A 57,671-nucleotide genomic window follows, 5' to 3' on the forward strand; every position below is an offset into this window, starting at 1 on the left:
TATTGTATTCAAAAGTAAAAATTAATCCTTCTTCCGTCTCAGCTACCATTACACTTAAATCAAACTTTGCGATTGGACTATGGCTTTCTATCATTTCGATACTTCTACCAGACAACACTGGGAACTCTTGTTTCATATTTTGCAAGATGAACATGGTCTGAAAAATTGGAGAATGACTCGTACTCCGCTCTGGTTGTACAACTTCTACAATTTTTTCAAAAGGAATATCTTGATATTCATACGCCTTCAATGCCTTTTGACGAATCTGAGACAAGATATCCTGGAATGTCGGTTCTCCACTCAGATTAGCCCGATAGACCAATGTGTTGACGAAGAAACCAATTAACCCTTCTATCTCTCTGTAATTTCGATTTGCAATCGGACTTCCAACGAGAATATCTTCCTGTCCTGTATAGCGAGATAGAAAACTTTGATAAGCAGCCAACAGGGTCATGAAGAGTGTCGACCCTTCTTGACGACTAAATTCGTTCAGTTTGTCGCGCAGCGTACTTGGCAGCAATACCGTGTATGTCGACCCACGATGGGTTTGTATTGCGGGACGAGGACGATCCCTAGGCAGTTGGAGCACAGGAAGCTCCCCAGACAATTCTTCCTTCCAATATTGGAGTTGTTGCTCAAGCACTTCTTCCTTCAACCATCCCTTTTGCCACTGAGCAAAGTCGGCATATTGAACCGGTAATGGTTCAAGTTCTGCTACCTTCTCATCCGTGGCTTTCTCATAGAAGGCCATCCACTCTTCAAGTAGAACTCCTATTGACCATCCATCCGAAATGATATGATGCAGAGTACAAAGGAGAATCCATTCTTCCTCTCCCACTTGCAAAATAATTGCCCGGATCAGTGGGCCCTCCCCTAAATCAAATGGCACTTCTGTTTCTTGCTGAATCAAACGTTTAACTTCTGTTTCTCGGTCTTCTGGAGAAAGCATAGTTAAATCCATTTGTGGAAGGGAGTGGAAAGCATACGGTTGAATCTGCTGCACAGGATGACCGTTCGCTTCATGAAAAACCGTCCGCAATGATTCATGACGCTCTATCAGCTGATTCCATCCCGTTTCCATTGCTTCAGGTACCCAATTCCCTGTAAGGCGGCATACCATCGGCATATTGTAAAGTGCACTATTAGGCGTAAATTGATCGATAAACCATAAGCGCTGTTGGGCATAAGAAAGCGGAATGGCTTCCCCTCGTTCCATCGGAAGCAGTGGTGGAATCTCTCTTTTTTTGTCTCCCTTACACAACTGATCTAATCGCTTTGCCAGTGTCTCCACCGTTGCATATTCAAACAGTTCACGTACCGGTAATTCGATTTGGAAAATTTCTTGCAAGCGTGAAACTACTTGAGTAGCAAGTAATGAATGACCACCAAGCCCGAAAAAAGAATCCTGAACACCGATATTTCCTATACCTAGCACTTGACTCCATACGGAAACGATGAGCTCTTCCACTGGTGTTCGTGGTGAAGTAATATTTTCACTTATGAACTGTACTTCCATTTCCAGTAAGGCTTTCCGATCAACCTTACCATTTGGAGTGAGTGGCATCGCTTCAATTTTGAAAAAGTATGCCGGAACCATATAATGTGGCAGTTGCTTCTTGAGATACTCACGCCACTCTCCATCGTCCCCTTCACCCACTACATAAGCTACTAACTGCTTGTCTCCTGGACGATCTTCCTTCACCAACACGATAGCCTCTTTTACAGATGAGTGATCATGTAAGGCCGCTTCAATTTCTCCCAACTCAATTCGGAAGCCTCTGATTTTCACTTGGTTATCTATTCTTCCGATATACTCCAAGTTACGATTATTCAGATACCTCACCAGGTCACCCGTCCGATAGAGTCGTTCCCCTTCCTTAAATGGATGCGGAATAAAACGTTCGGCAGTTAACTCTGATCGATTGAAGTAGCCACGTGCCAAGCCTACTCCACCAAGGTAAAGTTCCCCCGCCACACCAATCGGTACCACCTGTTGATTTTGATCCAACACATACAATTTTGTGTTATCAATCGGACGACCAATTGGAATAAGCATTGGTTCTTTCTCTAAATCACATTCATAATAAGTGACATCCACAGTCGCTTCGGTAGGACCGTACAAGTTGCTTAACTTCGTTTGCTGAACATCGTAAAATACCCCCTTAAACCGGCGAACCTGTTCAATGTTTAACTCTTCTCCACTAGTAAAAACCTGACTTAAAGACGATACATTCTTTTTCGATTTAGATTGATCCATATAATCCAAGAAAGTAGATAACATCGACGGAACAAAGTGCATCGTGGTCACACGATATCGTTCGATATACTTCTCAATCATCGCAGGATCTTTCTCACCCCCGGGTGGAAGTAAACAAACACGCGCTCCTACAAATGACCACCAAAATAATTCCCAGACAGAAACATCAAACGAAAACGGCGTTTTTTGTAGGATTGCATCCTCCTCAGATAATGGATATTTTTTTTGCATCCACTGTAGTCGGTTGATGACCGAGTGGTGTTCAATCATAACTCCCTTTGGATTCCCTGTCGAACCCGAAGTATATATGATATACGCTAAGTTATTTGCTGTTACTCCACTCACTGGAGCCAAATTACTCTCTTTAGAAATCGTTGCTTGATCCCGGTCTAAACAAATTGCTTGGATATCTTCAGGTAACCAGTCCTGGAGTGCTTCTTTTGTTAAAATTACTTGAATTTGCGAGTTCTCTAAAATGTATCTCAGACGGTTTTCAGGATAACTTGGGTCCAGCGGGACATAAGCTCCACCCGCTTTAAGAATCCCATAGAGACCAATAATCATATCAGGTGAACGTTCAACACATATACCGACCAATGACTCAGGTCCTATACCTCGCTTTTGTAAATAATGCGCCAATTGGTTCGCTTTTTCATTGAGTTCTTGATACGTTAACTGTCCACCTTCATAAACTACCGCCACTGCTTGAGGTGTACGTGCAACTTGCTGTTCAAACAGTTCATGAATCATGCTCTCATGTCCATAAGCTACGTCAGTGTCATTCCATTCTTCTAAGAGCCGTTTCTGCTCTGTGTCCGATAACATTGACAGCTTTGTAAATGATTCATCTGGATGATACGTAATTTCATTTAACCAGTTCTCAAAATGCCCTGCCATACGTGCAATGGTACTACTATCAAATAAATCTGTATTGTATTCAAAAGAGACAAATAGACCTTCTTCCACTTCGTAAGCAGTTAAACTCAAATCAAATTTCGCAATAGAAATATTACTTTCTATCATTTCTAAGCTTCTACCAGACAGCTCTAGTCGTTCTGGTTTTATATTCTGTAGTGTAAACATGGTCTGGAAGATAGGAGAATGACTCATACTTCGTTCAGGTTGAACAGCTTCTACCACTTTTTCAAACGGTATATCTTGATATTCATACGCTTTTAACGCCTTTTTCTTAGTTTGAAACAAAATCTCCCGAAAAGTAGGAGTTCCACTCAAATCGGCTCGATAAACCAACGTATTAACAAAGAAACCGATTAATCCTTCTACTCCCTTATGATTCCGATTCGCAATCGGACTTCCGACGAGAATATCTTTTTGCCCCGTATAACGAGCAAGAAAGCTCTGATATGCAGCCATTAATGTCATAAATAAGGTAGCCCCTTCTTGGCGACTTATATCCTTCAATTGACTGAGTAATTTATGAGGAAAAACCACGTGATACGTGTCCCCAGCGTACGTTTGCGTAACCGGTCGAGGGCGGTCCACTGGCAGTTGTAATATGGGAAGCTCCCCAGATAATTCTTCCTGCCAATACGTGAGTTGACGATTTAGCACATCACCCAGCAACCACTCCTTTTGCCACTTCGCAAAGTCTGCATATTGAATTGATAGTGAACTTAATCTAGCAGGGTTTCCACTCGTTTCTTCCTCATAGAAAGCAAGTAATTCATTCATTAATATACCGATGGACCACGCATCAGAAATAATATGATGCATGGTACACAGCAATAACCATTCATCCTTTCCTAATTGAACAAGTTGATTACGAATTAAAGGGCCATTCATTAAATCAAATGGTTCTTGTGCTTCTCTCGCCATTAAACTATCTATCTCTTTTTCTTTTACTTCTAGAGGAAGATGAGAGTAATCCCTCACAGGTAATGTTCTAGGAAGGAATTCGACAATATGTTGGACAGGTTGCTCTCCTACTTCCTTAAAAACGGTACGTAACGATTCATGGCGTTCAATCAGTCGATTGAATCCCTTTTCCAAAGCTTCAGGTACCCAAGTTCCCTTCAGACGCCATACTGTCGGAATATTATATAATGAACTGCTTGGGTTAAATCTATCCATAAACCACAAACGTTGTTGTGCATAGGACAACGGAAGTGCTTCTTTATTTCCCTTTTTTTGCATCTGCTCCTGAAGCCAAGCTCTCTTCTCAGGAGAAAGTGAACTCAGCTTTGCAAGTAAATCATTTCTCATTTTTTACCCCTCTCTCAACCAAATTACTCTCGAATATACCTTGCGCTTCTTCCTCTGATAACTCTTCCAATTGCTTAAGAAGTTCAAGTAATTCTTCATCATTACTCACTTCTGCTTCTTTTTGAATATAGTCTTGAAAACTTAGATTCTCCTTACTATCATTCTGCATTTCTTTATTTCCGCTACAGAGCAATTGATCAATCCGTTCCGCCAATTCCTGCACCGTATGATACGTAAATACATCATGCAACGATAAATCAATTCCAAAAGCTTCTTTAAGACTGGAAACAGCCTGTGTAGCAAGTAATGAATGGCCACCGATTTCAAAAAACGAATCTTGAATTCCGATATTTTCTATACCTAAAACTTGATGCCATATTGAAACGATGGTTTTTTCCGTAGGCGTACGAGGAGCAATATAACCACTCGCTATTTCTTTACACTCTGGTACAGGCAATGCTTTTCGATCAATTTTTCCATTCGCGGTGAGTGGAAATGCGTTCAATCTGACAAAATGAGCTGGAACCATATAATTTGGTAACTGGGTCTTGAGATAACTACGCCACGTATGAACATCTCCCTCTCCAACTACATAGGCAACCAAACGCGGATCATCAGGATAATCTTCACGCACCATCACAATAACTTCGTTAACCAATGTATGATTTTGTAATGTTGCTTCAATTTCCCCTAGTTCAATCCGGTACCCACGGATTTTCACTTGATGATCAATTCGACCGAGATACTCCAAATTTCCGTCCGGCAGATACCTGACAAGATCTCCAGTCCGGTATACTCGCTCTTCTCCTTTAAACGGATGGGGGATAAAACGCTCGTTTGTTAAGTCAGGGCGGTTTAAGTACCCACGCGCTAATCCTGCTCCCCCAATGTAAAGCTCACCGATTACACCAATTGGAACCATTTTCTGGTTTGCGCTCAGTATATATACTTCTGTATTGAAGACGGGCTTACCAATTGGGGGTACCCTGTGTATAACACCCTTTTCTAATTCCATATATGTGGAATACGTAGTATCTTCGGATGGACCGTATAGGTTGTACACCTTCTCAATCGTATTTCTCTCGTATAAGTCTTGGACAAGTGCGTGTGGCAATGGTTCTCCAGCCAAATTCATCACCTTTACCGAAGAAGGGATTGCATTTGCTCGAACTAGTTCCTTTGCTGCTGATGGTACAGTGTTGACCAAAGTTACTCCTTTGGTAGACAGCTTATCTAGATGAAGAGCATTTTCAGCGACAATCACCTTGCCACCCATTGTTAAGGGAACAAATACTTCAAAGACCGATAAATCAAAGGATAGCGAAGTTGAAGCTAACACTCCTGCTAAATCCTTTCTGGAATAAGTTTGATGCGCCCAATGAATCATTGTTACTGTATTCCGATGCTCAATCATCACTCCCTTAGGATTTCCAGTGGACCCTGAGGTATAGATAATATAAGCTAAGTTATAGCTTGTCACTTCACTCGTACACCCTGTCATCCCTTCCTGTTTAATTTCTGCTCGGTCACGATCAATGCAAATCACGTCAACGGATTTAGGTAAAATCATTTTTTGCTGTACCTTTTCCTGTGTCACCAGTACCTTTATATGAGCATCCGCTAAAATATACTGCAGCCGACTTTCCGGATACGCTGGGTCAATTGGAACATAAGCTCCTCCTGCCTTCATGATTCCTAAGAGGCCGACAATCATCTCGGATGAACGTGTAACGCAAATCCCAACCAATGATTCGCAGCCCACTCCCCGTTTCTGTAGATAATGTGCCAGCTGATTCGAACGTTCGTTCAATTCTTGATATGTTAGTTCTTCATCTTCGCACACTACTGCGATTGCTTCTGGCGTTTTCTCTACTTGTTCTTCAAACAGTGTATGAATCGTACTTTCACATATATCTACAATCCCTGTTTCATTCCATTCCTCTAGTAATTGCTTATATTCTACTTTCGATAACATATTCAGTTCTGATAGTGAATCTTTTGGATGAGATACAATTTGATATAACCAATGTTCAAAATGAGCTGCCATACGTTCAATGGTTGTATCATTAAACAAATCAGTATTATATTCAAAAGTTAGCAATAATCCTTCTTCCGTTTCCGAAGCAAATAAACTCAAATCAAATTTAGCAACAGAAGTATGACTTTCCATCAGTTCCATGTTTCTTTCAGATAGCTGAGATAACTCTTGTTTCGTATTCTGTAAAGTAAACATGGTTTGAAAAATCGGCGAATGACTTGTATTCCGTTCAGGTTTTACGGATTCTACTACTTTCTCAAATGGAATGTCCTGATGTTCGTATGCTTTTAGTGCTTTTGTTCGTATCTGCGACAAAAGTTCTTGGAACGTCGGATTTTCACTAAAATCAGCTCGATAAACCAACGTATTTGCAAAGAAACCTATTAATCCTTCAATCTCTTTAACATTTCGGTTTGCAATCGGGCTTCCAACCAAGATGTCGTCTTGTCCTGTATAACGGGAAAGGAAGCTTTGATATGCCGCCATCAAGGTCATAAATAAGGTGGATCCTTCTTGCAGACTTAAATCTTTGAGCTTTTCCAGTAGGGAATTCGCCACCCTTAGGAACTGACTTGCACCACGGTGGGTTTGAACCGCAGGTCGAGGACGATCCATCGGTAATTGTAAAACCGGTAGTTCTCCAGACAATTCCTCCTTCCAATATTGAAGGTGCTGATCCAGATTCTCTTCTTTTTGCCATTCTTTTTGCCACATGACAAAGTCTGCATATTGAACAGATAACTCCTTCATTTCCACTGGTTTTCCGCTTATCGCTCCTTCATAAAAAGCCATCCACTCTTCAAGTAAGATTCCCATTGACCACCCATCCGCGATAATATGATGCATCGTACAAAGAAGCACCCATTCTTCCTTGTCCACTTTCAATATTCTCGTTCGAATCAAAGGACCTTTTCCCAAATGAAATGGCTTCTCCGCTTCGTTTTGAATGAGCCGTTTCATTTCTCTTTCCCTATCTTCCAGAGAGAGATTTGCTAGATCCGTTTGAGGGATAGGTCTGAAAACATGAGATTGAACCTGCTGAAAGGGTTCCCCCTCTTGCTCTTGAATTATCGTCCGTAATGATTCATGACGTTCCAATAACTGATTCCACCCGGCCTCCAATGCTTGAATTGACCATTTTCCTGTCAATCGACACGCTGCGTGGATATTGTACATCGCACTATTTGGAATTAATTGGTCAATAAACCATAAGCGTTTCTGTGCATAGGAAAGTGGAATAGATTCTCCCCGCCTCATAGGTACAAGTGGTGGAACCTCTCGTTTTTTCTCTCCGTTGCACAACTGATCCAATCGCTTCGCTAACGCCTCTACTGTAACGTGCGTGAAAAGTTCACGTAGCGGGATTTTTATCTGAAACACTTCTTGTAATCGAGAGACGATTTGAGTAGCGAGTAGTGAATGCCCACCTCGTTCAAAGAAGGAGTCTTGAATCCCAATATTTTCTACACCCAACACTTGAGCCCAAACCGAAGCAATAAGCTCTTCCGATGGCGTCCGAGGTAGAACATTTAAATCCCCAGTAGGTTGCTCATCAGGTGCTGGTAAGGCTTTTCGATCAATTTTCCCATTCGGAGTAAGCGGAAACTGTTCCAATTCTACAAGGTGCGCTGGAATCATGTAATTCGGTAAGTGGTTTTGTAAATACTCTCGCCACTTTTTGATGTTTCCATCGCTTATCACATATGCCACCAATCGCTGATCGCCTGGGCGATCTTCTCTAACTAATACGACAGCCTCTTTAATGGACGAATACTTTTCTAAAGTTGCTTCAATTTCTCCAAGCTCAATCCGAAAACCACGCATTTTCACCTGATGGTCCATTCTCCCTATAAATTCTAAATTCCCATCAATCAGATATCTTACTGAATCTCCTGTTCGATACAGGCGTTCTCCCAATTGAAATGGATGCGGAACGAATCTTTCAGCAGTGAGCTTCGGACGATTTAAGTATCCGCGTGCTAAACCTGCACCACCAATATATAATTCGCCCTCTACCCCTACCGATTGCAGGCGTTGATTTTGGTCTAATACATACAATTGCGTATTCTGTATCGGCTGGCCAATAGAAACAAATTCTTGATTAGGTTGAATGTCAAATGCATTTACGTAAATAGTTGCTTCAGTTGGTCCATAAAAGTTGGTTAGTTTTACTCGTCCGCTCTGATTCCATTGCTGTTGAAATCGTCTAACCAACCCTGAACTTAGCTCTTCCCCACCAGAAAATACATGACGCACGGAAGAACATTTCAATTTCAATTCAATATGATTGAAATGTTCTAAGAAAACAGATAACATCGAAGGAACAAATTGAACAATAGTAACCTGATGTTTTTCAATCACTTCAGCTATAATAGAAGGATCTTTCTCTCCACCTGGAGGTAAGATAGATACACACGTACCTACGCTAAGACCCCAAAATAACTCCCAAACAGATACATCAAATGAGAATGGGGTTTTCTGCAAGATCACATCCTTTTCAGAAAGTGGATATTGGTGTTGCATCCATTCGAGATAATTAATCACTGAATGATGCTCAATCATCACTCCCTTTGGATTCCCTGTAGATCCTGAAGTATACATAACATATGCTAAATTTCTTCCTGTTACACTACTTGTACATACGGTTGATTCTTCTTTTTCAATTGCAGTACCATCTTGATTCATACAAATTGTTTCGATGCGTTGGGATATACCTAGATTTTTCAACTTTTCTTGCGTTACTAGTACTTCGATGCTAGCATCTTCTAATATATAGCGTAACCGACTCTCTGGATAAGTAGGGTCAAGTGGAACATAAGCTCCTCCTGATTTTAGAATCCCTAGTAACGCTACCATCATTTGTGTCGAACGTTCCATATACACTCCAACTAGAGAATCTGGACCTACACCACGTTTTTGTAAATAATGAGCTAACTGATTAGCGCGCTCATCCAACTCTTTATAGGTCATTTGTTCATTTTCATAAATAACCGCGATTGCTTCTGGTGTTTTCTTAACTTGCTTCTCGAATACCGTTTGAATCATATTTTCAGATGAATATTTTACTTGAGTATTATTCCATTCCTCTAGCAACTGCGTCTGCTCTTCCATTGTTAAATGAGTGACCTCAGAGAGCTTTAAATCTAAACTTTTCGTCATCTGAATTAAGGTTTGCGATAAGTGACCCTGAATCCGATTTATTATTTCTTCATTAAAATAGTTGCGGTCATACATCAACTTTAACGTAATTTCCTTACCAGGCATTACAATGAGTGTTAAAGGATAGTTTGTTTGCTCCGCGCTTTGGACCTCTAGTAATCTTAAATCAACATTACGGTCACCTTGAATGGGGTAATTTTCAAACACATACAAGGTATGAAATAAGGAACTATTCCGCGGAACCTCACTCCACCCTTGAATATCAACCAACGAATTATACTCATATTGTCTTCGTTCCATTTCTTTCATCTGTATCTTACGAAGCCAGTCTACTACTGCTGTCTCATTTGTTACTCGAATTCGGGTAGGTAATGTATTAATGAATAGGCCAACCATACTCTCTGCGCCTATCAATTCAGTAGGACGACCAGAGCTAGTTACGCCGAATACAACGTCATTTTCACCGCTATACCTACTCATCAAGTAGGCCCAAGCGCCCTGTACTAACGTATTCAATGTTAACCGACTATTTCGTACCCACTCTTGTAAATTCTCAGTAAGTTCCTCAGATACCTGATAAACACACTCTCCATACCCCTTCTCCTGTCCTTGATCCTTTCTTTCCATCGCTAATGGCGTAGGTGCATGAAATCCTTTTAATTCTTCCGTCCAAAATTTCTCTGCTTGACTTTGATCTTGTTTATTTATCCACTGGATATATTTTTTATAAGGAAGAGACTTAGGAAGATTAAACAATTCTCCCTTTATCATCTTGAGATAAACTTCCATCACTTCACTAAAGATTAGAGACACACTCCATCCATCCAACAAAATATGATGATGTGTCCAAATGATTCTCGTTTCTTCTTCTGCCTCTTTAATCGCAGTGACTCTCATCAACGGTGCTTCGTCTAATAAAAATCCTTTCCTACGATCTGTAGTCAAAAACTGGTGTAATTTCTTCTCCCTCCCCTCAATTGACAGAGCGCTCCAATCTTCTTGATGAATAGTAAAAGGAATATGTTGGTAAACAGCTTGCAGAGGCTTTTCTACTTCCTCCCACACAAATACTGAACGTAGAACTTCATGTCGATGAATGACGTATTCCCAAGCCTTTTCGAAAGTAGCAACATTCAATCGGCCACCGAGCAAGAAGCCTACTTGTACAATGTAGGAAAAAGAATGATCATCATCTTGATCGTATAAAGTATGAAACAGTATTCCTTTTTGCAAAGGTGATAATCCATATATATCAGTAACATCTCCCATCGTTACACCCTCTTCTTTGTTAATTTAAGTAAGACTTTACTCAAGCTTTCTTCCGTAAGGTCCTCTGCATCAGCAAAGTCAGATACCGTAAAAGCAGACTCTGTTGTTGGTTTATTTATAAGTAGACGAAGATGCTTCAACATACCATCTGCTATCGCTTGAATTGTTAATCTAGAAAACTGTTCTCTACTATACATCCAAACAAAATGTAACTTCTCATCTTTTACCATACCGATAACATCAATTAGATGAGATGGTTTGGAATCTGGAGCATGATCTAAAAATGTAAACCCTGTCTCTTGCATAAACAAAGATTCTTTGGAAAACACTTGATCAAATTGGCCCAAATAGTTAAAGCTTATTGACGGTTTTTGCTGCTGATAGAACGGAAGTAATTCTTTATTCAAGTAGCGTAAAATACCATAATCAACGCCACGATTCGGAATTCGACGCAATTGATCCTTTACAGCCTTTAATCCTTCAATAGGTGTTGTTGTTCCTTGAAAATTAAGGTGAACAGGATAAATACTCGTGAACCACCCCACTGTCCGTGATAGATCAACACCTTCAATCATCTCTTCTCTCCCGTGCCCTTCTAGATGAATAGAAACCTTATGCTGATTTGTACGATCGACTATAGCTTGTCCTAATGCCGTCACTAGTACCTCGTTAATCCTTGTCTTATGAATCACTGGAACTTCTTGTAACAACGTATGGGTTTCTTCTACTCCTAAAGTCCTTGTCACCTGATCAATAGATTCTTCTGTTATTTCTTGTATTGGGTAGTCCATCGGAATCTTCATCACTTCTTTTTCTGCCTGTTCATTCCAATAATCTTGTACTTCTTTTGAAATACCAGAATCACTGTATGTCTGCAATCGTTCCGACCACTCTTTAAAAGATGTACTTTTCGCAGGTAAATGAACCCTCTGACCTTGTTTCATCTGGTTGTATACAGCCTGTAAATCTTCCAATAGAATCCTCCATGATACTCCATCTACTACTAAATGATGGATCGCCCAGAATAATCGATCGTTCCCATTCAACATATCCTCGAAATAAACTACACTCATTAACGGACCTGTAACTAAATTGAAACTAGCTTGAGTGATATTCATCTCTTCTTGTATCACTTGATTCCACACTTGTTCATTAGCATTGTTCCGTTTTACCACACGAAGTACAGACTGCTCATCAATTCCCTCATTTCTCTGCCTCCATGTTCCATTTGGTAACTGTTCGTATCGGAAACGTAAAGCATCATGATGTTTAAGTAAGTTTAATATAGCTCCCTCTAGTAACTTCATGTCCACTCTCTCTCTTACTCTTAAAAGCATCGATTGATTCCAATACTGTGGACGTGGATGTTCTTGCTCGAAGAACCAGTACTGAATTGAAGTAAGTGGTACATCTCCTGTCACAACTCCCTGCTCCGCTTGTACTCCCTGATTTTCTGTGACTACTTGTGCCAACTCGGCAATAGTTGGGCATTCAAATATTTGCTTTGGAGTAAGTTTTAATCCCAATTGACTCGCTTGTGATATGATCTGAATGCTGAGAATCGAGTCCCCACCAATTTCAAAGAAGTTATCATGAATTCCCACCTTTTTAATCCCTAATACTTGCTTCCAAATAGTAGCCAGTTTTTCTTCGTTACTATTCTGAGGGGCAACACATGTACTTTTAATCTTCTTTTCCTCTGGTATAGGTAAGGTCTCACGATCAACTTTCCCGTTAGCAGTTAGTGGAATAGATTCCATCATCACAAATCCTGAAGGGACCATATAGCTCGGTAGTTTCGCTTTAAGATACTCTCTCCACGCACCTACATTCCCATCCCCTACAACATATGCCACTAATCGTTTATCACCTGGCGGATCTTCTCGAACAATCACAACAGCCTCTTTTATAGATGCATGTGCGTTTAAAATAGATTCAATTTCCCCAATCTCAATTCGGAAGCCACGGATTTTCACCTGGTGATCAATTCGTCCACGATAATCCAGATTCCCATCCGGCAAGTATCTCGCTAAGTCTCCTGTTCGATATAATCTTGCTTTCGGTTCACTACTAAATGGATGAGGAATGAAGCGTTCTGCAGTTAATTCAGGTCTATTTAAATACCCACGTGCAAGCCCTGCTCCACCAATATATAGTTCACCATCTACACCAATAGGCACAGGCTGTTGACAAGCATCTAGCACATACATTTCTAAATCTTGAATCCGTTTTCCGATATTACTTCGTGAAGAGTGCCGGACCTCATCTTGAGTAATCGGAGAATAAGTAACATGAACGGTAGTTTCTGTAATTCCATACATATTAATTAGCTGTGGGTCCTTCTCTCCATACCTTTGAAACCACGGTAGCAAGCTAATAGGGTCTAACGCTTCCCCACCAAATATCACATAGCGTAGATACAAGTTTTTATTCTTGTCTTCTTGTTCACACACCTGTATTAATTGTCGAAATGCGGAAGGTGTCTGATTTAGAACTGTGACTTCTTCCTCTACTAATAGTCGATAGAAATCCTTAGGCGATCGACTAATCCAGTAAGGAACAACAACCAATTTTCCACCATACAATAATGCTCCCCAAATTTCCCATACTGAGAAATCAAATGCATAAGAATGAAAAAGCGTCCAAGTATCTTTTTCATTAAACTGATACCAACATTCCGTTGATTTAAATAAACGAACTACATTGTGATGCTCTACCATAACGCCCTTCGGATTCCCTGTCGATCCCGAAGTATAGATTACGTAAGCTAGGTGTTGAGGACTTACATCAGAAAGCGGTAAAGTCCTATTTTCTTGCTCAATCTCATCTCGATCACAATTCAGGCAAATTGATTTGATATTTTCTGGTAACCATTTCAATCCTTTTAAACTTTCTTGCGCTACAACTAACTGAATGCTAGCATCCTCTAAAATATACCGGAGTCGCTGCTCTGGATATGTTGGATCAAGTGGAACATAAGCTCCACCGGCCTTCAAAATTCCCAAAATACTTACAATCATTTCAAGAGAACGTTCAACACAAAGCCCAACCAAAGAATCGGGTCCTACTCCTTTTTTCTGTAGATAATGAGCTAACTGATTTGCACGTTCATTTAACTCCCTATAGGTAACCCTCTCCTTTTCATACATAACTGCAATAGCATTTGGATAAATCATCGCTTGCTGTTCGAACAATGCATGGGTAGTTGCTTGAGATGGAAAATCAAGCTTAGGAGCATTGAACTCTACTAAACTTTTTCTTTTATCTTCTTCTGAAATGATTTCGATTTCAGCTACCTTCTGCTTTGGGTTTTTAATTGCATTTTCTAATATTGCTAACATAATTTTAAAAAAACGGTTTATCTCTTCTTTAGAAAATAGCTCTTCACGATAATCAATATGTACTTGTAAAGAGTCTATATCAATCAAATTTTCAATATGTACTGCAAAATCTTGCACTTCTTCACAATTTGGAATCCAAAGTGAGTCACCACTTTCATCACGATCTCTATAATCGATCGTAGTCCCGAAAAGCCTAACATTTCTGTTATTCTCTTTATTAATCTGCTTTAATAACAAATCAAATGGGTATTTCTGATGTCGTAATGATTTACTTTGTTTTCTAGATACCCGACCAATAAATGAAAGTACTTCTTCTTCAGGTTTGATATCCATTCTTAGAGGTACTGTACTCACCATCATTCCAATTAATTCCCGCTCCATTTTAGTCATACGATTGCCATAAGCCATTCCTAATGCAATATCAAGCGATGAGGTCCACCGATACATCGACAACGAAAACGCAGCAACAAAAAGAGTATATATACTAAATTTATACTCTTCAGAAAATTTTTCCATCTTTCTCTTCAAATGCTCCGATAATGTAAACGTCTCGCGTGATGCTCTGGTACTAACTTGGTACGCATTATAGGACTTCAATCCCGTCACAGATGGAAGTGTTTTGAATTCCTCTAACCAGAATTTTTGATCTTTTTGAAAGCGACTACTATTCAAGTATATTTGTTCATTGACCAGAAACTGAACATATGAATTTCTAAGTATGCTCGCATCAGTCTCACCATAAAGCTCATAATAATATTTAGCAATCTGACTAGTAAAAATTTGGATTGATAAACCATCCATAATAATGTGATGAACATTCCCAAAGACTGCACATTCATTATCGTTTAATTTTATTAAAGCGAAATAGTATAAATTAGAGTCAAATAATGTAAATGTTTCTTGTGTTTTCTGCTCAATCCATTTTTCCAGCAAATCTGAATCTTTCACGGAACTGAAATCGAAAAACTCAAATTTTTGTTCTTCATGTTTAACAAAATATTGTTCGGGTTCCTGATGCCCATTTTCTTTCAGTCTGATGCACAGACCATCATTTTCACTGATAACACGATTCACAACTCGATTTAATATTGAATAATTCATTTTTTGATGAAGTTTGAACAAAAACCTTAAATTACATATCCCTCTACCGGAATGAATAACTTCTGTATACCATATTCTCCTCTGTGGATGACTTAACGGATAACATTTCTCATTAGCCATAAAAAATCTTCCCCTCAAAAATTATTTACTCTTATAGGTTCATGTTTAACCCATAAATATTTCTGTAATGAAACCCCAATTACTCCAATGATAATAAGCCCGATCCCTCCATAAACATAGAGTTGAGTTACTCCAAACAAATGAACTAGTGGGCCACTCATAGCAGGAGAAATGATTAAGACTGCGTTTGTTAAACTACTTTGAATTCCAAATACTCTTCCTACTTGATCTTGATGGGATTCTATTTGTAAAATGACTTGATTTGATACAAGCATAAGTCCACTTCCAATACCAGCAATAAAACTAATCAGATAAGCTAAAATGAAGACCGTATCGGGAGTTATCAGACCAATCCCTCCAAAACCAATTCCCATTAAAGCCATGCCTCCACATACTACCCAACCATATTGAAAGTGTTTTAATTTCTGAGTTAATAATGCGCCAAGTATTCCACCAAGACCAATAATAGAAATGATGTATCCCATTTTACTTTTATCATTTGGAAACAAGCTCTTAAATAAAGTAGGGAACTGTGAGTCTACTAATTGTAATACTGCCATAGCTATTGTAACGAAAATCATGGTTGATAATATTATCCGATTAGATAACACATAACCCCAACCTTGTAACCAAGCGGTCCAAGTGCTTTGCTGTTGCTTTTCAATATGTTCTCTTGACAGAGATTCCTTAAATTTTATTGTAGGCAACAGAACCAAAGTAGCTAGTAAACAACTTATCGCCCTTATAATGAGGCAGAACTCTGGCTGAAACCAGCTCAGCAACATTCCTCCTATAAGTGGACCTACTATCTTGGTTCCCTGCTCAACTATACCGTTGATACTTACTGCTTTAGTAAGCAAATCAGGAGAAACAATCTGTCTTGTTAGTGTTTGCTGTGCAGGATAATAGAAAACGATAAAAATAGAACGAATCATTAATGCTAATAAGAGCCAATAAATACTCTGGACAAATAAAAGAGCAATTGTTAATAGACCAACCATAAGATTACAAAACATCATAATAGGAATTTTTCTAAAACGATCTGCAATCACACCTGCCCATGAACTAAATAAAATTCCAGGAAGTGCATACGCAACAGGAATCAATCCAATCATGGTGGGGTCTACTTCCCATTCAAAACCAACAATAGTCATAATGGCTAACATGTCAATAAATACCCCAAGCATAAGCAGCGAATACGCAGAGAAAACCTGTAAATAAACCCCATTTTTCCATAGACTTTTTGAGTCAGTAGTTTTCATAAGAACGGGCTCCTTAAGTTGATTAAAATAAATGTTCTAATTGCATAGTTCCATCTCCCAATTAATTGATTTATCCGGTTAACATTAAGTAGCTATTGAGCTGTATAGCCTCCATCCTCTATTAATAAGCTTGCACCGGTGACAAAGGAAGCATCTTCACTAGCTAAAAACAGAACAGTTTTAGCAACTTCTTCTGATGTTCCAAGTCTACCTAGAGGACGAAGGTCGACAAGATGTGATTTATATCCTCTTTTATATCCATTCTTTTCATTCTTCTAAAATCCTCCAATATATTACAAATTTTTCTTCTTAATTTCTTATCGGCATCCCCTATCCCTTTTTTGTTATTATAGGAATAAAGGAGGCATAAAAGATGAAGTATCATGAATATCGAAATGGTCATCTCATCCAAACAAATAAGAAATTTTCTGCTTTAACTAAGAAGCAAAAAGAGCACATTGGGCGAGATTTAAGAGAGCGATATATAAAGAGGATGAAATATCCTGGAGTAAAACTTCCTCCGAAAAAACGAGAGCAAATATTAGATGAAGTATATGAAATAATTGGGAAAAAGGATATATGGATTCCTTTTGGAGAGGTAAAAAAATATTATTACAGCAGGATCTCTTCTTTTATTCGTAGTCATCAGAAACAGCCACAGAACCACAATCAAGATAAGTACGCTTTCTAATTTACCTATCATTTAATGGTTAAGACACATACTACTTCTGCTTATTCTTCTTCTCAAGGCTTAAGCCAATCGCTACTCCGAAGCAAAGACCCATTCCAATACCTAAACCAATATTATGAAATAGTGAGCCATATAAAGATCCAAAAGATAAACCAATTCCTAACCATAGTGCTAAATCATTTGTACTTCCCTTTTTGTCTTCAGACAAAAAATCGCTCCCCTATATCATCATTTCTTCTTATAGTTACTAATACGGAGCAAAACGATATAGATTTCATAGTTTAAAATGGATAGCATGGTTTTTAAGTCTTCATTTTGAATATAGTCCGTATAAGGAGCTAGCCAATTCAGTAATTGCGCTTTTAAAGATACAACTGTTATCCTGCATGATGATTAGTTTGTTTTCTGGAAAATAGATCTTTCATCGCACCTATAATGGCAGCGGGAAGTAAAGTGACAAGAAAAACTGCTGTGAATAAGTTGAATGTTGGATTTTCATATGGAATGAATTGTTCGGTGAAAAATTTAGCTTTAGAGAATCTATCTAATACTGTTCCCTCATCATCTCTGAAGTTCATTGACCATCCATTCTTATCACAGACAAAAAAGATTAATTGCAAAACGAGTAATGCTATAAGGGGGCGTACCCATTCTCGTTTTAAAATAGAACGTCCTTTTTTTGGTTTATTTTTCATTCAACTAGTTCTCCTTTTCATAATCTAAAATGAACTAAATTCTTCTTCAATACACCTTACAAACACTATAAATTATAACATTTTTTACAAAAAAAGTAATATAAAATCCAGAATAAAACTTATATATCTCACGCACTTACCTTCTTTCCCTGCAAATGTAGCGATAAGTAGTCGCTATTCTGTCTGAAGGAAGTAAGAGGAATATAGTAAAAAAGCTTAAGCATATAAAAAACATACAAGTAAAAGTCTCCTTTACTAAAACAAGGAGTCATCTTATTGTTATATTTCTTAGTCAACTTAAAAACCTTTCCTCTTCAGCGTCAACTATCACATGACTGAAAAGGAAAGGTTCCTTCAATGTTTAATTCTGACTCTACACATTGACAAGCTTGGTAGAAAATTAGACTTTTTCTATTGTTTCAGTAAGTCTAACTTGTTTTTTATTTATAAGTGACGAATGGGATGCATATTATGCGTAAACAAATATTCTTATAGTATAGATAGTTAGAAAAAAGGTGGCTACATCGATTCTGCTAATCTCCAAATTGCAAACTCTTGATTTTTATGTTTTTCAGCAATCGTTAAATCCCCATTTACTGTATCAAGAACTCGCCTTTGAACTCGCCCACTTAGCATAGCTTGAATTTAATTTATGGAACACAACCCACTCTATTAGAAAAATCTTTCCGAATGCAAATTCGTTTTACTTTTTAGGGGTATTTATTACTGATTAGAGGCTAGCTAAATAATGTTTTAATTTCAACGAGGCATATTAATCTAACATGTTTTGCAAATACCTTCTAAAATGTATGGGATTTTTATTCAAATTCATGAGGATTACAATTGAAAGTCTTTTCAGCTACTTTAATGGATCCTGTTGGGCATCCTTCTAAAGCATCCATCATATCGTCTACCAATTCATCAGGGATAATAGCTGTTCCTTCATTATTATCTAATCTAACAGATGCAATACCTTCTTCGTCATAATCGTAAATGTCAGGGGCAGCAGCCCCACATGCTCCGCAACCAATACAAGTTTCTCTATCTATAATTGTATACTTTTTACACATCTTCATTTTCCTTTCCCCTCTCTCAGCACCCCAGTTTATTATAATGCTTTTCTAAATAAGATTTAGAAATCTAAGGTAATGTCAATAGTTTTTCATTTACCTATTTTCATTGAGAAATTCTATAATTCTTGAATTGAATACTCTAGGTTCTTCTTGATAACACAAATGTCCACCTTTTGGAATAATTACAAACTTGGAGTTTATTAATTCCTTGTGAATGGCCTTTGATTCGTTTACAGGAGTAACGGTATCAAGTTCGCCACAAACAACAAGAACAGGAACTGTTATATGAGATAACAAACTCATTTGATTTAGATGATAGAGTGAATATGCTACTGAACGATATCCTGCTGGTCTTACTTGTGACATAATCTCTTTTACTCTCTTATACACTTCTTTTGAAGCGTAAGGAGATAGCAATGCTTTTATTCTCTTGTCTGCTATCTCCTCTGGAGAAAGGTTTTCAATTGAAAATAATCGATTTTCTAACTTCCTCTTGTTCTCTTCTTCATTCAAAGCAGCAGCCCCTCTGGTCGGATCCGCTATGATAAGTTTTTTAATTCTATCAGAATAAAAGTTACAAAATTCTATTGCAATGGCTGCCCCCATTGAATGACCGAGAAGATAAATTTTTTCTAGCTTTAGCTCATCTATCATAGCTTTCAGAATATGGGCAAACTCTTCAAAATATCTTAATTCTTCAGCGGGATTCGAACTTCTTCCATAACCTGGAGCATCCCAAGCAATAACTGTATAATCGTTCTTTAATTCACTTATTTGTTCTTTCCATGACTTTGAATTGTTGCTCATCCCATGCAGCAATACTAATGGCTCTCCATTACCTTCTATCTCGTAATAAATACTTAAGTCTTTTACTTGTACATAAGGCATAATACAAGTCTCCTCTATTCATTCTAGATATATCGTTTTTAAGAAGGGTGATGAATTCTCAATTTTCGGAATTAAAATTCTTTTACTTTTCTATAAAAAAGGATTCATTCCTATAATGTTTAACCAAGACCCCGTACTGACAATCCGCCGTCACTAGAAATAACTTCACCTGTGATTGCACGAGACTCATCAGATGCTAATAATACATATGCTGCAACGTGATCTTCTGGTAGCTGAGCAAGTTGAAGAGGGTTTCGTTTTTTTATGTTCCTTGCTTTAGTATCATTATCTACAATTTTCACAAATGGACTTAGCGGAGGAATGACTGATAGTTCTGTCAGCGTGCCCCCTGGCGCTACTGCATTGACTCTTATATGAGGAGCAAGTTCGAAGGCAAGCTGGCGCATTAGTCCGATTTGAGCGTGCTTGCTCGCTGTGTACCAAACCCCACCACCGTCAGGGTAGAAACTTGCACCAGACACGGAAAAAATAATATTTCCCTTTGTTTTCTTCAACTCTTCAAGCGCTGCTTTTGCTCCAAAAAAAGAGCCTTTAACATTAATATTAAGAAGAAAATCATATGCTTCAGAAAGCGCGTGAGGAGGTACATCGGCGAATTTAGCAAACCCATCGAATACACCAGCATTAGCAATAAAAACATCTAGCTTTCCGAATTGGCTAACAGTAGCTTGAACAGCTTGATCATTGTCTTCGTATTTACTTACATCTCCTTGATAAGTAAGAATGTTTGTTCCAAATTCTTCTTTCATCTTCACTAGCTTTTCTTTAGAGCGGCCCATAATGCTCACTTTAGCTCCTTCTTTTATAAAACGGCGTGTGACAGCTGCTCCTATCCCCGAAGCTCCGCCTGTAATCAACACTACTTTATCTTTTAGCATCATTGCCATTAGACACGACCTTTCTTGTTATCTTTCATACATAACGAACTGTTATACAAAAATGGCAAGGTTTCTTGTATTTATTGTTGTTTGATCTACAATGAATACACGCTTTGAAAGTTTCCATTTTCCATCTTCAAATGTAAACTCATCATTTCGTTCACCCGAAATTAAATCATGGTGAATGTCTTTGCTTCGGCTTCGATAAATAAGTAAATAGCTTTTTACGACTGCTTTTTCTCCTTCAACAAAACCTTTAACACACACATTGCTGACAAAGCGGCGTGTTCTTGAAGGAGGAATTTCCGCCCATGCATAGTCCGTTTTTAAACGTTCTACGCGAAGCTTTAGCAACTCAATATCATCATTAAACGTAAACATATCTGTTGAATAGTCTGGACGCTCTGTTCCTTCTTTATTGACACGTACAGGCATTTGATAACGCAAACTAGAATGCATTAAACTAAACCAGTCATCAAATTCAATATCATCAAGTAATTGTGCTTCATGATATAACCATTGTTCAAACTCACATTTCACTAGCATTTTTTCTATATTCATTTTTCCCTCCTCCTCTCGCTTATCACTTTGTCATTAGTTCCATCCAGTATTTATAAAAATTACGCTGATTTGCTTCTGTAAATTTGTCATCATAAGTAACACCAGGTCCAATAAATTCAACAGGTTCACGATGCATTCCCATTGTGTAGTTATAAGTTAATTTCTTTTGAAAAGGCATAGCGCCTTGGGCAGCTTCTGTGATATCTGTAAATACTTCTGTATCATCTTGTTCAAAAATTCCGGATGGACTAAATGTCAAAATAAACGAATCTCTTGAGCGCTCTTTCCACTCTTTTGGGGCATTCTTTTCAACAAACATCCAAGCAATCACTTCCATTTTATTAAGACCAATTGGGCGCCACATTCTTATGGAAGTGTTAGAGATTAAATGATCTTTTATTTTTGTATGTGAAATTAAAAACGATAGGTTTGGAAAAACATTTCCAATCATATTTTTTAAGTTTGATAATACTTCATATTGTTCTGGGGACAAATTTCTTTTATATTCATCTTTTAATTCTTCAGGGAAAGCAAAGTCTGGGTTAGGGGTTCCGAGGTTTAGACCATGTCCGTTTTCTGTATGAATTTGAAAACCGCGTTTTGAATACGTTGCATTTGGCACCATTCCTAATTTTGCAATTGAACCATGTGTAACCATCGTATGGTAGGAATCTCCAACAAAGTTATCAGAACCAACTTTCCAGTTAGAATGAACAACAAATCGTTGTGGAGCTCCAACTACTTCCATTTCTGCACGTCCTACAACGATATCTAAATACCATCTGAAGTCACCTAGAAAATCTTCAAGCGGTTCTGCATGATCATTCCATGTTCCAAATAAAAGGCCTTTGTAAGATTCAAGCCTCACTTGGTGGAGCCCCATTTTAGAACGGTCTATCTTTCCGCCATAAGTATCTTTTTGAAGAGGAACCCCAACAAGATCACCATTATTTTTAAAACTAAATCCATGATATGGGCATGTAAATAAAGATTTGTTCCCTTTATCAGCTCGACATAGTTTCATGCCACGATGGGTACACATATTATAAAAAGCATGAATTTCATCATTACTATCACGTGTAATAATAATGGAATATCCGGAAAGTTCACGTGTCATAAAGTCTCCTTTATGAGGAACTTCGGATTCATGACCGACAAAAACCCATGTTTTTAGAAATACTTTTTCGTGCTCTAAATCATAAACCGTTTGATCACCTAAAAGATAAGCTGGAATGACCCCTTCCTTAGGTTTGACTGTCTCATTCAAATAGTTAATAACTTGCTCTTTTGACATTTCTTCTAAAGGTCTATCTGTTTTAATCATTCTTATCCTCTCCCCATCGATGAGCTTCATTACCCAATTTGAACGATTCTCTCTTTGTTTTGCAACGTAGCCAATATACTTAATGCAGCTAAATAACTTGTTTTCGGATTATTTGGCATTGGATCATTTTCAATTTCAAGCTTCAATTTTCCAAACGAGCCCCACGCTTCAATAAGATGATTATTTTTCACGATATTTGGGTCAGCAATAATGGTGACTTTTGTGTTTTCAACACCAAGACCAGCCAAAGATAACACAATCGCAACATTAATATTTCTCGGAAACTGCTTAATGGCTTCCGCTGCAGAGCCTTCAAATAAAACCGTTTCTTTTCCTAATGAAACAGCTTCTCTCAATGCATTTGGTGGTTTTCTTGTTGTAAGAGATACAGACTTAAGCCCGTTCACAGCTTTAGCGGATTTAAGTATATCAAGACCTCCAATCGCTCCAGAAGGAAGAAAGACACTTACCTTGTTTTTTCGACAAAGTTCTCCTGCTTTTTCTTCAAAAGTAGCATCTGCCATAACTCCTATGCTACTTAATAACAAATCTTTTCCAGCTTTAAGTACTTTCAATGCATACTCCTCAGCAGCTTCAATCGTCGCTACCTCAATAACTAAATCGATGTCAGAGTTAAGAAGTGACTCTATATCACCATAAAACTCGGCATCAAATTCTTTAGCTAGTTGGGATGTACTTTCTTTGCGGCGTGTATAAATTGAACGAATCTTCCCCCCAGGGAGAAGTTCATCCTTATTTATGGCCTGAAGCAGAAATTTACCGATATTTCCGCATCCAATTAACCCTAATTTCATGTTCTTTCATCCTTCCTTAATTAGCAAACCCATAGGAGTCTGTGAAAAATTCCAGTCCGCAATGTCTTGTTTCCCGAGAAACACCGCTTTCTTTTAAACCTGGAAAATCAAGAGCCAAATCGTTAAAAATAGTATGATTGTTATGGAAAACAGCTCCTGCTTCAAGACGATCAGCCATCTCAATAGCTAATTCTTCGTTTTTCGTCCACACAGAAGCTCGTAGACCGAATTGGCTATCATTCGCTAACTTTATAGCTTCATCAATAGTAGTGAAAGGCAAAACAGGGATAATTGGTCCAAACTGCTCGTCTTGCACGACCTCACTTTGCTGATTTACTCCCGTAACAATAGAAGGAAGCATATAATAACCTTTGTCCCATGTTTCTGGATTAAGTTGAATACCAGCAGTGACCACTTCTGCACCTGAACGAGCTGTACGTTCAATCAACTCATTAACATAATCAAACTGTACTTTATTATTTAATGGTCCCATTGTTACATCAGGCTGTATGCCATCACCTACAACAACTCGTTCAAATTCTTTTGTTAATTTTTTCACAACTTCATCATAACGTGATTTATGGACATACACTCGTTTAATAGCTGAGCATACTTGGCCTGCCGCTCGTAAAATACCCATTTTGAGACGTTTGATTGCTTCCTCGTCAAGGTTAGCATCGTCCAAAATAATGGCTGGATCATTCCCCCCTAGTTCCATATATACTTTTTGGAGGTTTTCGGCAGAATTCTTCATAATATCTTTTCCTGTTGTTGTGCTGCCAACAAAAGCGACGGTACGAACACGGGAATCAGAGCAAAGGGTGTCACCAATTACCTTTCCTGAACCTGTTACAATATTAATGACGCCTGGGGGAAAATGTTCGGCAACTACTTTTAAACAGCTCATAATTGTTAAGGGACAATTAGTAGCCGGTTTTATAACAACCGTATTACCAGCTAAAATGGCTGGAATGACTCTTTTAAATGTTAAAATCATGGGAGAATTCCAAGGAGTAATGACTGCTGTAATGCCTCTTGCTCTTCTTCTAATTTGGACTTTTTGGGTTCCTGTAAGCACTTCTGATTTCCACCAGTTAGGCAGCTCCGCTGCGCCGCCCTTCATAATCTCAACACAGCGTAATAAATCTTTCTTAGCTTCTACAAGTGTTTTTCCATTTTCCCTCACAAACAAGGTAACATTTTCTTCGATGATATTCGCTAGTTTTTCTGCCGCTTTGTTCATTAGAGTGGACCTGTCTTTTACATCAGAACGGGACCACGTGTTATAAGCTTTCTCTGCCGCTTCTATTGCTTCATTTACGATTCCCTTAGAACATAGTGCAACTTCTCCGACTATTTCTGACATGTTTGCAGGATTGATTACATTGGCTGTTTCTCTTATTTCTTTCCATTCTCCGTTAATGAGGTATTTCCCTGAAATAACTGGATATGTCGAAATCATTCTTATGTCCCCCTTTATAGTTTTTTTGGTTTAAATGCTTCCGCTGCTCCTGAGGGTCCGCCGAACGGCTTTGCCATTGGCCCAACAGCTTCCATATCAACTACAATCATTGAAGGGTTACGTCTTTCTTTTGCTTTCTTTAGTTCGTTGACAAATTCATCTCCAGAACCAATTCTCACCGCTTCAAAGTGCATGGACTGAGCAAGCTTCACAAAATCTGGACTTAATAAATCAACAGCTACTTGACGTCCATAGGCAGCGTCTTGAATATTACGAAGAACTCCGTACCCTGAGTCATCAAATAATACTATAATAATAGGTAACTTTTCTTCTGCTGCAGTAACCATCTCTCCGACATTGACCATAAAGCCTCCGTCCCCAGCCATCAACACAACTGTTTGATCTTGACAGCCTATTTGTGCACCAATTGCTGTTGGAAGACCTTGACCAATTCCACCGCCTGATGCATGAATAGAAGTTCTCGGTTCATAAATTTCAAATAAGCGACTTCCCCAAACATTTGCCTGGACAGTTACATCTCGGACTAAAATGGTATCTCGTGGCAATATGTCTCTCATTCCATCTACAAATTGCTCATATGGTCCAAGCGTTTTACGAAGTTTGCCACGTACTTCATTTCTAAGAGAACCTATTTCTTCTATATAAGTAGAAACTGGCGAAACTGATTTTTCTTCAAGTTTTTGAATAAGAGCCTTTAACACTTCTTTCGCATCGCCAACTAATCCAAATGTTGCTTTATAGTTACGATTCACTGCTTGAAGATCAGCATCGATTGCGATATGTTCTTCTGGTACTATCGCTTTCCAGTTCGATGTTTCATTGCCTCTAAATCGAACCCCTACACTGATTAATAAATCTGCATTTCGTAAAAACTCTCTTGTGGACTCATATGCCATAAAATGTCCTATGCATTGCTTATGGTCTTCTGGAATCGAACCTTTTCCTGATTGACTTGTTATCACTGCGGCACCAAGCATCTCTGCTAATTTTTGTAATTCTTTTGAAGCATTAGCAGAAATTACACCGCCTCCTGCCCAAATTACCGGCCGGCTTGCTTCTATAATTTTTTTCACGGCTTGTTCGGGAACTAATGCTGCTAATGATGATTCAGACGCTACAAGCTGTACTTCCTCAATAGAAAGATCTTCAATGATTGCTGATTGGAAGTCGATAGGGATTTCTAGCGATACTGATCCCATAGGTGCAGTTAGGGCTTCTTTAATGACATTTCTCACTACTGCCGCTGTTTGTTCAGGCTTTCTAAGTCGAACAGCCTTTTTACATGCACCACTCATCATTGAGAGTTGGTCTTTGCACTCGTGTATGTAGCCTCTCCCTGTTCCAAGATACGTAGAGGCTACTTCACCAGTAAGATGAAGTAGTGGAACACCGGCAGACCATGCTTCTACTAATGAACCGGCTGCATTTCCTGCCCCTGTTCCTGTACTTGTAATTACTACACCTAACTTTCCAGTCGCACGAGCATAGCCATCTGCCATATTAACGGCACCACTCTCCCCACGCGAACAAATCAGTTTAATGCTTCCCTCTCTAAGAATGGCATCATAGATAGGCATATTATGAATACTAACCACACCAAAAGCAGCTTCTACGCCTGCTCGTACTAATTCTTTTACAATGGCATCGGCAGTTGTAAATTCTATTACTTCTTGTTTTTTCATTTTCATATCCTACCTTTGTTCAGTGATATAATTAAAGGGCTTTGCCAATTGCTCCTGCAGTTTCAATTGTTGAACCAGCTACATAACTTGCTTTATCTGAACCGAGAAATACAATAACACTAGCAACTTCTTCTGCCTCTCCGACACGACCGAGTGGAATATTTCGTTTTTCCGCAAGCTCTCTGTAATACCTCTCTGGATCCATATCAGGCGCATTTTTTAACCTTCTGCGTTCCCACTGATCAGTCCGAATTAATCCAAGACTAACGGAATTTACTAAAATGTTGTCTAAGGCCAGTTCTTGAGAAAGCGTTTTGCTTAAATTTAAAAGACCAGCTCGAGTAGCTGCTGTAGCAACCATATGACGCTCAGGTTCTTTAGCAAGTGTAGCGTTAATATTAATAATCCGTCCTCCACCTCTTTTAACGAGATGTGGGTGAGCAGCACGAACCGCATAGATGATAGCAAAATACTTTAATTGAATTTGTTCTTCCCACTGTGCATCCGTGATATCGAAAAAGTAACCCATTACACTTTGTCCAGCTGCATTTACTAATATATCGATTCCACCAAATCTCTCGGCTGCACCGTTAATAAATGAGGCAACGTCTGATTTCGAAGTAACATCACAAGTTGAGGTAAAAATATCTTTTTTATCGCCAAATGAAAGCAATTGACTTTTTGCCTTTTCCATGCGTTCTTTGTTTCTTCCACAAATCGCTACTTTTGCTCCTTCGTCCAAAAACATTTCTGCAGCTTTTAATCCGACACCAGATGTGCCACCCATAATAACAGCTACTTTTTCTTTTAAACCTAAGTCCATCTCATCATTTCCTTTCATAAGCAGCTTCTCTCTAAACGTTATATTGTTGGAAAATGAACAAGATGCGAAGTCTTACTTACAACTATAACGTCTTGTTTAGATGATAATAAGGTCAAGCATTTTTCTAAATCTTTTCTTCATCAATACTACTCTTTTCCTTTCGTCTCATTAACGAACGTCAACTGTTTCATCTACCCAGCCTGGATCAGGATCTCCCTTCATCGCTTTACGGGCTTCGGGTTTCGGTGGCCCTGCAATTCCCCACTGATCCATTAAATGGGGCACACGTTTCCATACACGTGCTCTCCACTCAGACTCATCTTCAATTGTCTCGAGATAGCACGTATACTCCATAACGAAACCACCTGGATCTTGAAAGTAACAGAAGATGTTGTCTCCTGGCCCATGACGTCCAGGTCCCCATAGCTCTTCCAGTCCTGCTTTTCGAACGTTGCTTATCCCGCGCATTAGTTCATCAACTGAATCAACCTCATAAGCAATATGATTAACTGAAGCATGCTCGTCTTGGTTGAATGCAATGGAGTGATGTTTTCTATTGCATCGTAAGAAAGACATTTGGTGCTCGCTCCAATCTGTAACTTTAAAGCCAAGTACGTTAGTATAAAATTCTACAATCATATCTAGGTCTTTTGTGTTCATCACAACATGGTTTAACTTCACAGGATCTACATTTTTCTTATTCCAAGTAGACGTTTGAACTTCCACCCAAGCCGAAAGCTCTATTACACGGTTTTCTGGATCTACAAACTGAAGTCCATATCCAGCTCCTGCTTCACCTAAATAACCTGGTTCTTCGATAATACGTACACCTTTTGATTTTAATATTTCAGCTGCCCGATCCACGGCATTCTTATCGACCATCCCAAATGAAATATGGTGCAACCCGCGCTTTTCTCCCTTATGAAGGCTTACAATGTGATGTTCTGGTCCTGCACCGCGAAAGTAAACGATATTTTTTTCTTCCGAAACATCTACCCTATCCAACCCCCAAACTTTCTCATAAAAATTTGCTTGTTCATCAAAGTTCGGAGTAATCATACTGATATGTCGCAAATGAGTAATTCCAAGCACTATTTATCCCTCCTACTAGATGGATTCCTCTTTATAGAAAGCGCTATCATTTATCGTTCTACTCAAAAGGAGCACTGCACTATTTTTCATAATGCAGCCCTTCCTCCTCTACTTCTCGCATTAATCTTTAATAATGGCTTCTCTTTCTTTAGCACGGTGTTTACGTAGTTCTTCAAGTTCGCTACCTTCTGGATATGTTGGTAAATTAGGCTTTACCGCTCCAAGCATAACAAGCATACGTGCCTCTTCTTTTCCATCGTTTCTAATGCCGCGATATACTCCTGGAGGGCTGCTAATGCAGTCTCTCGCACTTAGCTTAATTTCATGGACCTCACTGTCGCTATCTTCCTGAATCAATGCTGTAACTTCTCCTTCAAGAATAAAGAACACTTCTTCTACATCATCGTGGAGATGTAATGGTCCAATACATCCTGGAGGAAGAACCATTGTACTTAGGGTAAAATGTTCTGCTTTAATAACATTTGAATCATTGTTAGCTGTAGCACCGCGCCCAATATACCGCATTTGTGCACGTCTATAAGACGGATCAATCTCCTCTTGGAACTTTAAAACATTCCAATCAAGTGTACGATCTTGCAAGCGAGCCACATATTTCTTTTCAAATTCTTTTACGGAAAAAGTTGCTTTTGTCATTTTAAAAATCCTCCCTTTATTAGCTATATATAAAACCTTGTTTTGTTTTATATATAAAACTATGTTTTATCTTTGAGTTAATTCTAAAATGAAAACATTCCATTGTCAACAAAATTTTCAGATAATTTAAAATTTTGTTTAGGTATGTCATTTTTGTAAAAAATCTAAGTGTCTAGTTTAAACTGTTAAAACACGACCAAGCAGCTTATAATCTCCAACAAGCATAAAAAATCCATCTAAAAAGTTGCTCTCCAACCTTCTAGATGGGTTTACGAACTGATAAATATGAAAAAAGTGCACAAAGCTCGTAATTGTGAAATCTTCATGCATATTTCGTGAATTTATCCTCTTTTAAACAAAAAAAGTGTGATTCCCCTTAACAATTGAGGATTCACACTTTTTGAAAAAAGATGATTATTTTTATAAAGACGATCTACTGCTTTTTTAGTAGTCCTTTTAAATAAACGATTATAGAACCGTTTTCCCTCCACTGTAGCCCATATAATCTGATAGTAAATGAGCCACTTCAAGCAACTTTGGCAATGCAACCTTATCAATAAAGTCTTCCTGATAAACCGATTCTACTGCTACAACATTTAAAGCAGCTACAACTTTTCCTGTCCGATCAAAAATTGGCGCTGCAACAGAGTAGATATCAGGAAGGAATTCCCCACTTGTTATCGCATATCCTTTTTGACGAATAGATTCCAAATGCTGCTGAAGCTCACCTGGGACTGTTGGAGTTTTATCCGTATAAGGAGTAAGATTTGAAATATGAAACATTTCCGTTACTCTCTCTTTTGGTTCATATGCAAGTAGTAATTTTCCATTGGCTGTTGCATGAGCTGGGAGCCGTAAGCCAATGTTTACATTAACAACAGATATCCCTCTAATCGGAGCACTTCCTACATATACAACTTCCTGTCCATCCAAAATAGATAAATGACAAGAGGCACCGATTTCATCACGTAATGTTTCCATATAAGGCTGGGCAATCTCCGGGAATTTCAAACTGTTTAAATAACTAAAACCCAATTCAAGTACTTTTGGCGTTAGACTATAACGCTTTGTATTTTCATCTTGGGAAAGGTAACCAAGATTTTGAAGTGTAAATAACAAACGATATGGGACCGTTCTGCTTACGCCCAAGTGTTTCGCTATTTCTGAAAGCGACAAACTAGGCTGTTCCTCATTGAAAAGCTTTATAATTTCTAATCCTCTTGTTAATGCGTTAGCGCTATATTTTTCTTTCTCTACGCTTGCCATTTAAGTATCCCTCCTGTTGTTTATTATGCTAATTTTCTGACACCCTAAGCTTATATAGAAGAAAACACCTTCACCTTTCTTTCTCTACAAAAGGTGAAGGCACACCTGACAGCCTCTCTTTATCAGACCATCTATTGTCACTATAAATAAAAGTAAAAACTAAGTGCCTCTAGCTTCAATATGCTTTAGTTAATCATTTTTTTAAAAAGGTTTATATTAAAGAATCATGTAAAAGATTTCTAGTTTTCTTTACTTAAACCTCTATTTAACCTCAGATTATACAGTAATTTCATAGTTAATAGTTCATATCCAAAACATTATTTATATGTAAATTATAGGTTTTTCTAAGTTTGAATTCAACACGAATAAACAAGAATCCCTAACAACTTATGGATTACTAACAGCATTAATATTATTTTTGGTAATTACGAGAAATGAAGTTTTCTATGACATGAATGCAAGTAAAAATGTTGAGTCTTTAAAATATTGAATTTTCAAAATATTAAATTGACAAATGATTCTGGTTATTTTATTGTTAAAAAATAAAAACAAAGTTTTATAAGTAAAACATAAGTGAGGTTTCTCTTTATCGTGTTTTCCTAGAAAAGTAAAGAATGAGGAGAATTATTGCTTTTGCTGAAGAGAATAAATCTTTCTTTAGTGAATTTCCCTTCATTCATTTGCTTTTCGCTTTATATCATAAGGAAATTAATATTTACTAGGGAGAGGATAAGATGGTACAGGGACAAAAAAGATGGTTGTATATTATCGTACCCATTTTCTTTTTTTGGTTCTTCGGACAAATCGATAAGGTTGGGATTTCTGTCATTCAAACAGACCCCGAATTTTTAAAGGCACTTGGGATAACAGGTGAAAATAAAAATGTAAAAATTGGCCTCCTTTCATTTGTGTTTACTATTGCATATGGGGTGTCAAATCTCTTTTGGGGCTTCATTATCGACAAATTAGGTGCACGAAAAACTGCTATTGCCGGATTATGTGTTTGGACGCTTACTATGATTTCGTCAGGTCTCAGTACTTCATATGAGATGTTTTTAATAAGCCGAATTATTCTTGGTTTTGGAGAAGGAATGATGATACCTGTATCTGGTAAGTTTATTTCTGCATGGTTTAATAAAATTGAATTAGGACGTGCTCAGGCATCATGGCTTACAGGAAACTATTTAGGGCCTGCTATTGGATCTGTTGTACTGGTACTCGTTATTTCATCATTTCACTGGCAGGCAGCTTTCTTTATGTTAGCAGCCTTTAACTTATTTATTAATATCCCCATGTTTATCTTCCTGACAAGAAATACGCCGGAAGAACACCCAGGAGTTGGCAAAGATGAACTAGCTTTTATCCGTCATTCGGATTATGAAAAAGAAGAAAAAATAACAGAGAATAAAAATTTTGCTCAAGATTACCGTTTCTGGCTTGTCTGGCTTGGTATGCTAGTAAATTCTTTTCTCTTCTTCGGAATCAGTATTTGGCTTCCTACATATCTCATAGAAGCCAAAGGATTTGAACAAGAAGGCATGTCAAGCATTACTTCACTTTCCTGGTTATTTGCGCTTGGGTTTGTTTTAGCATGCGGTTTTCTTGCCGATAAAACAAATCGTCCAAGTTTAATGGCAACCATTTTATTTTCAATGACAGCCCTCTTTTTAACACTAGCTGTTTTTATCCCTAATCCAATTTTAGCTGGAGTTTGTATGGGTCTGGCAATGGGCTGTCAGGGAGGAGTTTTCCATCTAAGTAATATGCTAATAGTAAAATATTCAACGCCTAAAACAGCTGGACGGGCAGCTGGTTTGTTAGGTTTTGCAAATATTATGGGCGGCTTTTCAAGCTATATTATGGGATGGCTTCGTGACCTATCAGATGGGGACTTCAGTACATCAATTGCTATGCTAATTTTTGCATCTCTTCTAGGTGTAAGCGCTTACGTATTTACTATTAAGAAAGAATCTACTAAGCTTCATGAGAATTACTTGCCTATCCAAAAAACGAAGGGTCCTGACTCTAAAACTCTTTGATAGCACTAAAGAAACTTCATAGCCTTCACAATGACAAATCATATCCAACATAAAATGAGCCTCTTTTTTAATAACACAATTATTATTATAGGTACTTTATTCGTCTAACCTTTCATATCTTTTAAATTTCCTCTTTTCCTTTTTTAACTGTTTAATAGTTAATCATTAGTCTCTTATTATGTCTAATAATGGGTAAGAGGTAGAATGACGAACAGCCAAGGCTATTTTGAAAAAGTACTTGGCTGACTAGGTATCACTAGATTTATCTACATGAAAGGCAACCTCCTTTATTCCTGAATAAACGAACTGATGTAAATATATTAGGAGGTAATCAACGATGATATCTCGTTTTACACTCTTTTTATGTATATAAAGCAGTTAAACGTAAATACTGTAACTGTTATAAATGAAAAAGGAGGCTGTCAACATGGATGCACAAAGAGCACAAGAAATTTCTAATTCAACGAACATGGCTAATATAATGTATAATGGAAAAAATGTTTATATTGAACATGTAGATCAAGAAAATGGAACAGCTACAATTCATAATATTGATGAACCAAATAATAAACAAAGTGTTTCTATATCAGATTTAACAGAACAGTAATTCAATTAAAAAAGATATATAAGACAGTGTGTTTCTTTTAAAAGACTCCATGTTAGGAGTCTTTTTTATATTAGTATTGATAGATGTTATACTTTCCTAATGTTTTGTCTTAAAGTGGCCGAACTAATTTTTACGTTCCGAATATTCTTCATCAAACCACCATTTGAACCCGTCCTCTTCTAGTAAACGATTAGCTTCATCTGGGCCATGGGAACCTGATGAGTATGGATAAAGAGGCAAAAGATTTTCTTCAAAGGCTTCTAGTATTGGCTGAATCCATTCCCAAGCTAATTCAACTTCTTTCCAATGAGCAAAGAAGGTGGAATCATTTGTTAAAGCATCGAAGATTAGACGTTCATAAGCTTCAGGTGCTCCTTTTTGTTCTGCTGCAAATTCCACTCTAACCGGTTCAATTTTTCCATTTTTTAATGAGTTTTTACTATTCAATTGTAAGGCTACATTTTCATGTGGGTTAATTTCAATAATTAAGAGATTTGGTTCAACTGTCTCATCTTGATTTTTGTACAGATCTTTTAAGTAGTTTTTGAATTCAATAACAATTCGAGTTGACTTATCCTTCATTCTTTTTCCAGTCCGAATGTAAAAAGGGACTCCATTCCAAAAGGAATTATCAATCCATAACCGTGCAGCTACAAATGTATCATTTTGAGAAGAAGAATCAATTTTAGGTTCATCGGTATATTTTACAACTGGTTGACCATGAATTTCACCTGCATCATATTGACCTCGGATAATATGCAGATCTACATCTTCTTTCTTTATCGAACGAAGTGACTCCATCACTTTCCTCTTTTCATCACGGATTTCGTGTGAACTAAGTTTTTTAGGAAGATGCATAGCAGTCATCATTACAAGTTGTAGCATGTGGTTTTGCACCATATCCCGAATTTCACCTGCTTGGTCATAATAATCAGCTCTTTTTTCTACTCCGACCGTCTCACTTGCTGTAATCTGAACATTAGCAATATGTTGGTTGTTCCATAATGATTGAAGAATAGGGTTGGCAAATTCTAAAGCCTCCAAGTTTTGAACCATAGATTTTCCAAGATAATGATCAATTCGATAAATTTCATCTTCTTTGAATGCTTGACTTAATTTCTCATTTAAGTCTTGCGCAGATGTTAAATCATGCCCAAATGGTTTTTCAATAATAAGACGCTTCCATCCTTTTGTAGAACCTAATCCACTTTCTTTGATGTTTAATGCAATGAGATCGAAAAAATCTGGTTTAAACAAGTAGCAAAAAAGGACCTTCGACTGAAGATCCTTTTTCTCCCTACTAAATATTTTATGATTTAATTCTGCTTAGTTACTATTTATCATAATGGCAAGCTTATCTTAAATAGATATATTTGAATGGAAGCTTAACGTCTAAAACCATCCACGTATTGTTTAGGAATTTCAGTTTCTTTGTTTAATTTTTTCGATGCTTCTAATGCCCAGTAAGGATTTCTTAACATGCCTCGGCCAACAGCAATAAGGTCTGCTTCCTCATTTCCAATCACTGCGTTAGCAAGTGTTGGTTCGTCTAGTCTTCCTACAGCAATAACAGGTACATTAAGTGCTTTTTTAATTTCTCTTGCAAGAGGCACTTGGTATCCCGCGTGTGTTCCAGGACGTCCCCCTGCCCCGATTGGACCTTCTCCACCTGAAGAGATATCAAAGATATCAACACCTGCTTCTTGATATTTTTTCGCAAATTCGATGCTTTCTTCGATATCATATCCATCTTCTACATATTCTTTTGCAGAAATACGCATCATTAATGGCATATCTGCTGGCATTTCCTCTTTAGCTGCGCGAAGAACTTCACGACCAAACTTCGTTAAATCTTGTCCATACTCATCGTCACGTTTGTTTGTTAATGGAGAATGGAATTGATGAATTAAGTAGCCATGAGCACCATGAATTTCAATTGCATCAACGCCTGCTTTTATTGCACGTTGTACCGCTTTACGGAACTTTTCGACCATCTCTTTCACTTCTTCAGTTGAAAGTGCACGAGGTTGTTTATAATTCTCGTCAAAAGCAATGGCAGATGGTGCTACAGGAACTTCTGCATCTTCTGCTTTACGTCCTGCGTGGGCAATTTGAATACCTACTTTTGCTCCATATTGGTGACAAGCATCTACAATGCGTTTGATTGCTGGAATTTGATCATCAGACCATAAACCTAAGTCGTAATCTGAAATTCGTCCGTCTGCTTCTACATCTGTCATTTCAATTATAATAAATCCAGCTCCACCAATTGCCCGACTTACATAATGTTGATAGTGGAAGTCTGTCGCAATTCCGTCTTTCGCCTCTACTGAATATTGGCACATTGGAGGCATGACAATACGGTTTTTCATCTCCAGCCCTTTTAGTGTATAAGGTGTAAATAAATCGTTCATTTTAAAAACTCCTTTATTATTTTTTTATGCTTTAATGAACACCCAAAACCAATGGAAAGTGAAAAATCTTTTCCCCTTCTGTCATCAGCGCTCATCTTTTGAACTATTTATCGTTCACACATATTTTTAATATGCATGCGCACGCATTCAAATTACCATCTCTATCATGCATCTATCAAATAATATTTCTTATATTTCATCATTCACTGTAGTTCAAAGACTAATCTATATAAATACCGCTAAGTTTAAGAGTGATGAACTCAACATGCATGCGCACGCATATAATTTACCATCTTATTTTTCTTCTGTCAAACGTTCATTTTGCATACACTTTATTAGAAATTCATGTATCACTATAACGATTGAGCTACTTTATAAAAATTAAGAATTTTCGCTCAATATAAAGTAAAATGGGTAGTAGATAGAATCAAGAACACCCTCATATTTATTTCTATCCTCTTATACCCATATCCTTTATTATTGAAACTTGTTTAGGAACGATTGCCACTCACTTTGAATTTTTCCTTCTGCTAAGGTGGATTGAAGAATTTCTTCAAAAGTAGCTAAAGCTTTGTTTAATTTTTCTTCCCCTAAGGGTGTTAACCGAGTGTAAATACCTCGACGGTCATCTTCACATAAGTGTCTCTCTAATGCTCCACAGCTGTTTGCTTCCATTCTTCCAACTAACCTTGAAATCGCACTTTGACTCAATCCAACCATCTCTTGCAACTGCTGCAATCTTAATTGCTTATCATCCGTTTGTGATAGAAAATAAAGAACATAAAACTCTTTTAATGATAAACTGTATTTCTCCTCTAGCGCACGTTCTAATGTATTTGCAATGTTTGTTTGTACATTAATGATGGATAGCCAATTATCTAGAAGATCATGTCTTTGATTGCCCTCCATACAAACCCCTCCTGTTTTATCTAAATCATTTGTTAACTCATTGAACTACATAATAGTTACTATAATAGCACATAATCTACACCCATTATTAATAATTTATTTTACTAAGTCAAATTTATGGAAATAATCGAGAGCTACTAATATGATAACGTTTAATTTATTAAAATATGCTGTCTTCCCTAGATATACATTTTCGTATGAAGATAATAATACCTTTAGCCTTATGCCTAACCGATATTCATCTCCCTCCTACTCATTGGGCTACGCCCTTCACATTCCTTGAGATGGGAGTCCTCTGTGAGAAAATGATAAAAGCCGATTCCCCTGTTAAGGAATCGGCTTTTTAAGAAAGGATCACCTATAGAAGACCTATACTTCAAATTCTTTAATTTTTGCATTAGGTCTTAAAATTTCTTCTTGATAAAACTCTCTTAGTTGTTCGCCATTTCTTACTTTTTGAACCCAATCATGATTAGCAAGTGCACCTTTTCCTAATGTAATAACATCTGCTTCTCCTCTTTCTACCATTTCACTCGCTGCTAAAGGATCTTCTAGATGACCATTTGCAATCACTGGAATGCCTCCATATTTCTTTGCCAAAGCGGCAAGAGATAAACCGCTAGTATCAAAAGCTGGTTGCTGTGCATGGTGCTCTGTAACATGGATATAATCTAAGCCAGATTTCCCTAATTGTTCAAAGATAATTTTAGCATCCTTCTCTTTTCCGGCCCATTTATGTTTATAATCATTGACTTTACTTTGTGAAATTCTAATGCCTACCGTAAAGTTTGGTCCTACCTCTTCCCTTACCGCTTTTGCTATTTCCACTAACAAACGAACTCGATTTTCTGTAGATCCTCCATACTCGTCCTTACGGTGATTCGTATAATCAGTTAGAAAGGCATCTAATAAATAACCATTTGCTCCATGAATTTCTACTCCATCAAAACCAACGGACTGAGCACGTTTGGCTGAATGAACAAATCCGTTTATTACTTCTTTAAGCTCTTCTTTTGTTGCTTCTTTCGGAAGAGGAAACGGCCCTTTTCCTCCATAAAATTCAAGTTGTTCTCCTTTAGGCTGGACAGCAGACGGAGCAATTGTCCCTTCAATAAAACGATTTCCTTGTGAAAGCGGTCCTGTGTGTTCTAACTGCATGAAAATTTTTGCTCCTGCTTCATGAACAGAGTCAACGAGTTGTTTCCATGTTTTTGCTTGTTCTTCATCGATCATACCAGGCTGGTGAAAATAGCACTGACTGTATTGATGATCTGTATACGTTCCTTCCGTAATAATGAGACCAAATCCTCCCTTTGCAAAAGAAGTATAGTAAGAAATCATTTTATCTGTTACTAATCCCTTTGCAGTAGCGCTTGTACGAGTCATCGGGGCCACTCCAACCCGATTATCTAACAGAGTATTCCCTAATGTAACACCCTCAAATAGTTTTTTTATATTTGTCATAGCTAAAACTCCCTCTTCTAATTTATCTATTTCTTCAGACTAAAAACTTCATCAACTAGTGAAGTTAAATACAATTATATTGTAATGAACCCAATGAATTTAGTAAAATAGATATAAATGAATAAAACGTTCAGTAAAATTGAACGAAGAAGGAGTTAGAGGCTATGGAGCTTCGGCAGCTTGTCACATTTAAAACAATTGTAGAGAAAGAAGGGTTCAAAAAAGCAGCTGATGAACTTGGCTATGCTCAATCATCTGTTACAAATCATATTAAAGAGTTAGAAGCAGAGCTTGACCAACCTTTATTCGATCGTTTAGGGAAACGGGTAGTTCTTACTGCTTTCGGTAAACAGTTCTTTCCATATGCAATCAAAATTATTAATCTTTATACAGAAATCAAAGAACGAGCTCACCAAAACCATGAACCTATAGGAGATTTAACGATTGGAGCAACAGAAGCTATCACAACATGTCGCTTACCACAAATATTGCTCCAATATAGCAAAAAATATCCCAAGGTGAATCTGTCCATCAAGTCTGTTGATCATCGAAATATTACGTCGGAACTTCAACAAGGGAATATTGATATAGCACTAGTATTAGAAAAAGATGATTGGACTGCAAAGGATTTATATTTTGAAAAAATTAAGAGGGAACCAATGATGTTACTTACTCCTTTAAAAAACAAAGGAAACAGGAAAACCGTTCTATATACAGAGCGAACGTGCGCTTACAAAAGAATTTTTGATGATTATATCGAAGATCATCATATCGAAGTGGACAATAGCGTTGATTTCGCCAGTGTAGAGACGATTAAACAATGTGTTATTAGTGGGCTTGGTACTTCATTGTTGCCTTATTTTACAGTCAAAAAAGAGCTTCAAGATGGGCTATTAAATGGAAAGATAATTCAAGGTGAACAGTACGGTGTTTCTACATTTATTGCTTATCATAAAGATAAATGGGTGTCTCCAGCGATGGAAAGTATCATTTTTTTAATTCACGACTATGCTAAAAGTTGGGATTAGGCGTGCAGTTATATATTTCTTCTTGAAATTAATGACTGACGATTTATGCAAAAACCATCCTCAGATGGAGTAAAATTACGAGGATGGTTTTTAACTATTTATATTTTTTATTCTTTAAAAATTTTATTCTTTTTTAACTTTTTTACATCAACTTAGTTAACATAATAATTTTATAATAAACTTATCTACCATGGACTTTTTATTATTCATTAGATCCTTATCCTCATTATTTCCAAAATCTACTTTACTTACATTCTCCACCAAACTGAAGATGAATGTGATATCTCTCCTGTTAATTCAACAGTTTCTCCAATCTGAGGAACTACCATATTCACATCTGCTTTTTGTGCCTCCATTAAGGCTCTTTCTACAGGTTCTGTCCAAGGATGAAAAGCAAGCGTAAAAGCTCCCCAATGGATTAACATCATCCGCTTTCCACCAACATCGATATTAGCTTGCACAGATTCTTCAGGCTTCATATGAATGTCAGACCAGCGTCGATCATATTGGCCACCTTCCATTAAGGTCATATCAAAAGGTCCATATTTTTTTCCTATTTCTTTAAAATGTTCATCATATCCCCCGTCTCCGCTCGTATAAAAACGCGTTTTTTGTCCAAGAACGACCCACCCTCCCCATAGAGTCGTATTTCGATTAAAAACTCCTCTTCCAGAAAAGTGTTTTGATGGTGTTAGCGCTACTGTTAAGCCGTGAAACTCCCTTTCCTCCCACCAGTTCAGTTCAGTGATTTTTTCTTTGGCAATCCCCCATCGAAGGAGGTGGGGACTAACACCGAGAGGAACAAAGAAATGTTCCACTTTATTCTTTAACTTTCGGATTGACGGATAATCAAGGTGGTCGTAATGATCATGAGTAAGAAGGACAGCATCAATACGAGGTAATCGATCAATAATTGTTAATGTATCTTGGCTATAACGTTTACTTCCTACGAACGAAACTGGTGAAGCCACAAAGCCTAGCATCGGATCAACGAGCATCTTCTTCCCATCGATACTAAGTAAAAAGGCAGAGTGACCAAACCAAGTTAAACTATCTTTTTCACTGTTGACTTTATCCCAATCAATTTCAAGAATAGGAAGGTTTTGATTTGGTTTTCGCTCTCCTCTATTCCTAAAAGAATCTTTAAGCATAGAGAACATATCAGCGACACCCATATTCTCATTCGTTGGTACTAAATTCACGAATCTCCCATTTTTATAATTATTGAGGCTACTATAATTCTCCTTTTGTTCTTTCTTTACACTTCCTCCAAATACAGGATGAAAGTTGATAAATGATACAATGGCCAGACATAATACAAGTAAAACAGCGATTAAATATATCATCACTAGTTCCCCATTCCTTTCAACTTTAGCTATGTATTTTTTGAAGATGTCTCTTGCTTCTATTAGTATACTCTTACTCTTGTAAATTCAGAAAATAAAAAAGCCTAACAACCATCATAAAGTGGTGTTAGACTTTTTATTTCTATACTCTCCATTTAGTTAAATGAAATTTCTGATTTTTAAACTTATTAATTCTCATTTTATTTAAAGCGCTTACAAGTATAACTATTAATTTCTGATGTTCTTACATACTCTTAAAATTACGCTCAATCTGTTCTAATGATAACCCTCTTGTTAATGGTTTCATTTCTCAGGTATATCTAGTGAGCATTATTTTAATTTACTCTTTGAAAAAAGCGGCTGTATTTTTTCAGTTAAAAACAATTTTGTGATTCCAGAATGCATAAGTCAAATTGTCCGCATGGCGGAAAAAGCAAATATTAATGAACATTTAATCTCTATGAATATTCATAAAATCATGTATGAATTGAATGAAGTCACACACGAAACAACGGATATCCAAGAAAGAGTGATTAAACATGCTATTTCCTATATCGAAAATCATTTTACAAAAGAAATTAACTTAAAAGAGTTAGCTCAGTATGTTCATTTAACTCCTTTCCACTTTTCACGTGTATTTAAAAAGCACACTGGATTCTCACCATATGAGTACATTATCAACTTCCGAATCAATTATGCTAAAAAGTTACTTCAAAACACAAACACATCTATTAAAGAAATTTCGATTGAATCCGGATTTAATAGCGACACTCACTTTATGACAACATTTAAAAAACATACAAACTTAACTCCAAAACAGTTTAGAGAAATTCAATTTTAGATACTCTGTATAAAAACACACTGGATAAAGCTCTTATTTACATCTCTATAAAGAAAAAAGCAACTTGCTTCTATAGCAAGTTGCTTTTTTCTACTTTATTGAACTGCATCAAATTTATTTACTTTCCATTGTGTTCCCGCTTTGTAGAATGTTACAGTACGTTTTACAGTTGCTCCATCAACAGTTGGAACTGTAAACTCATAAGAACGAACTGTGGATGTTTGATAAACAAGTTTTGCTTTCGCTTTTGTCCACTCTAGCATGCTGAATCCGTCGCCAACTGGATGAGCAAGTTTGCCATTGTATGTGATGTAGCTGTATTTTGTTAATCCCTTTTCAACTGCGTTATTTGTAAATGTTTCAGATAAGTAGTTTGTTAATTCTGCTTTAGTATCAAATTCTGGGCAAAGGTATGTGTACGGTGTTCCTTTATAGTTAAATGTGCCTTGTGTACATGGTGTTTTTTTATAACCGTGTAGGGCATTCCAGAAATGATCGCTGGCACTAGCTGCGATTTTAATCGCATTTGCATTTGTTAAGGTTTGAGAATTTGTCTGTGCTGTGGCTCCTGTGCTTAGAGCAAAAAATATTGCGATTGATGATAATACTAGTCCAATTTTCTTCATTTCTAAATCACTCCTCAATTTTAAATTCATATCTTTATGTAACGTAAATTTGTTTTGCATTACTTTTGTTACATTTATATTACAACAAATTTTAAAAAAAGAAAAGGATTTTCTCTCTTTTTATGAAATTTATTTACTATTTCTCTATTTATTCCGTATTAAGAGAGTGTTTTTTATTAAAATTAAAAATAAAGCGGTTTTTATATGACAAAATTATTACAATAAAGACATTTTACGACTTATTTTTTATTTACCCTTTTCTTTAGAAAAAAAACTAATAAAAACGACTCTCGTTTATTTTCTAAAAAAAGTTTAGTAAAGGTTCTTAGTCTATTCTTACTCTGATGTGGTATTCCTTCTTCTTTCTTTTCTTTATTTAAAATTCTGGAACCTTCCTTATAAAAAGAGAGTTATATCTATTGGTAACGCTTACAAATCCCTTTTCCCACCTTTTTCTATTTCAAAACCCCCTAGCCTTCATGTTTACAACATAAAACGCATTTTTGATTCATTTTGAAACCCAAAGTGGAATTGTACTATATAATATCATCAAACGGTTGGGATATCTCTGGAACCGTATGGATTAACATCACTCGTTCTCCAATGGAAGAAGTGGATCAGAAACCACATTATATTTCTCAAGATTTAAACGAAATATTAGCGTTAGTATGATATATTGAAATGTAAATTCCTTCGCAAACAAAAAGCGACGATGTTAAAAGTCATCGTCGCTTTTTGTTCTTTTAAAATGGAATAGCTCCTGTTAAAACAGCTATTATTGTCATAACTACAGTTGTTCCGATCGCCCATTTTAACAAGAATTTTTGATGCTCTCCAAATTCCACCCCTACAAGTCCGATTAAAATAAATGTTGCTGGAACAAGAGGGGATAAAGGAAAGCCTACAGTTGAATGTCCTAAAAGAGCAGCTCTCCCCACTTCTGCTGGATTCACGCCAAAATTTGCTGCTGTTTCACTTAAAATCGGCAAAATTCCAAAATAGTACGCATCAGGAGAAAAAATAAAGTTAAGCGGAAGACTTGTTAGAGCTACAACTAATGCCAAGTGTGGCCCTAACCAATCTGGAACAATTGAAACAATAGAATTGGCCATAGCATCCATCATTTTTGTACCACTGAAAACACCGATAAAAATACCTGCCGCAAACACAAGAGTACTGATCGTAACAAAGCTATGAGCGTGACTCAAAATTCTTTCTTGCTGTTCTTTTGGATTTGGGAAATTGATAAATAGAGCGATCGTAAAAGCAATCGCAAATAAAATTTGGATTGGCAATACTTCCATAACTAAAAGAACCATAAGCGTTAATGTAAGCAGTAAATTAAACCAAAATAAGTGTGTCCCTCCTTTTTCACCTGCTACAGCTTGTTCTGCGAGACCTTTTGTTTGTGTTGCTTCTAGATTAATAACACCTAAGCGATCACGTTCTTTTTTGCCAAGTATATAAGCAGAAAAAAGCGTCCATAAAAGGCCTGAAATCATAACAGGAATAAGCGGGATAAATAGATCCGATACTTCAACCCCAAGGCTTGCAGAAGCTCGCACTAAAGGTCCTCCCCAAGGAATAATGTTCATAACGCCCGCTGCTAATGCAACAACACAGGCTAAGACCAGTCGATTCATTCCTAACCGTTTATAAAGAGGGAGCATGGCTGAAATTGTAATCATAAAAGTAGACGAACCGTCTCCATCAAGCCCAACAATGATTGTAATAATAGCTGTTGCCATTACAACCTTCAGTGGATCTCCTTTTACAAACGTAAGAATACGAGAAACCATTGGATCAAATAACCCTACATCAATCATTAATCCAAAGTATAAAATAGCAAAAACGATCATAACCGCTGTTGGCGCGACAGTTATAATCCCGTCCATCATCATCTCGCCCATATTTGTCCCAAATCCCCCAATTAGAGCAAAAGCGACAGATACAAACACAAACGCAACAACCACTGAGAGCCTTTTAAAAATAACGAGAAAAAGAAAAGTAGCAATCATACAAAAACCTAATATCGACAACACAACCCAAATCCCCCTTTGCATATAAAACAGTACAGTTAGAAATCCACCTTGAAAAGTCTAAATATTCTAAAAATTATATCTACACATGTTCTTCCCCTCACTTTCTTCATAACAGTTAAACTAGTATGTAAGCCTTATCATAGAAGATTAATGTTCATTATAGCATCTCTGTTGGGCCTTTTTCGTAGAAAACATAAATTTTTAAAACTTTTTAGGACGAACCTCGTCAAAAATTATACATCTACAGATAAGGAGAGAAAATGGAAAATTTTATTTTGGCCGTTTTCATTTGTATTATCTTTCTATTAAACATTTGCTCTTTTATTTTTTTTAAACGATCACAATGGCGGTTTGTTCTATGGGGACTTTCTATAATGCTCTCGTCCCCTATCATTGGATTTTTAAGCGGCAGTTTGCTCTTATCATTTTCAACATCTTGAACAAGGTGAAACCGGAGAAGGAGCTGCGTACGGAGGCGCTATTTTAGGGTTCTTTACATGTGCGAATGGATTTCTAATTCTACTAGGTGGTTCTATATATGTACTAGTCCTTAAACTTCGAGCGCGTTAAATTAAAAAGACAAACAAAGAGGGACAACAAAATTCCTCTTTGTTTGTTTTTTTCTCTATTTAACAAAGTGTCATGAAATACATATCATACATTGTTTTATAGGCTTCTGTATTTTTCTATAGAATTTCTATGAAACCTTATTTTAATAGTAAAAAGAGAGATTTCTATATAAATTTACTTTTGTAAGCATCCATAGATTTATATAAAATTTGTGGTCGTTTGCGTGGTCATGAGGTCGGAATATGGTCATCATGTTTAGTATTGAGCCAAACTATACAGCATATCCTTTAGTAACACAAGGAAAAGTTCAGATTCCCTATCATAAAAGGGGTGTGGACTTTCTAACTTCCCTGAAAATGTATCATGTTAACTAAAAATAAATACACTATTCATATTATACGAGGTTGGATAACTAGACACTTAACGCTTAACCCCTAATAAAATACATACTTTGTTGCTTTCAAAAGAACGAGGACAAGCATCCAAACAGAATCTATGCATTTTCATATATATAGTAAGTCTCAAATAAAGGAGGCTCCTTGTATGTGTTTTTATTGTAGAAGAGATAAGTTTCATGGAAAAGGCAAAGGAAGGCCGTGTACTCATAAAAGAGAGAATAATTGTTGTCCTTGTTCTCGTTGTTATTCTTGCTCTAATTCCCGACCTCCTTGTTGCCCGGTATTGGGGCCGCAAGGACCGCGAGGTTTACCAGGGTCACAAGGACCACCAGGGCCGCCAATTTCCGGACCAATACAAACAACTAGTTTATTATATTTTACTTTTTCAGATGGACAGAACCTTGTGTATACAAATAGTGATGGTTTTGGAGAATATGGAATAACTGAGATACTATCACCAAATGAAGTTTCCTATATTAATTTGTTTATTAATGGGATTCTCTAACCTCAAAGTAATTACCAAGTAGAAAATGGAAAATTAACTTTGTTGGTGGATGAAGCTCCTTCAGAAGGTGTACCTATTACTCTTCAGTTTATAATTATTAATTAATGAAATGATTTATATATATTATGATGTGTTTTACAGCTGAAAATGGGGTGGAATCGAGGTTTTAACAGAGAGAAACATAATCTAAGATACATTCTTATCTCGATTGAAAAAATGAATATAGCCAGAAAGGGATCCATATTCTCCAAGGAGAATTGATCCCTTTCTGGTTATAAAATAATAGGATTAGTTAACTACAATTTCAATAAGGATCGGCGTTGCATCATCAAGTACATCGCCACCTGGAATAGTTATAGTAGTAAGGGTAGCGGTATCAGCTGTTTGAGGCTGCACATTTATATATAAAACATAATAAGCAAATGATGCTGGAAATGCTGTAGTGGTTGCACCAGTGTCATCTATAAAAGTTGTCGCTGCAATTGCAAACGTTGCACCAGTACCTGTACCATCTCCTATTGTGGCACTAAATTTTCTGGAAGCCATGAAGGGTTTGATAATAGGCATTTATATTCACTCCTTCCCAAATAAATTAGGGCAAATTTGTTAGCGAAAAAACTTGTCCCTTTTCTAGTCTATTATTTTATTTTTTTGGTAACGGTAAATGATTTAATACATAAGCACATTTTTGTAGAATTTTGATACGTTTAAATTGCTTTTTAATATTTATTTTTCTTTCTTTTTAGTTTGTGTATGTTACCGGTTATTTCATTTCATGCAATGGTATACATTATTTTGAGCTCTTAATAGCTGTACTACCATTTCTCCTACTTGTCTACCAAGTTTTAAACCTTCATCATTATCAACTTTAAAATGTACTCCAGCATATAAACGAGATTGAGCACTTTGTTCCATCAATTGACTCATTGTAGAGGACTCCTGAGGGAAAAAATAATTTACTATTACTTCTGAGCACCCTGCAATTGTTGCATGTGCAGAAGGATAAGCTGGAAAACGTGGTGTAAATAGAACGCTGGGTATATTTCTGTTGTACTGATTTGGACGTGCTACATCCCAGAGATATTTTAAAAACCATGTTATAACACATACGTCATTTATGGCAGCATGAAAATAACCTAATATTCTAGCAGTATATGGTGAACCCATTCTATATCTTTCAGCGAGACTATAAATCATAGGTGTAACTTTGGAAGTTAGTTCATCTGAACCCCAGTATCGTGCGATTTGAGCCTGTTGCGATGTTAAGGAAGCCGATGTTTGTTCTACAATTAGTAATTCTCTGTTCCAATCAATAGTGTCAGGATTTCTAATGTTCCAATTGATACGTCGTTGAAATGGATCTAAAAAATTGTTACTTCCTTCTCTTTTTATAAAAAACATAGGCCAATATCCTGCTTCAGGTGAGCCTTTAGGAGGGGTCTGTTCTCCTGGATAAGGATGTTCTGTCCATTTTCTATAAGGTATCCGCATAAACTCCAACTCCCTATGTAATGTTCTTTTTGTTTCTTATGATTAAGTATAGAGAGATATGACAATTCATTGAAGATACACTGTTGCTATGGAAACATCGTTTATATGATTGTGCCTATGTAAAAAGCCATTGGAATCTTCATATCCAACGGCTTTTCTTCCGATAACAAAAATTATGTTAACTTGATTTGTGTATTACGTACATGCTGTATCAGTTTTTTATAATAATTAGATATTTGTCCACTTTGTCTTTACTTTTTTCACATATAATGCATGAAAGAAACTTAATTTTGAAGCAATGCTGATTAATCGTTAATTACTTCTGCACAATCTGAATAAAGTTGCCGCATGTATCATCGAAGACAGCCAATGTGACTTCGCCCATTTCTGTCGGCTCTATAGTAAACTTCACACCGTATTTTATTAATCGTTTGTATTCTTCGCGAACATCTGCAACGCCAAACATTGTTGCTGGGATGCCTTCAGCAAATATTTTCTTTTGATACTCTTTGGCCGCTGGATGGTCATTCGGTTCGAGCAAAAGCTCGGTACCGTCTTGATCATCGCGAGAAACAAGGGCTATCCACCTATATTCGCCGACGGGAACGTCATGCTTTTTTACAAAGCCTAGCGTTTCTGTATAAAACTTCAATGCCTTGTCTTGATCTTGAACGAAGATACTGGTAACAATGATGTTCATAATGGTATTGCCCCCTTTGATATTTGCGACGTATGGTACTCTGCTAACAATCTGGCTCCAAGCAGGAAAACCCATACATTCGTCAAAAGTTTTTTTAATAAAATTACTCTATCCATCCTTTCAGCAAATTTTTAAGTGGTTCATTGTTGAATATAAGTACTCGATATTTTCCCTTTCGTTTTGATTTTACAAGCCCTGCATCTTCTAATGCAGAAAGATGTTTAGCTATCGCCTGTCGCGAAATGGAAAGGTCGTGCTTCATAATGAGACGTGCCGTAAGTTCATACAACGTCAGCTCGTTGCGTTCGGATAGTTCGTCTAATATAAGTCGCCGAGTCGAGTCGCCAAGTGCTTTGAATATAGCGTCTTTGTTCCAATTCATATAACCATTATAAGCAACCATAAAGTTACTTGTCAATAAAAGTAACCTTATAGTTGCATAATAAGGGAACCATATCATATAATCTTTTTCTTCAACAACCTAAGTTCACTTCATCAGCTCAAAAAGCCTTATTCAATTATTTGGCCCGATTGTTGAACAAGAAGTAAAAGGGTGATACATATGAGTTATGTATAATATGTACCATCCTTTATTTTTTAAGACTTTTTACGATTTAGGTCTTGATAAGATTTTATCAGGCAAATCTGCATACTCGTGAATTTTATTTAAGTTTAGATTTACATATTTATCTTCTACATTATCCATAATACGTTCAAGACCTCCACCATTAAATATACCCCACCTCAAATTAAATGATTTAAACCTTGATTTGTCTTATAACATCACATGACGTTATGGTATAATCAAAGTTCAATAGTTGTTTAAAAGGAGGGAAAACATGAAGTTAAACACTCATAGTTCTACACCTTTGTATATTCAATTAAAACAAACGCTTACTGAAGATATTAATAAAGGCGTTTACTCACCAGGAGAAAAACTACCAATTGAAACAGATTTATGTGATATATATGGAGTAAGCCGTATTACTGTCAGAAAAGCTGTATTGGATCTCGTTGAAGATGGTCTTCTTACACGTCAGCAAGGAAAAGGTACATTTGTACAGTACCCAAAAGCAAAAAGAGAGCTATTCGCTGTCAACGGACATGCGGAATATATGTCTGAAATGGGGAAAGTACCTAAAACAAAAATGCTGTCTTTTGGACTTAAAGCAGCAAAAGCAAACATTGCTGATATTTTGTCTATTTCTCCCGAAAGTGATGTTCTTGAACTACAGCGTATTTTATTTTACGATGACCAGCCCCTCACCTTAGAAATTTCTCATTACTCTTTAGAACTGCTACCAAAGTTAAATGAATATGTTCATAATTCTGTTTCAATGTATGAAACAATTAAAAAGCATTATAACGTAACCCCTGTTCATAACAAAAAGTTATTAAATATGGTATTTGCCAATGCTGATGAAGCAAAGCATTTAAAATGTGAAGTAGGAGAACCTCTTTTTAAAGTGGAGAAAGTGGCATATGATGCTAAAAAAAGAGCCATTCACTCTTCTTTTCTTTACTATCCTGCAAATCGCGTAACATTTACAATTGATAGCTTAATGTCAAATGGAAAATAAAGAAAGACTCTGCTAAATTAGGCAGAGTCTTTCTTTATTGAACCATTTTATAATTTGGATTATACTCTTTTCCATATCCAAAAGCTCCATAATTTTGACACGTTTGGGAAGCAACAGTTGCTCCTTTTTGCATTGCTTTAGCTACATCTTGCTCTTCTCCATATGAAGAAAGGAAGCCTGCAATAAAAGAATCTCCTGCTCCTAATGTATCGACAACTTCGGTAGGAATAATTGGCTGTTTGAATATCTTATCATGAGTAGAAAGCAGAGCCCCTTCTCCACCTCGTGTTATACAAACCATTTTCGTTCCTAATGAATGAGCTTTTTTCATTAGTTCCATACACTCTTCTTCAGATAAATCACTGCCTGAGAAAAAGGCATAATGAATATATGGACACACTCTTTTTAAATAGTCGTCTTCGTAGTTTGTTGAGAAATCAAACGAAATATCGATAACCTCACTCAATTGTGGAAGACGGTATTCTAAACGACTAAATACACTTGTATGAAGGAGATCATGCTTGCTAATATAATGAATATCTTGTTCGTCTAAAATAAGGCCAAGCCTTGATTGAATGCCTCCTTTATTTGAGCCTTCAAAAACGCGGTCCCCATCTTTATCTAGCGCAACAAAAGCCATTCCGTTTTCACCAATTGCCCTTCTTACTCTACTAGTATCGACTCCTTCTTGCTTCAATGAATCTACAACGTGGGCAGCACATTCATCGTTTCCGACAATCCCCATATATGCGCAAGGATCATTTGTAAGACGATTATAGAAAACCGCTACATTTAGAGCATTCCCCCCTGGATAAATCTTTCCTTGATCTCTGTAATAGTCAACAACATTATCTCCAATTCCAATTAATTTCACTGTAAGTCCTCCCTTATTTGACACTTCCACTAGCAATACCTCTAATAAAGTATTTTTGCATAAATAGAAACAAAATAACGATTGGTGCTGCTGATATTGTTAAGCCTGCTAGCAGTACGCCCCAGTCTGTTTGCAAAGCATCTCTGAACTGCATTAATCCGGCTGGAATCGTGCGTAAGCTATCATCATCAATAAAGATGATTGCAAACATAAACTCATTCCACGTGTAGTACGCTGTTAAAATGGTTGTTGTTAACAAAATAGGCACGCTCATTGGAATAAAAATCCTAAATAAAATACCTATACTTGTACAACCATCAAGACGAGCCGCTTCTTCTAACTCTTTTGGAATGGATAGAAAGTAGGCTCTAATAAGTAAGATTGTAAGAGGGATGCGATATGCTACATAAGGCAAGATCAAAGCCCAATGTGTGTTATAAAGCCCCAATTTTTGAATAATATTATATAAAGGAATTAAGCTTACTTGCGGTGAAAGCATTAATCCTCCTAAGCAAATCACAAGAATAAACGTTTTTCCCTTAAATTCAAAACGTGATAATCCATAGGCACCTAGCGCACTAACCAAAACCGTCAATATGCAAGACAAGCCTGTGACGATCACACTATTTAAGAAATAGGAAGAAATCCCGCTCTCCCATGCAGCTACATAGTTTTCAACTAACCATGTTTCCGGAAGTGACCAGCTGTTTGTGAAGATTTCCTCTGTACTTTTAAAAGAGCTCATCACCATCCATAATAATGGATAAGCAATAATAAGAAAGTAGAAAATCAACCCAGCATAGACGAATGTTGCGCTTCTGTATCCTTTCTTTCTTTTTACTCTTTTCACATCACTTACCGTTTCGGGAGTCATCATACTTTGTTTAGGAACTTGCATCATTCATCCCCCTTCCCTGTTTTAAATGCTTTCATTTGAAAGAGTGAGAGAAGTAGCGTAATGATTAAGATAATCGTAGCAATTGCAGAAGCATATCCCATCATATCTTGAGAAAAAGCCGTTTTATAAAGATACGTACTAAGAACTTCAGAAGAAGTACCAGGTCCTCCTCCTGTTAAAATATAAGGCTCATTAAAAACCGTAAAGGCTCCTGTAAGAGTCAAAATGACAGCTACAAATGTCATCTCTTTTGTTTGGGGTACTGTAATATGAAAGAAACGACGAATTTTATTTGCTCCATCAATTTCAGCTGCTTCATATAGCTCAGGTGGAATCTTTTGAATAGCAACAATGTACAGCATGGCAATATAGCCGATAGATTGCCATTGAGACACTGCAATAACAGCATAAATAGCTGTATTACTATCTCCTAACCATGGTTTTGCTAGACTTTCTAACCCAATCATTTTAAGAAACTGATTTAACAATCCGACCTCAGGGTTATAGAAAAAAGTGAAAAGTAAAGCAATAACAGTCATCGAGACAACGACAGGTAAGAAATAAACCGTTCTAAAAAGGGGTGAGAATCTACGAATTAATTTATCTTCTAATATAGCCGCAACAACTAATCCTCCGAAAACCTGAAAAACAATTGAGACTACAGCATAAAGGACGTTATTTTTTAAAGCCTCATAAAAGACAGGATCTTTGAAAAGCGTAATATAGTTATCTAATCCTACAAATGCTTTTTCAGGAGAAAAGGTACTCCATTCATATAAGCTATCAAAAATATTTTGAAAGATTGGAATATAAACAAGCAATAGAAACGCTAAGGCTGGAAGAAGGTATAAGTACGGTATTAATCGATTTAACTTCATTCTCGTTTTTTCACTCCCTTATAAAAAAGGAAGGAAGAGTTACTCTTCCTTTACTTTTTAGATTCCGCACGCACGCTATTTGCTGCCTTTTGCACATCCTTCATTACTTGTTTTGGTGTTTTATCTCCGTTTAACATAAGCTGTGTTCCTGTTAAATACGCATCCGCAATACGGCTATCAATCGCCATATCAAACCATGGCGCCATTTCCTCCGCTTTTAAGATGTTATCTACAGCATCAAGCTGTTCTGGCGTTGTATTTTCACTATTTGCCGTATCTTTTACAGCACTATATTTTCCAACATCTTTGACAAGCTTCTCTCCCATTTCTTTAGAAGCTAGAAACTTAAGAAATTCCATTGCTTCTTCAGGATGCTTTGTTTTAGAAGAAATCATAAATCCTTCTGGTGCTCCTGTTAAGTTGGTTTGATTTCCTTTTCCATCTTCTACTTTAGGGAAATTAAACATGCCTAATTCAAACTTAATTGGTCCAAAGAGCTTAATCTCTGCTGTTTCAGCGAAAATCATGGCTGCTTTTCCATTTGAAAATTGTTGTCTTGCATATTCATGATCAATCGAGTTTGTATTTTTATTAAAATAAGGAGTTAGTTCTTCAAACTTTTCTAGAGCCTGTATGTAGCCTTTGTCTGTGAACTTGCCTGTCTCACTTTTATAATCTTTTGCGAGCACGTCTTCTTTTACAATGCGCTGATTTAATGTTCCAACATAGTGAGAAATTGTCCACGTGTCTTGACTACCAAACTGTAATGGCGTATATCCATTCTTTTTTAATACTTTTAATACGTTGATAAGTTCATCCCATGTTGTAGGTGGTTGTAAATTCAATTTTTCGAAGATTGATTTGTTGTAGAAAAACATTTTTCCGTCCATTGTGACAGGAACACCGTAAATTTTTTGATCTACTGTGTACGGTTTAACTTGGGATTGGACGAGTTGAGAAGACCATTTGGCGTCTTTTTCATAGTAAGACGTTAAATCTAAAGCTTTATTTCCTCGTACAAATTGGCGAGCAAATTCATCGCTCCAAGAGAAATAAATATCAGGCGGGTTATTTGTTCCAGTCATAACTTTAATCTTATCTTTGTAGGAATCATTTAAAACAGCTTCTGTTTTAATTTTAATATCAGGGTGTTGTTTCTCAAATTCTTTCACAACGTCATTGAAGTATGTTTTTTCTGGCTCTTTTGGCCATCTATGAAAGAATGTTAACACTGTCTTTCCATCCTCTGACTCTGAATTTGTTTCTTTGCTAGAACATCCACCAAGCAGAAGTGCAAAACTTAAAAGCAAAAATAACATAACTTTTGTCTTTTTCATTTCTTATCCCTCCTTCAATAAGATCATATACTATTAAGTTATACTATAATGTTATAAAACATTATAGTATAACTCGTAAGTAAAATATACAGATTTTTCAGTATGTTCGACTTAATATTCGACTTTCCACATATAGCGTCTTTTACTTAAAGGATGATTGCGTGCTTCTGCTAGTTCCTCTGCATACTGTCTGAGGACGCGATTTAGAATAAGTGGAGCAATGTAACCTTTCATTTCTTCGTCAATACCTGAAAGGTCATATTCTTTTGCATCAAGTACAGTAAGTTTCTTACCATATCGTTTTGAGAAAGATAGAGCTCTTTCTTCAAGTGGACGTGTTTCATCTAATCCTAGTAAAATCATGAATGGTACATTTTCATCAATAATTTCAAAAGGTCCGTGGAAGTATTCCCCTGCATGAATAGCATGTGAGTGAATCCACTGCATTTCCATCAGAATGCAAATGCTGAAAGAGTACGCTGCTCCATAGTTTGCACCGCTTGCCATTGTATAAATCACAGGTTCTTCCTTGTTCGCTTCAGCATATTTTCTTGCATTTTCTTTCTCATATTGAAGTGCTTTTTCATAAACAGATTGTAAATTTTCTAGAGAAGAAACAGCTTTAGCGAACTTTCCGTTGTTTTCTACAACAGATAAAACACCGAAAACAAGCTGATAAAGAACGCCTAGATTTGTTTCAAATGCGTCAACATCATTGCCCCACTCATATTTAATTACGCTATCCGCATTTTGGGCAAGTGGAGAAGTTGGTTCGTTTGTTAGTGCAACAGCGTAAGCTCCTTTACTTTTAGCAAACGTTGCTGCTTCTGCTGTTTCAGGAGTTGTGCCAGACATGGAGCATAAAATGACGAGAGATTCTTTTCCTAGTTGTCGAGGGTTACGATGAATGAATTCGTTTGAGCTGTATAAGTCTGAAGTAAGGGTTGTAGCTTCACGATCTAGTACATATTTTGCTGGGTACATAATTGCTGAAGATCCTCCGCATGCTACAAAGAAAATGTTTCGAATGTTTTTGTTTTCTAATTCATTTAACACCGCTTGCACATCACTTTTTACATTTACAACAGTTCTACTCATTTTTTCACTCCTCTAATTTTTCATTAAGATATATAACATTATGTAATGTTATATATTGTTATGTTAAGCTTTAAAGTTTTAAGAGTCAATATATTTATCAGAAAATTTGAAAATATTTTTTTCATGTCTCCTTTTGCTCTTTTACACTAATATTTATGATCACTAATGCACTCTTCTGTATCAACATCAAAGAAGCTAGCTTTTTCTAACTGAAAATGAAAATGAATTGTCTCTCCTATAGTGAATTCTTTTGGAGAATTTACGCGAGCTACAAAAGATTGATCTTCTACACCTGTATATAAAATAGACTCTGCTCCAAGCATCTCTACGACTTCTAGCTTTGCCACTACTTTGGCTGTGTTTTCAAGCTGAATATCGCTATAAACAATATGCTCTGGGCGGATACCTATAATCACTTCTTTTTTATCATACTTTCGAGCTTTTAACATCTCTAACTTGCTTTGTGGAATTCTCATTTTCGTTTTTCCGACAACAAAATAGCTGTCTTCAATCATCCCTTTAAAAAAATTCATAGCAGGAGAACCAATAAAGCTTCCAACAAATACGTTTTTAGGATGATGGTAGATTTCTTGCGGAGTTCCTATTTGTTGAATTACTCCATCTTTCATGACAACTAAGCGAGTAGCCATTGTCATTGCTTCAACTTGGTCATGTGTAACGTAGATTGTTGTTGTTTGCAATCTTTGGTGAAGCTTAATAATTTCAGCACGCATTTGCACTCTTAGTTTTGCATCTAAATTAGAAAGCGGCTCATCCATAAGAAAAACCTTTGCGTCTCGCACAATAGCTCTCCCTAAAGCAACACGCTGACGCTGTCCACCAGAAAGTGCTTTTGGTTTTCGATTTAAATAGGTTTCTAATCCTAAAATTTTAGCCGCTTCGTTTACACGTCGCTTAATTTCTTCTTTCTTTACCTTTTTCAATTTCAACCCAAAAGCCATGTTATCATAGACTGTCATATGTGGATAAAGAGCATAATTTTGGAAAACCATGGCAATGTCCCTATCTTTTGAAGCAACATCGTTCATTCGTTCTCCATTAATGTAGAAATCTCCGTTTGAAATTTCTTCTAGCCCCGCAATCATTCTAAGAGTTGTTGATTTGCCGCATCCTGATGGCCCAACAAAAACAATAAACTCTTTGTCTTGAATATGAAGATTAAAGTCCTGTACGGCAATATTCTTTTTGTCATACACTTTTTGAACCTTCTCCAAATCTAAAACAGCCATATCATATCACTACCCTTCTGAATATTCAGATATCTTTTAAAACATTCCTACTTTTCTCGTTACTTTCCTTAAAAATAGGTTCACTAACTTACTTCCTATCTTAATGAAATATCTTTTAAGGAGAAATAACTGTGTAAAGTATCATAACAAAAAATATCTAAACTGTGTTATAGGTTTTTTAAATTTAAGACAAAACCTCCTTGATTTTCATCTGTAAACGCTTCCATAACTCTATTATAGGAGAGGTTGTGAGAAATGTAAATATTCATCATTTAAAAAAGTAAAATGCTCTTTTACCTTCTACTCTCAAAAATAGGTTCAGTGAAAAAAGAGTCGCTTTGAAAAACGACTCCCTTTTTTAAACTTGATTATACGCTCTTTCTAGGATCTCTTGATAATCTTGTGCCGTTATTTTTCGTACATTGCTACTCGTTGAACCGTTTTGTACAGCGAGTTCAACAAGGCGAGGAAAATCTTTTTCTTGTACATCAAGTAAGTCTTTTAACTTTGGAATATCTAGCTTTCTTGTGAAATTTTCAATTTCCTCTATCAACTTTTCGACTGCCACTTCATCCTTATCATCATCTTCAGCAAAAAGCATATAGCGTGCAATATCAGCATGCATTTTTTTATTTTCTTCAGCGTTAAATTTTAAGACGTAAGGAAGAAAAACCGCATTTGCTACTCCATGTGGGGTGTCATAAAGTCCACCAAGCGCTTCAGCTAAGCAGTGCACAGCTCCTACATCAGAAGAACCAAAACAAAGACCCGCAAGTAGACTACCTTCTAACATATGAAAACGAGCTTCTTTATTTCTTCCATCTTCATATGCAAGCGGCAAAGAAGAAACAATTTTTTTCATTGCACTTGCCCCTAGTGCTTGTGAAATAGGATTTGTTTTTTTACACGTGTATCCTTCAATCGCATGAACAAGAGCATCAACTCCTGTTGCAGCAGTTACTGAAGAAGGAACAGTAAACGTTAATTCCGGATCAAGAACAGCTAAAACAGGACGCAGCACTTCATGTTTTAACGTTATTTTACGATGTGTTGTTGCTTCTGTAATAACAGACGATCTTGTTACTTCTGACCCTGTTCCGGCTGTTGTTGGAACACAAATAAGAGGTGCTACATTTTCGTAAGTTCGTTTTCCATCAGCATAATCTGTTGGCGTTCCCCCATTCTTTCCGCACAGTGCAATTGCTTTTGCAGTATCCATTGCACTTCCTCCTCCAACAGCTATAACAGCATCAGCTGTGAAATCTTGAAATTGTCTCGCTCCTTCTACGCAATGAGCAAAACGAGGGTTTTGTGCGACAGAATCAAAGACTGAAACACGATATCCATAAGCTTCTAAATCGTGTTGAATCGGCGTAACAAGTCCTGCTTGAATAACTCCAGGATCACTTACAAGCAAGACTGAAGAACCAATTTCTAGAGATTCCAACAACTGTGGTAGTTTTCGTGAAATTCCATTTCCCATTTCAATTCGAGTTGAACAAAAATAGCTGTATGATTCCATTGATATTCCTCCTGTTATGTAAAAATAATAATTTCTTTTATTTCTACTTTTCTACTCTTTTCCCTTTTCACACCCATTTTAACAACCCAAAAAATAAAATTAAAAAACACGTGAAACATCTTAAATATGCTCTTTTAAGAGAATTTATTAAAAATTGATTGTTGACAAAAAATACTTCGTCCTTTATAGTGATTATTAATTCGAAAGACCTAACAAACACAACTACATGTATAAACGCAATGAATGGGAGTAGTAAAAGCTTTTTCATAGATTCAGAGAGCTGCGGGTTGGTGCAACGCAGTCTATAAACGCTTTGAACTCGCCCAGGAGCAGCAAGATAGAACGGAGCGAAAATTCCCTATATTTTGACGAATAACCTACGTTATAAGGTATACGAGCAGGATTCGAAAAGAATCAACAAGAGTGGTACCGCGGTTTGCCTAAGAAGCTTATCGTCTCTTTTTTCATTCAAAATGAGAAAAGAGACGATAAGCTTTTTTGTTTTTTAAAACGTTATCCGGCCGGAATAAAAGATTGA

Annotated in this window: 42 protein-coding genes, 3 pseudogenes and 1 other annotated feature (1 of these 46 only partly in view); of the genes and pseudogenes, 7 read left to right on the forward strand and 38 right to left on the reverse strand. The window is 36.9% G+C overall.

Going from position 1 to position 57,671, the window contains the following annotated elements:
- The 5 genes and pseudogenes from BM012_RS15460 to BM012_RS15480 all read right to left on the reverse strand — a co-directional run.
- A protein-coding gene (locus BM012_RS15460; protein ID WP_074842846.1) for a non-ribosomal peptide synthetase crosses the window boundary here: on the reverse strand, positions 1–4,480 show its beginning. The gene continues 10,406 nt to the left of window position 1, outside the view; only the first 4,480 of its 14,886 coding nucleotides appear in the window; its start codon is at positions 4,478–4,480; the stop codon falls past the left edge of the window.
- Entirely contained in the window at positions 4,470–10,946 is a 6,477-nt protein-coding gene (locus tag BM012_RS15465) for a non-ribosomal peptide synthetase (protein WP_061805663.1), read from the reverse strand. Before BM012_RS15465 ends, BM012_RS15460 begins: the two co-directional genes overlap by 11 nt.
- 2 nt (positions 10,947–10,948) lie before the next feature.
- Positions 10,949–15,508, reverse strand: a complete 4,560-nt coding sequence (locus BM012_RS15470) for a non-ribosomal peptide synthetase (RefSeq protein WP_061805662.1) — start codon at positions 15,506–15,508, stop codon at positions 10,949–10,951.
- 14 nt (positions 15,509–15,522) lie between these two features.
- Complete coding sequence (locus BM012_RS15475) at positions 15,523–16,770, reverse strand: MFS transporter (protein WP_061805661.1); 1,248 nt, start codon at positions 16,768–16,770, stop codon at positions 15,523–15,525.
- 92 nt (positions 16,771–16,862) lie between these two features.
- Positions 16,863–17,006, reverse strand: a pseudogene (locus tag BM012_RS15480) (SDR family oxidoreductase); the annotation flags it as partial.
- Between the two features lie 137 nt (positions 17,007–17,143).
- Here BM012_RS15480 and BM012_RS15485 point away from each other — a divergent pair.
- Positions 17,144–17,461 (forward strand): hypothetical protein, encoded by a 318-nt coding sequence (locus BM012_RS15485; protein WP_061805660.1) that lies wholly within the window; start codon positions 17,144–17,146, stop codon positions 17,459–17,461.
- A 31-nt stretch (positions 17,462–17,492) separates the two neighbouring features.
- On the opposite strand, the gene BM012_RS26465 is transcribed toward BM012_RS15485, so the two are convergent.
- From BM012_RS26465 to BM012_RS15550, 15 genes are all read right to left on the reverse strand, one after another.
- Entirely contained in the window at positions 17,493–17,669 is a 177-nt protein-coding gene (locus tag BM012_RS26465) for a glycine zipper domain-containing protein (protein ID WP_161939328.1), read from the reverse strand.
- A 169-nt stretch (positions 17,670–17,838) separates the two neighbouring features.
- Complete coding sequence (locus BM012_RS15490; RefSeq protein ID WP_061805659.1) at positions 17,839–18,156, reverse strand: YfzA family protein; 318 nt, start codon at positions 18,154–18,156, stop codon at positions 17,839–17,841.
- A gap of 818 nt (positions 18,157–18,974) precedes the next feature.
- Complete coding sequence (locus tag BM012_RS15495; protein ID WP_113715082.1) at positions 18,975–19,232, reverse strand: ferredoxin; 258 nt, start codon at positions 19,230–19,232, stop codon at positions 18,975–18,977.
- A 90-nt stretch (positions 19,233–19,322) separates the two neighbouring features.
- On the reverse strand, positions 19,323–20,117 hold the full coding sequence (locus tag BM012_RS15500) for an alpha/beta fold hydrolase (RefSeq protein ID WP_061805658.1): 795 nt from the start codon (positions 20,115–20,117) through the stop codon (positions 19,323–19,325).
- 119 nt (positions 20,118–20,236) lie between these two features.
- On the reverse strand, positions 20,237–21,025 hold the full coding sequence (locus BM012_RS15505; RefSeq protein ID WP_082802637.1) for an SDR family NAD(P)-dependent oxidoreductase: 789 nt from the start codon (positions 21,023–21,025) through the stop codon (positions 20,237–20,239).
- Between the two features lie 42 nt (positions 21,026–21,067).
- On the reverse strand, positions 21,068–21,577 hold the full coding sequence (locus tag BM012_RS15510; RefSeq protein WP_061805657.1) for an aromatic-ring-hydroxylating dioxygenase subunit beta: 510 nt from the start codon (positions 21,575–21,577) through the stop codon (positions 21,068–21,070).
- A gap of 22 nt (positions 21,578–21,599) precedes the next feature.
- Positions 21,600–22,901, reverse strand: coding sequence for an aromatic ring-hydroxylating oxygenase subunit alpha (locus BM012_RS15515; RefSeq protein WP_061805656.1), 1,302 nt, complete (start codon positions 22,899–22,901; stop codon positions 21,600–21,602).
- A 29-nt stretch (positions 22,902–22,930) separates the two neighbouring features.
- Positions 22,931–23,716 (reverse strand): aspartate dehydrogenase, encoded by a 786-nt coding sequence (nadX, locus tag BM012_RS15520; RefSeq protein ID WP_061805655.1) that lies wholly within the window; start codon positions 23,714–23,716, stop codon positions 22,931–22,933.
- Between the two features lie 16 nt (positions 23,717–23,732).
- Positions 23,733–25,178 carry an aldehyde dehydrogenase family protein gene (locus tag BM012_RS15525; protein ID WP_061805654.1) on the reverse strand — a complete coding sequence of 482 codons (1,446 nt, stop codon included), beginning with the start codon at positions 25,176–25,178 and terminating at the stop codon, positions 23,733–23,735.
- A 14-nt stretch (positions 25,179–25,192) separates the two neighbouring features.
- Positions 25,193–26,881, reverse strand: coding sequence for a thiamine pyrophosphate-binding protein (locus BM012_RS15530; RefSeq protein ID WP_061805653.1), 1,689 nt, complete (start codon positions 26,879–26,881; stop codon positions 25,193–25,195).
- A gap of 31 nt (positions 26,882–26,912) precedes the next feature.
- Positions 26,913–27,722: an SDR family oxidoreductase gene (locus BM012_RS15535; protein ID WP_235606193.1), complete on the reverse strand. Its 810-nt coding sequence runs from the start codon at positions 27,720–27,722 to the stop codon at positions 26,913–26,915.
- Positions 27,723–27,872: 150 nt separating this feature from the next.
- The gene (locus BM012_RS15540) at positions 27,873–28,796 is read right to left on the reverse strand and encodes a VOC family protein (protein WP_061805652.1); all 924 of its coding nucleotides are present in this window, start codon (positions 28,794–28,796) and stop codon (positions 27,873–27,875) included.
- A 120-nt stretch (positions 28,797–28,916) separates the two neighbouring features.
- Positions 28,917–29,450, reverse strand: coding sequence for a cupin domain-containing protein (locus tag BM012_RS15545; RefSeq protein WP_061805651.1), 534 nt, complete (start codon positions 29,448–29,450; stop codon positions 28,917–28,919).
- A gap of 177 nt (positions 29,451–29,627) precedes the next feature.
- On the reverse strand, positions 29,628–29,780 hold the full coding sequence (locus tag BM012_RS26470; RefSeq protein WP_161939327.1) for a hypothetical protein: 153 nt from the start codon (positions 29,778–29,780) through the stop codon (positions 29,628–29,630).
- 138 nt (positions 29,781–29,918) lie between these two features.
- On the reverse strand, positions 29,919–30,716 hold the full coding sequence (locus tag BM012_RS15550) for an IclR family transcriptional regulator (protein WP_019391008.1): 798 nt from the start codon (positions 30,714–30,716) through the stop codon (positions 29,919–29,921).
- Positions 30,717–31,450: 734 nt separating this feature from the next.
- Between BM012_RS15550 and BM012_RS15555 the strand changes: the two genes are divergently transcribed.
- Positions 31,451–32,755, forward strand: coding sequence for an MFS transporter (locus BM012_RS15555; RefSeq protein ID WP_061805650.1), 1,305 nt, complete (start codon positions 31,451–31,453; stop codon positions 32,753–32,755).
- A gap of 427 nt (positions 32,756–33,182) precedes the next feature.
- A complete protein-coding gene (locus tag BM012_RS15560; protein WP_019391006.1) occupies positions 33,183–33,362 on the forward strand; it encodes a small acid-soluble spore protein H in 180 nt (59 codons plus the stop codon).
- A gap of 123 nt (positions 33,363–33,485) precedes the next feature.
- Here the strand turns inward: BM012_RS15560 and zwf are convergent.
- The 4 genes and pseudogenes from zwf to BM012_RS15580 all read right to left on the reverse strand — a co-directional run.
- A pseudogene (gene zwf / locus BM012_RS15565) lies at positions 33,486–34,673 on the reverse strand (glucose-6-phosphate dehydrogenase); the annotation flags it as partial.
- A gap of 74 nt (positions 34,674–34,747) precedes the next feature.
- Positions 34,748–35,776, reverse strand: coding sequence for an NADH:flavin oxidoreductase/NADH oxidase (locus BM012_RS15570; protein WP_061805649.1), 1,029 nt, complete (start codon positions 35,774–35,776; stop codon positions 34,748–34,750).
- Between the two features lie 477 nt (positions 35,777–36,253).
- Positions 36,254–36,685, reverse strand: a complete 432-nt coding sequence (locus tag BM012_RS15575) for a MarR family winged helix-turn-helix transcriptional regulator (RefSeq protein ID WP_061805648.1) — start codon at positions 36,683–36,685, stop codon at positions 36,254–36,256.
- Positions 36,686–37,054: 369 nt separating this feature from the next.
- Positions 37,055–38,149, reverse strand: coding sequence for an oxidoreductase (locus tag BM012_RS15580; RefSeq protein ID WP_061805647.1), 1,095 nt, complete (start codon positions 38,147–38,149; stop codon positions 37,055–37,057).
- Positions 38,150–38,313: 164 nt separating this feature from the next.
- Here BM012_RS15580 and BM012_RS15585 point away from each other — a divergent pair, with 164 nt between their 5' ends.
- On the forward strand, positions 38,314–39,177 hold the full coding sequence (locus tag BM012_RS15585) for a LysR family transcriptional regulator (RefSeq protein WP_061805646.1): 864 nt from the start codon (positions 38,314–38,316) through the stop codon (positions 39,175–39,177).
- Positions 39,178–39,425: 248 nt separating this feature from the next.
- Here BM012_RS15585 and BM012_RS15590 read toward each other — a convergent pair whose 3' ends face one another.
- Positions 39,426–40,523: an MBL fold metallo-hydrolase gene (locus BM012_RS15590; protein WP_061805645.1), complete on the reverse strand. Its 1,098-nt coding sequence runs from the start codon at positions 40,521–40,523 to the stop codon at positions 39,426–39,428.
- A 421-nt stretch (positions 40,524–40,944) separates the two neighbouring features.
- Here BM012_RS15590 and BM012_RS15595 point away from each other — a divergent pair, with 421 nt between their 5' ends.
- Positions 40,945–41,364 (forward strand): helix-turn-helix transcriptional regulator, encoded by a 420-nt coding sequence (locus BM012_RS15595; protein ID WP_235862812.1) that lies wholly within the window; start codon positions 40,945–40,947, stop codon positions 41,362–41,364.
- A 95-nt stretch (positions 41,365–41,459) separates the two neighbouring features.
- On the opposite strand, the gene BM012_RS15600 is transcribed toward BM012_RS15595, so the two are convergent.
- Together BM012_RS15600 and BM012_RS15605 are read right to left on the reverse strand one after the other, a co-directional pair.
- On the reverse strand, positions 41,460–41,990 hold the full coding sequence (locus BM012_RS15600) for an IseA DL-endopeptidase inhibitor family protein (RefSeq protein WP_061805643.1): 531 nt from the start codon (positions 41,988–41,990) through the stop codon (positions 41,460–41,462).
- Between the two features lie 743 nt (positions 41,991–42,733).
- Complete coding sequence (locus tag BM012_RS15605) at positions 42,734–44,032, reverse strand: CitMHS family transporter (protein ID WP_061805642.1); 1,299 nt, start codon at positions 44,030–44,032, stop codon at positions 42,734–42,736.
- A 1,254-nt stretch (positions 44,033–45,286) separates the two neighbouring features.
- Here BM012_RS15605 and BM012_RS26860 point away from each other — a divergent pair.
- A pseudogene (locus BM012_RS26860) lies at positions 45,287–45,610 on the forward strand (DUF4183 domain-containing protein); the annotation flags it as partial.
- Positions 45,611–45,793: 183 nt separating this feature from the next.
- Here the strand turns inward: BM012_RS26860 and BM012_RS15615 are convergent.
- The 4 genes from BM012_RS15615 to BM012_RS15630 form a co-directional block, all read right to left on the reverse strand.
- Entirely contained in the window at positions 45,794–46,072 is a 279-nt protein-coding gene (locus BM012_RS15615; RefSeq protein ID WP_061805640.1) for a DUF4183 domain-containing protein, read from the reverse strand.
- 201 nt (positions 46,073–46,273) lie between these two features.
- Positions 46,274–46,996 (reverse strand): vanadium-dependent haloperoxidase, encoded by a 723-nt coding sequence (locus BM012_RS15620; RefSeq protein WP_061805639.1) that lies wholly within the window; start codon positions 46,994–46,996, stop codon positions 46,274–46,276.
- Between the two features lie 316 nt (positions 46,997–47,312).
- A complete protein-coding gene (locus BM012_RS15625; protein WP_061805638.1) occupies positions 47,313–47,696 on the reverse strand; it encodes a VOC family protein in 384 nt (127 codons plus the stop codon).
- Positions 47,697–47,799: 103 nt separating this feature from the next.
- The gene (locus tag BM012_RS15630; protein WP_061805720.1) at positions 47,800–48,078 is read right to left on the reverse strand and encodes an ArsR/SmtB family transcription factor; all 279 of its coding nucleotides are present in this window, start codon (positions 48,076–48,078) and stop codon (positions 47,800–47,802) included.
- Positions 48,079–48,535: 457 nt separating this feature from the next.
- Here BM012_RS15630 and BM012_RS15635 point away from each other — a divergent pair, with 457 nt between their 5' ends.
- Positions 48,536–49,276 (forward strand): GntR family transcriptional regulator, encoded by a 741-nt coding sequence (locus BM012_RS15635; RefSeq protein ID WP_061805637.1) that lies wholly within the window; start codon positions 48,536–48,538, stop codon positions 49,274–49,276.
- A 34-nt stretch (positions 49,277–49,310) separates the two neighbouring features.
- Here BM012_RS15635 and BM012_RS15640 read toward each other — a convergent pair whose 3' ends face one another.
- From BM012_RS15640 to BM012_RS15670, 7 genes are all read right to left on the reverse strand, one after another.
- On the reverse strand, positions 49,311–50,150 hold the full coding sequence (locus BM012_RS15640) for a fructoselysine 6-kinase (protein ID WP_061805719.1): 840 nt from the start codon (positions 50,148–50,150) through the stop codon (positions 49,311–49,313).
- Positions 50,151–50,163: 13 nt separating this feature from the next.
- Entirely contained in the window at positions 50,164–51,048 is an 885-nt protein-coding gene (locus BM012_RS15645) for a carbohydrate ABC transporter permease (protein ID WP_061805636.1), read from the reverse strand.
- Complete coding sequence (locus tag BM012_RS15650) at positions 51,048–51,926, reverse strand: carbohydrate ABC transporter permease (RefSeq protein WP_061805635.1); 879 nt, start codon at positions 51,924–51,926, stop codon at positions 51,048–51,050. The genes BM012_RS15645 and BM012_RS15650 overlap by 1 nt, the downstream gene beginning before the upstream one ends.
- A 50-nt stretch (positions 51,927–51,976) precedes the next feature.
- Positions 51,977–53,263 carry an ABC transporter substrate-binding protein gene (locus BM012_RS15655; RefSeq protein WP_061805634.1) on the reverse strand — a complete coding sequence of 429 codons (1,287 nt, stop codon included), beginning with the start codon at positions 53,261–53,263 and terminating at the stop codon, positions 51,977–51,979.
- Between the two features lie 111 nt (positions 53,264–53,374).
- The gene (locus BM012_RS15660; protein WP_019393675.1) at positions 53,375–54,361 is read right to left on the reverse strand and encodes an SIS domain-containing protein; all 987 of its coding nucleotides are present in this window, start codon (positions 54,359–54,361) and stop codon (positions 53,375–53,377) included.
- A gap of 146 nt (positions 54,362–54,507) precedes the next feature.
- A complete protein-coding gene (locus BM012_RS15665) occupies positions 54,508–55,611 on the reverse strand; it encodes an ABC transporter ATP-binding protein (RefSeq protein ID WP_061805633.1) in 1,104 nt (367 codons plus the stop codon).
- A 358-nt stretch (positions 55,612–55,969) separates the two neighbouring features.
- The gene (locus tag BM012_RS15670) at positions 55,970–57,133 is read right to left on the reverse strand and encodes an iron-containing alcohol dehydrogenase (RefSeq protein ID WP_061805632.1); all 1,164 of its coding nucleotides are present in this window, start codon (positions 57,131–57,133) and stop codon (positions 55,970–55,972) included.
- 230 nt (positions 57,134–57,363) lie between these two features.
- Positions 57,364–57,596, forward strand: a binding site (T-box leader).
- Positions 57,597–57,671 lie beyond the last annotated feature (75 nt).

The sequence above is a fragment of the Priestia endophytica DSM 13796 genome, from assembly GCF_900115845.1.
In the GTDB taxonomy this organism is placed as follows: domain Bacteria; phylum Bacillota; class Bacilli; order Bacillales; family Bacillaceae_H; genus Bacillus_I; species Bacillus_I endophytica.

Excerpts from the sequence above, each read along its gene's own strand:
- BM012_RS15650 (WP_061805635.1), bottom strand. The coding sequence starts at position 51,926 with ATGAAGTTAAATCGATTAATACCGTACTTATACCTTCTTCCAGCCTTA.
- BM012_RS15625 (WP_061805638.1), bottom strand. The coding sequence starts at position 47,696 with ATGAACATCATTGTTACCAGTATCTTCGTTCAAGATCAAGACAAGGCA.
- BM012_RS15600 (WP_061805643.1), bottom strand. The coding sequence starts at position 41,990 with ATGAAGAAAATTGGACTAGTATTATCATCAATCGCAATATTTTTTGCT.
- BM012_RS15535 (WP_235606193.1), bottom strand. The coding sequence starts at position 27,722 with ATGAAAGGAAATGATGAGATGGACTTAGGTTTAAAAGAAAAAGTAGCT.
- BM012_RS15515 (WP_061805656.1), bottom strand. The coding sequence starts at position 22,901 with ATGATTAAAACAGATAGACCTTTAGAAGAAATGTCAAAAGAGCAAGTT.
- BM012_RS15495 (WP_113715082.1), bottom strand. The coding sequence starts at position 19,232 with ATGAAGATGTGTAAAAAGTATACAATTATAGATAGAGAAACTTGTATT.
- BM012_RS15550 (WP_019391008.1), bottom strand. The coding sequence starts at position 30,716 with ATGGCAAGCGTAGAGAAAGAAAAATATAGCGCTAACGCATTAACAAGA.
- BM012_RS15665 (WP_061805633.1), bottom strand. The coding sequence starts at position 55,611 with ATGGCTGTTTTAGATTTGGAGAAGGTTCAAAAAGTGTATGACAAAAAG.
- BM012_RS15560 (WP_019391006.1), top strand. The coding sequence starts at position 33,183 with ATGGATGCACAAAGAGCACAAGAAATTTCTAATTCAACGAACATGGCT.
- BM012_RS15655 (WP_061805634.1), bottom strand. The coding sequence starts at position 53,263 with ATGAAAAAGACAAAAGTTATGTTATTTTTGCTTTTAAGTTTTGCACTT.
- BM012_RS15470 (WP_061805662.1), bottom strand. The coding sequence starts at position 15,508 with ATGGCTAATGAGAAATGTTATCCGTTAAGTCATCCACAGAGGAGAATA.
- BM012_RS15660 (WP_019393675.1), bottom strand. The coding sequence starts at position 54,361 with ATGAGTAGAACTGTTGTAAATGTAAAAAGTGATGTGCAAGCGGTGTTA.
- BM012_RS15545 (WP_061805651.1), bottom strand. The coding sequence starts at position 29,450 with ATGACAAAAGCAACTTTTTCCGTAAAAGAATTTGAAAAGAAATATGTG.
- BM012_RS15530 (WP_061805653.1), bottom strand. The coding sequence starts at position 26,881 with ATGAAAAAACAAGAAGTAATAGAATTTACAACTGCCGATGCCATTGTA.
- BM012_RS15575 (WP_061805648.1), bottom strand. The coding sequence starts at position 36,685 with ATGGAGGGCAATCAAAGACATGATCTTCTAGATAATTGGCTATCCATC.
- BM012_RS15510 (WP_061805657.1), bottom strand. The coding sequence starts at position 21,577 with ATGAATATAGAAAAAATGCTAGTGAAATGTGAGTTTGAACAATGGTTA.
- BM012_RS15570 (WP_061805649.1), bottom strand. The coding sequence starts at position 35,776 with ATGAACGATTTATTTACACCTTATACACTAAAAGGGCTGGAGATGAAA.
- nadX (WP_061805655.1), bottom strand. The coding sequence starts at position 23,716 with ATGAAATTAGGGTTAATTGGATGCGGAAATATCGGTAAATTTCTGCTT.
- BM012_RS15590 (WP_061805645.1), bottom strand. The coding sequence starts at position 40,523 with ATGATATATTTAATCGCTGTTTTACTTGTATTATGTCTGGCCATTGTA.
- BM012_RS15585 (WP_061805646.1), top strand. The coding sequence starts at position 38,314 with ATGGAGCTTCGGCAGCTTGTCACATTTAAAACAATTGTAGAGAAAGAA.
- BM012_RS15670 (WP_061805632.1), bottom strand. The coding sequence starts at position 57,133 with ATGGAATCATACAGCTATTTTTGTTCAACTCGAATTGAAATGGGAAAT.
- BM012_RS15615 (WP_061805640.1), bottom strand. The coding sequence starts at position 46,072 with ATGCCTATTATCAAACCCTTCATGGCTTCCAGAAAATTTAGTGCCACA.
- BM012_RS15620 (WP_061805639.1), bottom strand. The coding sequence starts at position 46,996 with ATGCGGATACCTTATAGAAAATGGACAGAACATCCTTATCCAGGAGAA.
- BM012_RS15635 (WP_061805637.1), top strand. The coding sequence starts at position 48,536 with ATGAAGTTAAACACTCATAGTTCTACACCTTTGTATATTCAATTAAAA.
- BM012_RS15500 (WP_061805658.1), bottom strand. The coding sequence starts at position 20,117 with ATGCCTTATGTACAAGTAAAAGACTTAAGTATTTATTACGAGATAGAA.
- BM012_RS15465 (WP_061805663.1), bottom strand. The coding sequence starts at position 10,946 with ATGGGAGATGTTACTGATATATATGGATTATCACCTTTGCAAAAAGGA.
- BM012_RS15630 (WP_061805720.1), bottom strand. The coding sequence starts at position 48,078 with ATGAATTGGAACAAAGACGCTATATTCAAAGCACTTGGCGACTCGACT.
- BM012_RS15645 (WP_061805636.1), bottom strand. The coding sequence starts at position 51,048 with ATGCAAGTTCCTAAACAAAGTATGATGACTCCCGAAACGGTAAGTGAT.
- BM012_RS15525 (WP_061805654.1), bottom strand. The coding sequence starts at position 25,178 with ATGATTTCGACATATCCAGTTATTTCAGGGAAATACCTCATTAACGGA.
- BM012_RS26470 (WP_161939327.1), bottom strand. The coding sequence starts at position 29,780 with ATGCATGAAGATTTCACAATTACGAGCTTTGTGCACTTTTTTCATATT.
- BM012_RS15475 (WP_061805661.1), bottom strand. The coding sequence starts at position 16,770 with ATGAAAACTACTGACTCAAAAAGTCTATGGAAAAATGGGGTTTATTTA.
- BM012_RS15595 (WP_235862812.1), top strand. The coding sequence starts at position 40,945 with ATGGCGGAAAAAGCAAATATTAATGAACATTTAATCTCTATGAATATT.
- BM012_RS15490 (WP_061805659.1), bottom strand. The coding sequence starts at position 18,156 with ATGAAAAATAAACCAAAAAAAGGACGTTCTATTTTAAAACGAGAATGG.
- BM012_RS15485 (WP_061805660.1), top strand. The coding sequence starts at position 17,144 with ATGAAGTATCATGAATATCGAAATGGTCATCTCATCCAAACAAATAAG.
- BM012_RS15555 (WP_061805650.1), top strand. The coding sequence starts at position 31,451 with ATGGTACAGGGACAAAAAAGATGGTTGTATATTATCGTACCCATTTTC.
- BM012_RS15580 (WP_061805647.1), bottom strand. The coding sequence starts at position 38,149 with ATGACAAATATAAAAAAACTATTTGAGGGTGTTACATTAGGGAATACT.
- BM012_RS15505 (WP_082802637.1), bottom strand. The coding sequence starts at position 21,025 with ATGGCAATGATGCTAAAAGATAAAGTAGTGTTGATTACAGGCGGAGCT.